The sequence below is a fragment of the Paenibacillus sp. Y916 genome (assembly GCF_056786435.1).
The window spans coordinates 57,672-115,342 of the sequence record NZ_JBXCJA010000015.1 but is presented as its reverse complement, the minus strand read 5'-3'; the positions used below and the strand labels follow the sequence as shown (position 1 = coordinate 115,342).

At 41.4% G+C, this 57,671-nt stretch carries 53 protein-coding genes and 2 pseudogenes (2 of these 55 cut by a window edge); 47 read left to right on the top strand and 8 right to left on the bottom strand.

Annotation, left to right across the window (positions count from 1 at the left end):
- A protein-coding gene (gene glmS / locus AC1TO9_RS22385; RefSeq protein WP_482057211.1) for a glutamine--fructose-6-phosphate transaminase (isomerizing) crosses the window boundary here: on the top strand, positions 1-469 show its 3' end. It extends 1,364 nt beyond the left edge of the window; only the last 469 of its 1,833 coding nucleotides appear in the window; the start codon falls outside the window, past its left edge; it ends in the stop codon at positions 467-469.
- A gap of 504 nt (positions 470-973) precedes the next feature.
- Complete coding sequence (locus AC1TO9_RS22380) at positions 974-1,099, top strand: hypothetical protein (RefSeq protein WP_482060553.1); 126 nt, start codon at positions 974-976, stop codon at positions 1,097-1,099.
- Positions 1,100-1,328: 229 nt separating this feature from the next.
- Here AC1TO9_RS22380 and AC1TO9_RS22375 read toward each other — a convergent pair whose 3' ends face one another.
- Together AC1TO9_RS22375 and AC1TO9_RS22370 are read right to left on the bottom strand one after the other, a co-directional pair.
- Entirely contained in the window at positions 1,329-1,667 is a 339-nt protein-coding gene (locus tag AC1TO9_RS22375; protein ID WP_482060562.1) for an aldo/keto reductase, read from the bottom strand.
- Between the two features lie 138 nt (positions 1,668-1,805).
- On the bottom strand, positions 1,806-2,417 hold the full coding sequence (locus AC1TO9_RS22370; RefSeq protein ID WP_482060552.1) for a TetR/AcrR family transcriptional regulator: 612 nt from the start codon (positions 2,415-2,417) through the stop codon (positions 1,806-1,808).
- A gap of 407 nt (positions 2,418-2,824) precedes the next feature.
- On the opposite strand from AC1TO9_RS22370, the gene AC1TO9_RS22365 reads away from it, so the two are divergent.
- The 3 genes from AC1TO9_RS22365 (at position 2,825) to AC1TO9_RS22355 (ending at position 5,352) form a co-directional block, all read left to right on the top strand.
- Complete coding sequence (locus tag AC1TO9_RS22365) at positions 2,825-3,586, top strand: SDR family NAD(P)-dependent oxidoreductase (protein WP_482060551.1); 762 nt, start codon at positions 2,825-2,827, stop codon at positions 3,584-3,586.
- A gap of 138 nt (positions 3,587-3,724) precedes the next feature.
- The gene (locus tag AC1TO9_RS22360) at positions 3,725-4,702 is read left to right on the top strand and encodes an SDR family NAD(P)-dependent oxidoreductase (protein ID WP_482060550.1); all 978 of its coding nucleotides are present in this window, start codon (positions 3,725-3,727) and stop codon (positions 4,700-4,702) included.
- Complete coding sequence (locus AC1TO9_RS22355; RefSeq protein ID WP_482060549.1) at positions 4,699-5,352, top strand: NADPH-dependent F420 reductase; 654 nt, start codon at positions 4,699-4,701, stop codon at positions 5,350-5,352. The genes AC1TO9_RS22360 and AC1TO9_RS22355 overlap by 4 nt, the downstream gene beginning before the upstream one ends.
- A 431-nt stretch (positions 5,353-5,783) precedes the next feature.
- Here the strand turns inward: AC1TO9_RS22355 and AC1TO9_RS22350 are convergent.
- Positions 5,784-6,092: pseudogene (locus AC1TO9_RS22350) on the bottom strand (nitroreductase family protein); the annotation flags it as partial.
- A gap of 190 nt (positions 6,093-6,282) precedes the next feature.
- Between AC1TO9_RS22350 and AC1TO9_RS22345 the strand changes: the two are divergent.
- The 18 genes and pseudogenes from AC1TO9_RS22345 to AC1TO9_RS22260 all read left to right on the top strand — a co-directional run bounded on the left by AC1TO9_RS22345 (position 6,283) and on the right by AC1TO9_RS22260 (position 26,383).
- Positions 6,283-7,080, top strand: coding sequence for a helix-turn-helix domain-containing protein (locus tag AC1TO9_RS22345; RefSeq protein WP_482060561.1), 798 nt, complete (start codon positions 6,283-6,285; stop codon positions 7,078-7,080).
- A gap of 387 nt (positions 7,081-7,467) precedes the next feature.
- Positions 7,468-7,659 carry a hypothetical protein gene (locus AC1TO9_RS22340; protein ID WP_482060560.1) on the top strand — a complete coding sequence of 64 codons (192 nt, stop codon included), beginning with the start codon at positions 7,468-7,470 and terminating at the stop codon, positions 7,657-7,659.
- Between the two features lie 34 nt (positions 7,660-7,693).
- A pseudogene (locus AC1TO9_RS22335) lies at positions 7,694-7,783 on the top strand (hypothetical protein); the annotation flags it as partial.
- A gap of 12 nt (positions 7,784-7,795) precedes the next feature.
- Entirely contained in the window at positions 7,796-8,725 is a 930-nt protein-coding gene (locus AC1TO9_RS22330; protein WP_482057213.1) for an ABC transporter permease, read from the top strand.
- A gap of 15 nt (positions 8,726-8,740) precedes the next feature.
- The gene (locus tag AC1TO9_RS22325) at positions 8,741-9,610 is read left to right on the top strand and encodes a carbohydrate ABC transporter permease (protein WP_482060548.1); all 870 of its coding nucleotides are present in this window, start codon (positions 8,741-8,743) and stop codon (positions 9,608-9,610) included.
- Positions 9,611-9,692: 82 nt separating this feature from the next.
- On the top strand, positions 9,693-11,411 hold the full coding sequence (locus AC1TO9_RS22320) for a type 2 periplasmic-binding domain-containing protein (protein WP_482060547.1): 1,719 nt from the start codon (positions 9,693-9,695) through the stop codon (positions 11,409-11,411).
- A 184-nt stretch (positions 11,412-11,595) separates the two neighbouring features.
- Positions 11,596-11,829: a ribbon-helix-helix domain-containing protein gene (locus tag AC1TO9_RS22315; RefSeq protein WP_482060546.1), complete on the top strand. Its 234-nt coding sequence runs from the start codon at positions 11,596-11,598 to the stop codon at positions 11,827-11,829.
- Between the two features lie 32 nt (positions 11,830-11,861).
- The gene (gene dnaN, locus AC1TO9_RS22310) at positions 11,862-12,989 is read left to right on the top strand and encodes a DNA polymerase III subunit beta (RefSeq protein ID WP_482057217.1); all 1,128 of its coding nucleotides are present in this window, start codon (positions 11,862-11,864) and stop codon (positions 12,987-12,989) included.
- Between the two features lie 161 nt (positions 12,990-13,150).
- Positions 13,151-13,426: a type II toxin-antitoxin system RelB/DinJ family antitoxin gene (locus tag AC1TO9_RS22305; protein WP_482060545.1), complete on the top strand. Its 276-nt coding sequence runs from the start codon at positions 13,151-13,153 to the stop codon at positions 13,424-13,426.
- 361 nt (positions 13,427-13,787) lie between these two features.
- Positions 13,788-14,801: an HD-GYP domain-containing protein gene (locus AC1TO9_RS22300; protein ID WP_482057219.1), complete on the top strand. Its 1,014-nt coding sequence runs from the start codon at positions 13,788-13,790 to the stop codon at positions 14,799-14,801.
- 53 nt (positions 14,802-14,854) lie between these two features.
- Complete coding sequence (locus AC1TO9_RS22295) at positions 14,855-15,829, top strand: LacI family DNA-binding transcriptional regulator (RefSeq protein WP_482060544.1); 975 nt, start codon at positions 14,855-14,857, stop codon at positions 15,827-15,829.
- 91 nt (positions 15,830-15,920) lie between these two features.
- Positions 15,921-16,946, top strand: a complete 1,026-nt coding sequence (locus AC1TO9_RS22290; RefSeq protein ID WP_482057307.1) for a LacI family DNA-binding transcriptional regulator — start codon at positions 15,921-15,923, stop codon at positions 16,944-16,946.
- Positions 16,947-17,163: 217 nt separating this feature from the next.
- Positions 17,164-18,459: an ABC transporter substrate-binding protein gene (locus AC1TO9_RS22285; RefSeq protein ID WP_482057221.1), complete on the top strand. Its 1,296-nt coding sequence runs from the start codon at positions 17,164-17,166 to the stop codon at positions 18,457-18,459.
- Positions 18,460-18,585: 126 nt separating this feature from the next.
- Complete coding sequence (locus tag AC1TO9_RS22280) at positions 18,586-19,473, top strand: carbohydrate ABC transporter permease (RefSeq protein WP_482060543.1); 888 nt, start codon at positions 18,586-18,588, stop codon at positions 19,471-19,473.
- The gene (locus AC1TO9_RS22275; RefSeq protein WP_482057223.1) at positions 19,466-20,311 is read left to right on the top strand and encodes a carbohydrate ABC transporter permease; all 846 of its coding nucleotides are present in this window, start codon (positions 19,466-19,468) and stop codon (positions 20,309-20,311) included. Before AC1TO9_RS22280 ends, AC1TO9_RS22275 begins: the two co-directional genes overlap by 8 nt.
- A 130-nt stretch (positions 20,312-20,441) precedes the next feature.
- A complete protein-coding gene (locus AC1TO9_RS22270; protein WP_482060542.1) occupies positions 20,442-21,848 on the top strand; it encodes a glycoside hydrolase family 30 protein in 1,407 nt (468 codons plus the stop codon).
- Between the two features lie 21 nt (positions 21,849-21,869).
- Positions 21,870-24,632: a beta-galactosidase gene (locus tag AC1TO9_RS22265; RefSeq protein ID WP_482060541.1), complete on the top strand. Its 2,763-nt coding sequence runs from the start codon at positions 21,870-21,872 to the stop codon at positions 24,630-24,632.
- A 209-nt stretch (positions 24,633-24,841) separates the two neighbouring features.
- Positions 24,842-26,383 carry a tetratricopeptide repeat protein gene (locus AC1TO9_RS22260; RefSeq protein WP_482060540.1) on the top strand — a complete coding sequence of 514 codons (1,542 nt, stop codon included), beginning with the start codon at positions 24,842-24,844 and terminating at the stop codon, positions 26,381-26,383.
- Here AC1TO9_RS22260 and AC1TO9_RS22255 read toward each other — a convergent pair.
- Positions 26,378-27,478, bottom strand: coding sequence for a metallophosphoesterase (locus AC1TO9_RS22255; protein ID WP_482060539.1), 1,101 nt, complete (start codon positions 27,476-27,478; stop codon positions 26,378-26,380). The two genes, AC1TO9_RS22260 and AC1TO9_RS22255, sit on opposite strands and share 6 nt — an antisense overlap.
- Positions 27,479-27,666: 188 nt before the next feature.
- Between AC1TO9_RS22255 and AC1TO9_RS22250 the strand changes: the two genes are divergently transcribed.
- From AC1TO9_RS22250 to arsC, 3 genes are all read left to right on the top strand, one after another.
- Positions 27,667-27,993 (top strand): ArsR/SmtB family transcription factor, encoded by a 327-nt coding sequence (locus AC1TO9_RS22250; RefSeq protein WP_482057228.1) that lies wholly within the window; start codon positions 27,667-27,669, stop codon positions 27,991-27,993.
- Between the two features lie 15 nt (positions 27,994-28,008).
- Complete coding sequence (locus AC1TO9_RS22245; RefSeq protein WP_482057229.1) at positions 28,009-29,304, top strand: arsenic transporter; 1,296 nt, start codon at positions 28,009-28,011, stop codon at positions 29,302-29,304.
- Between the two features lie 76 nt (positions 29,305-29,380).
- Positions 29,381-29,800 (top strand): arsenate reductase (thioredoxin), encoded by a 420-nt coding sequence (gene arsC, locus AC1TO9_RS22240; protein WP_482057230.1) that lies wholly within the window; start codon positions 29,381-29,383, stop codon positions 29,798-29,800.
- 7 nt (positions 29,801-29,807) lie between these two features.
- Here arsC and AC1TO9_RS22235 read toward each other — a convergent pair whose 3' ends face one another.
- Positions 29,808-31,025 (bottom strand): chromate transporter, encoded by a 1,218-nt coding sequence (locus AC1TO9_RS22235; RefSeq protein WP_482060538.1) that lies wholly within the window; start codon positions 31,023-31,025, stop codon positions 29,808-29,810.
- Positions 31,026-31,481: 456 nt separating this feature from the next.
- On the opposite strand from AC1TO9_RS22235, the gene AC1TO9_RS22230 reads away from it, so the two are divergent.
- The 4 genes from AC1TO9_RS22230 to AC1TO9_RS22215 all read left to right on the top strand — a co-directional run bounded on the left by AC1TO9_RS22230 (position 31,482) and on the right by AC1TO9_RS22215 (position 33,664).
- Entirely contained in the window at positions 31,482-31,988 is a 507-nt protein-coding gene (locus tag AC1TO9_RS22230) for a hypothetical protein (protein WP_482060537.1), read from the top strand.
- Between the two features lie 154 nt (positions 31,989-32,142).
- Positions 32,143-32,697, top strand: a complete 555-nt coding sequence (locus AC1TO9_RS22225; protein WP_482060536.1) for an SLOG family protein — start codon at positions 32,143-32,145, stop codon at positions 32,695-32,697.
- A gap of 84 nt (positions 32,698-32,781) precedes the next feature.
- Positions 32,782-33,069: a DUF6509 family protein gene (locus tag AC1TO9_RS22220; RefSeq protein WP_482060535.1), complete on the top strand. Its 288-nt coding sequence runs from the start codon at positions 32,782-32,784 to the stop codon at positions 33,067-33,069.
- Between the two features lie 67 nt (positions 33,070-33,136).
- Entirely contained in the window at positions 33,137-33,664 is a 528-nt protein-coding gene (locus AC1TO9_RS22215) for a hypothetical protein (protein WP_482057235.1), read from the top strand.
- A gap of 211 nt (positions 33,665-33,875) precedes the next feature.
- On the opposite strand, the gene AC1TO9_RS22210 is transcribed toward AC1TO9_RS22215, so the two are convergent.
- The 3 genes from AC1TO9_RS22210 to AC1TO9_RS22200 are packed head-to-tail and all read right to left on the bottom strand — an operon-like array spanning position 33,876 to position 35,817.
- Positions 33,876-34,556 carry a hypothetical protein gene (locus AC1TO9_RS22210; protein ID WP_482060534.1) on the bottom strand — a complete coding sequence of 227 codons (681 nt, stop codon included), beginning with the start codon at positions 34,554-34,556 and terminating at the stop codon, positions 33,876-33,878.
- Positions 34,553-35,449, bottom strand: a complete 897-nt coding sequence (locus tag AC1TO9_RS22205; RefSeq protein WP_482057237.1) for an ABC transporter ATP-binding protein — start codon at positions 35,447-35,449, stop codon at positions 34,553-34,555. The genes AC1TO9_RS22210 and AC1TO9_RS22205 overlap by 4 nt, the downstream gene beginning before the upstream one ends.
- Positions 35,449-35,817 (bottom strand): GntR family transcriptional regulator, encoded by a 369-nt coding sequence (locus AC1TO9_RS22200; protein WP_482057238.1) that lies wholly within the window; start codon positions 35,815-35,817, stop codon positions 35,449-35,451. Before AC1TO9_RS22200 ends, AC1TO9_RS22205 begins: the two co-directional genes overlap by 1 nt.
- A gap of 328 nt (positions 35,818-36,145) precedes the next feature.
- Between AC1TO9_RS22200 and AC1TO9_RS22195 the strand changes: the two genes are divergently transcribed.
- From AC1TO9_RS22195 to AC1TO9_RS22115, 17 genes are all read left to right on the top strand, one after another.
- Positions 36,146-37,303 carry a cation:proton antiporter gene (locus AC1TO9_RS22195; protein ID WP_482057239.1) on the top strand — a complete coding sequence of 386 codons (1,158 nt, stop codon included), beginning with the start codon at positions 36,146-36,148 and terminating at the stop codon, positions 37,301-37,303.
- Positions 37,304-37,480: 177 nt separating this feature from the next.
- Positions 37,481-38,218 carry a glycerophosphodiester phosphodiesterase gene (locus AC1TO9_RS22190; protein ID WP_482057240.1) on the top strand — a complete coding sequence of 246 codons (738 nt, stop codon included), beginning with the start codon at positions 37,481-37,483 and terminating at the stop codon, positions 38,216-38,218.
- A 4-nt stretch (positions 38,219-38,222) separates the two neighbouring features.
- On the top strand, positions 38,223-39,431 hold the full coding sequence (locus AC1TO9_RS22185; RefSeq protein ID WP_482057241.1) for an SLC45 family MFS transporter: 1,209 nt from the start codon (positions 38,223-38,225) through the stop codon (positions 39,429-39,431).
- A 139-nt stretch (positions 39,432-39,570) separates the two neighbouring features.
- The gene (locus AC1TO9_RS22180; RefSeq protein WP_482057242.1) at positions 39,571-40,503 is read left to right on the top strand and encodes a manganese-dependent inorganic pyrophosphatase; all 933 of its coding nucleotides are present in this window, start codon (positions 39,571-39,573) and stop codon (positions 40,501-40,503) included.
- A gap of 334 nt (positions 40,504-40,837) precedes the next feature.
- The gene (locus tag AC1TO9_RS22175) at positions 40,838-41,155 is read left to right on the top strand and encodes a thioredoxin family protein (protein WP_482057243.1); all 318 of its coding nucleotides are present in this window, start codon (positions 40,838-40,840) and stop codon (positions 41,153-41,155) included.
- Between the two features lie 114 nt (positions 41,156-41,269).
- Entirely contained in the window at positions 41,270-43,090 is a 1,821-nt protein-coding gene (locus tag AC1TO9_RS22170) for a sensor histidine kinase (RefSeq protein WP_482057244.1), read from the top strand.
- Positions 43,083-44,636 carry a response regulator transcription factor gene (locus AC1TO9_RS22165; RefSeq protein ID WP_482057245.1) on the top strand — a complete coding sequence of 518 codons (1,554 nt, stop codon included), beginning with the start codon at positions 43,083-43,085 and terminating at the stop codon, positions 44,634-44,636. Before AC1TO9_RS22170 ends, AC1TO9_RS22165 begins: the two co-directional genes overlap by 8 nt.
- Before the next feature lie 384 nt (positions 44,637-45,020).
- Positions 45,021-46,001 (top strand): ABC transporter permease, encoded by a 981-nt coding sequence (locus AC1TO9_RS22160; protein WP_482060533.1) that lies wholly within the window; start codon positions 45,021-45,023, stop codon positions 45,999-46,001.
- 15 nt (positions 46,002-46,016) lie between these two features.
- Positions 46,017-46,916, top strand: a complete 900-nt coding sequence (locus AC1TO9_RS22155) for a carbohydrate ABC transporter permease (RefSeq protein ID WP_482060532.1) — start codon at positions 46,017-46,019, stop codon at positions 46,914-46,916.
- Between the two features lie 123 nt (positions 46,917-47,039).
- Positions 47,040-48,725 carry an ABC transporter substrate-binding protein gene (locus AC1TO9_RS22150; RefSeq protein WP_482060531.1) on the top strand — a complete coding sequence of 562 codons (1,686 nt, stop codon included), beginning with the start codon at positions 47,040-47,042 and terminating at the stop codon, positions 48,723-48,725.
- 541 nt (positions 48,726-49,266) lie between these two features.
- Positions 49,267-50,619, top strand: coding sequence for an ABC transporter substrate-binding protein (locus tag AC1TO9_RS22145; RefSeq protein WP_482060530.1), 1,353 nt, complete (start codon positions 49,267-49,269; stop codon positions 50,617-50,619).
- 99 nt (positions 50,620-50,718) lie between these two features.
- Positions 50,719-51,672, top strand: a complete 954-nt coding sequence (locus tag AC1TO9_RS22140) for a carbohydrate ABC transporter permease (RefSeq protein ID WP_482057250.1) — start codon at positions 50,719-50,721, stop codon at positions 51,670-51,672.
- The gene (locus AC1TO9_RS22135) at positions 51,669-52,532 is read left to right on the top strand and encodes a carbohydrate ABC transporter permease (protein WP_482057251.1); all 864 of its coding nucleotides are present in this window, start codon (positions 51,669-51,671) and stop codon (positions 52,530-52,532) included. The genes AC1TO9_RS22140 and AC1TO9_RS22135 overlap by 4 nt, the downstream gene beginning before the upstream one ends.
- Before the next feature lie 84 nt (positions 52,533-52,616).
- Complete coding sequence (locus AC1TO9_RS22130; protein WP_482060529.1) at positions 52,617-54,341, top strand: cache domain-containing sensor histidine kinase; 1,725 nt, start codon at positions 52,617-52,619, stop codon at positions 54,339-54,341.
- A gap of 27 nt (positions 54,342-54,368) precedes the next feature.
- Positions 54,369-55,718: an ABC transporter substrate-binding protein gene (locus AC1TO9_RS22125; RefSeq protein ID WP_482057253.1), complete on the top strand. Its 1,350-nt coding sequence runs from the start codon at positions 54,369-54,371 to the stop codon at positions 55,716-55,718.
- Positions 55,719-55,735: 17 nt separating this feature from the next.
- Positions 55,736-57,328 carry a response regulator gene (locus AC1TO9_RS22120; protein WP_482057254.1) on the top strand — a complete coding sequence of 531 codons (1,593 nt, stop codon included), beginning with the start codon at positions 55,736-55,738 and terminating at the stop codon, positions 57,326-57,328.
- Between the two features lie 250 nt (positions 57,329-57,578).
- Positions 57,579-57,671 carry the 5' end (the start) of an ABC transporter substrate-binding protein gene (locus AC1TO9_RS22115; protein WP_482060528.1) on the top strand. It continues 1,632 nt past the right edge of the window, so the window shows 93 of its 1,725 coding nt (coding positions 1-93); its start codon is at positions 57,579-57,581; its stop codon lies beyond the right edge, outside the window.

The window sequence follows — 57,671 nt, the reverse complement described above, 5'->3', positions numbered from 1 at the left end:
TAAAGCCTATGCTGAACAAATTGCTGAACATGAGCATTTATTCTTCATTGGCCGTGGAATAGACTTTGCAGTGGCTCAAGAAGGATCTTTGAAGCTTAAGGAGATTTCCTACATCCATTCCGAAGCTTACCCAGCAGGTGAACTGAAACACGGAACACTAGCTCTGATCGAAGAAGGAATTCCTGTGATTGCCTTAGTAACTCAGGAATCCGTTCTTGAAAAAACAGTGAGCAATATCAAGGAAGTCAGTGCACGTGGTGCAGATATTATGGCTATTACGTTTGAAGAACACGTACAGACGCTACTGAAATCCGTAGATCAAGTCTTTGCTATACCGAAGACGTTACCTCTATTGGCACCAGCTCTATCCGTAGTGCCACTACAACTGCTTGCGTACTATGCTTCACTAGCACGTGGTAATGATGTGGATAAGCCAAGAAATTTGGCGAAGAGCGTGACTGTGGAGTAGAGGGATGTAGTGATGTTATGTGGTTGTACAGAGACATTAATGTTGGTAAATGATATTTATTGAAAACTTCAAATGGGAATAGTTACGGTCGTCAACACATTCTGACGGTAAAGGTATCGCTTCTAGCCATGCGGCACAAGAAGAGCAAGGTGTACAACAGGTACATCGCTCTTTTTGTGCCGCTTTTTTTTGTTCTATATTAAATCTTAATTGCCAATACTAATACTAATTAATATTTTATGAGGATGAACTGATGTTCAAAAAAGGACAACTGTAGACTTTCATTTGAGTCTGCCACTCATCAAAATAAGTTTGCCGCTGAGCTGACCGATTTTCGGGATTTACTCCTGAATCTCGATCGGCTTTTTTCTCTGTTTTGCCTCGATTCTTTGTATTTTCTCGTGTCTTTTTTCGGCTTTCATATCAAACTTAAATTGTTTTTTGGAATAGGGGGAAGATAGGAGGAAAGGCTAGGAAGCCTTGTGGGAGTCAGGAGGAGCGGGATTGGTGGAGGTTGGGTGGGGAGTTACACACTTATTTGCATGGGGACAATTAGTACTAACCGATAAAAGAAAGGGTAAAGCAGGAAGTGAGATACCGCATTCCAGATTGGGCAAGGCCATCCTTTGAAGCCCGATTTTATGAGCACATTGGAGCGATTAATCAATTGTCGGAAGTTAGCGTGGCAAGACTCTAGCAAATTAGCTTACAGGGTAAGTTGCAAGAAACAATACCTTCAGAATGGTATCCGCTGTTGTTGGGGTATGAAGTAGCGATCAATGCACGGATTTCACTGGAGCATTAATACCTGTATTGGATCGGCATTAGAGATGGGATGAAGCTTTCGGTAACAGAAGGTTCATTTCATCGAAATATAAGAACGATCAACATTGCACAAGCCAGCCAGATCTGCTCGTGCCGACCATTCCGCTGCGAACGTCCAGGTCAGCAGGTCGGTACTGATAGAGAATGTCGAGATCGTCAGTGTCGAGATAGTGAAAGTTGCTCTCCGTGACCTCTCAGATTGTCCGGGACATCTTTCGGTGCCGTACTCCAGAGTAATGACAAACTTGGTGGCGATTGTAATCTCGTTGCGGATACCTTTCACGGCTCGACCGAAAAACTTCTCGTTCTCTCCCCAGCCATAATGCTCGGCGGTATCGAACAGGGCCACGTTCAATTTATATAGACGATGAATGGTTTTTAGTCCGTCCTACTCGTCGGTGGAGCCATATGCCTGATGGAACTCCGTGGCACAATGGCCGATTGTCGAGACATGGGGGTTATGACTGCCAAGTTTGCGTTTTTGCATAACGATATTCTTCTGCACTAAGGTTTAGGATGACTTTCCAGAAAGTGTGGAACTGCCGGCAGGCCAGGTGGAGAGCGCTTGCTCAACAACAGCCTCTAACATGTCGCGACTGAAGCCGGCCTTGGCTTGAACAGCCATACCGTGGAGCACCGCCAGCACAAATGCAGCTAGCGCAGCGCAGTTAGTAGTCTCCGGCAGATCACCCTCTTGCTTTGCCTGTTCGAAGCGATTGCGCAGCGACGACTCTCCGTCTGCACGCGCATCGATCAAGGCACGTCGAATAGGTTCGGCATCGTCCGTACCAGCCAAGGCGCCGTGGACACCTAGACACCCTTTGCGATCCGGGTAACGAGTATTTAATTCGGCCGCTCTAAGGAGGATATGTGCGGCCACCTCCCGCGAGGTCGGCAGCTCCAGCGCCACCGGGATGAAATCCAGGTAGTCCTCATAATAGCGCGCCAGAACTCGGCGGAACAACGCTTCCTTGTTGCCAAATGCCAAGTAGAGCGCGGGTCGTTCGACACCCGTGGCCTGCGTCAGGTCGGTGTACGACACGCCCTCATAGCCTTTGCGCCAAAACACGCAAAGCGCCGCGTCCAGTGCCTCATCCACATCAAATTCGCGCTTACGTCCCATGAGTCAGATCTCCTCTTTTTTTTATATTATCATAACACACGTTACAAATCGCTACCAGTCGATCGGGCAATGACCTGCGTCAGTGCACGATCGACAAAAAGTGTGGATCTTGTGTCACACATCATGTGCTAGACTCGGCTCGAGCTGATGGCCCTTCCCAGAGCGCAACGCATGATCCTAACTTGACGTCACTTAACATCGCTGCAATTGACGATTGATAGTGTGCGGAAAAATATAAACCACAACTTAACGTAATGGTCATCATGTTATTGACATAGCGTTCTAAATTGTATAACATCAATTACGTAATGATCGTTATGATAATCCGCCGATCACCAGTGCGAAAGTGTCCAGCGACGTATAAAGAGGCTCTTTATCTGTAAAAATCTATTGAAGGAGGTTTTTTAATGCAGCAATCATTGAAGGGCAAGGTCGTCCTCATTACGGGCGGCTCGCGCGGCCTTGGCACCGCTATGGCTGAAGCGTTTGCTGATCACGGAGCTAATGTTGCGATCAGCTACTTGGCTTCGGCCGAAAAGGCGGAGGCTGTCGTAGAGAAGCTGAAGGCCAAGGGGGTTCGTGCATTGGCAATCAAAAGCGACCAAGCGGACCTATCTTCCGCCAAGCCCTTAATTAACTCGGTGCTTGCCGAATTCGGCAAGCTCGACATCCTCGTGAACAACGCCGCCATCGCGATCCAGGGCCAGATGGTAGATGACCCCAGCTTAGACGAGGAAAAATACAATCGTCAGTGGCAAGTCAATGTCATGGGTTCGATCGCCAATACCCGCGCGGCTGCACTCAAATTAGCGGACGGAGGTCGCATAATCTTTATCGGCTCTCGACTCGGCGATTACGTACCCTTTAGAGGAGTCGCCGACTACGCCGGAACAAAGGCAGCGCTCGCCGGATATGCGAGGGGCATCGCCCGCGACCTCGGCCCCCGCAATATCACTGTAAATGTCCTGCAGCCGGGCGTCATGCCCACGGAGATGAACAAGGAAGTGGCCGATCATCTTCCACCCCTTGAAACCTTCCTAGACATGCATCCGATCCGTCGCTTTGCAACCCTTGAAGAGGTGGCAGAAGCCGTCTGCTACCTCGCCGGACCACATGGGGGTTACATCACCGGTGAAACTCTCAATATAGCCGGCGGTATCGGAATCTAAGCCTGTCCGAGCAGGTGCCCATGCATGGGTACCTGCCAAACTGATGCAGAGAAGCGCTCAGCATCGGTATGTCAAAGCCCAGGCCGATAAAGAGTAAAGCTTCTAAATTAAAAAATACGCATTTAAAGGAGAAAATATATGACTAGAAAATTCGGTGCAAAGTCAACTGCGGATCAGGTGCTTTCCGGCATTGATCTCAAGGGAAATCGAATTCTCATTACGGGTGCATCATCGGGCATTGGCCTCGAAACCGCCCGTTCACTGGTCTCTCACGGTGCCAGCGTCGTCGGCACGGTCAGAGACCTCGCTAAAGCCGAGGCGGCCACTTCATCGGTCCTTGACGCCGCGGCGCAAGGAGGCGGCAGCCTAGAGTTGATCGAGCTCGATCTCGCATCCTTGCAAAGCGTTCGTGCTTGCGCGGATAAACTGTTGGCCAACGGCCAGCGGTTCGACGCCATCATCGCCAACGCTGGCGTCATGGCAACCCCGTTCGGTCGGACGGTCGACGGCTTCGAACTCCAGTTCGGGACGAACTATCTTGGTCATTTCGCTTTGATCAATCGGATCGAGCCGGTGCTCGCTGATAACGGGCGCTTGGTGATGCTGTCGTCCCAAGCTCATCGCGTCGCCGATGTTGACTTGGACGATCCGAATTTCGAGCAACAGGAATACGACCCGTTTGTCGCCTATGGCCGATCGAAAACGGCCACTACTCTCTTCGCAGCGGAATTCGATAAACGGCATCGCAATCGTGGCATCCGAGCTGCCTCGGTGATGCCCGGGAATAGTCTTACCGATCTCCCGCGCCATTTCTCGCAGGAAGACTTGCAGGGTCTTTTCGAGAACGCTGGTAAAGCTCGCGCCGAAGCGGGTCTTCCGCCAGCGGAGCTCAAAGAAATCGCACAGGCAGCCGCAACGTCGGTCTGGGCCGCAGTCGTGGCTGACAAAGACGAAATCGGCGGACGCTATCTCGAAGATTGTACGGTCGCGCAGATCGATGACTCGCCTAACCCGTTTGCCGACGGCGTAAGGTCGTATGCGCTCGATGCTAACAAAGCCGAGCGGCTTTGGGCGAAAAGCGAGGAAATGGTAGGCACGAAAGGTACGTACCCATGAAAGTAGTCGGCATCATTGGCGCGGGCGAGGTCGGCAGCCAGATCGCACGTGCGGCGATCGCGAACGGGTATGAGGTCGTCATTGCCAATTCACGAGGACCCGAGACGTTGAAGGACCTCATTGACGAGCTCGGCCCGTCAGCGCGCGCCGCGACTGCGACCGGCGCTGCCGAGGCTGGTGACTTTGTCGTCGTGGCCGTCCCCCTCAAGCTGGTCAACGACATGCCTGTGGAGCAGCTTACTGGCAAGATCGTGCTCGACACGAACAACTACATGCCTTGGCGCGATGGCCATTTCCCCGTGATCGACTCTGGTGAGAAGACAGTTCATGAGCTCCGCCAGAAGCACCTTCCTACCTCGAAGGTGGCGAAGGCCTTCACCCACATCCAAGCCGCCCGCCTCTTCATTTCGGGCAGACCAGCTGGCGCCCCCGACCGCCATGCGTTGTCGGTCTCGAGCAACTTTCCTGAAGCCACGGAACTCGTGATGCGGCTGTACGATCAGTTCGGTTTCGATACTGTCGACAACAGTCCGCTGAGCGAGTCATGGCGCAGCGGTCCCGGCCAGCCAGCTTGGGCTGCGCACGCGCACCAGACCCGTGCTGAGCTGATCGGCAATCTCGCAAGGGCGCGACGGATCATCTTGGCGTGAAGTCCGTCCTGAAGCCCCCCATCACGACCCGCAGGTAGTCAGGTTGTCCAGCCTGGCTGCTAAGTAAGCTGCCGCTCGACGCTAACAAAGCCGGGCGGCTACGGGGAAAAGCGAGGAATTAATAAGCGCTGCGTCGTGAAGGTTGTTGCGCAAACGTTAAGTTGATCGCCTTGATTTACTGATTGAGTTGACGATCCATTCCCACCCAATTTCCTTCGTGTGTTTGTCTTTTCTTATGAAGAAAACAGAGAGGAAGAAGGAGAGGGGAAAGGCTTGAAAAATAGATCGATTACGTCGATGAGCAAGGCGTGACCCCGGAAAAGGTGATCGTAACGGCAGCCAAGAAAAATGATCGTACCCAGTTGAATGATAATTATGAATAACAACATCCATAGTTATCTTAATCTTTGAGAATAACTGTTTACTGTTGATTATGCCCAAGTTGTAATCGTTTCAACTGGCAGGCGGTAGGAAGGATAGCCCTCTTTGGCTGCTTTTCCTATCGAGATCAACATGACCGGTTGGAACCGGTCTTTGTCCAGGCCAAAAGCTTCAGCGATTTGGTCCTTTTCATAACCGGCCATCGGGTTGGTGTCATATCCGTGAGCTCGGGCAACAAGCATCAGCTGCATCGAAACGAGGCCCGAATCAATCAGGTTCATGTCGCGCAGATCGGATGCGGTCATGTTAGCATAATAAGGTTTTGCTTGTTGCAACTGCATATCCATGATGTCCTGTGGTTTGGCGATTAATGGGAACCCCCATTCCAATATCGACAAGAACTTGGATTAATTGCTTGATTGGTCCCTCATATATTGACAGTTATTTATGATTTATTTATAACGTCGACATTTTTTATTGACAAGGTTGAACTATAGTAATAGGGTATAAATTAAAGGTATTATTTGGGGGAGGAAGATCAATTTGTCAGTGGAAATTAACGACTTCTTAGTTCCAGATATCGGCTATTTAATATATAGAAAGTGCACACCAACATGGGAAATCGCACAAAATGAAATATCATTTTGTGACATCACTTATGTCATAGAAGGTAAAGGAATCTATATCATTAATGGGGTACAATACGAGGTGAAGCGCGGTGATCTTCTTTGCATTCCACGTGGAAGTATTCGTATGGCCCAATGCAACGTCGATGATCTTATGAACTTGTACTCCGCTAACTTCACACTCTATGAAATGAACGGACAACTATCCGACCTTCCTCTGCCTTTTCCTTTGCTGACGCACATTGGGATTAAAAGCGACCTCATCGGGCTCTTTCGTGAGCTATCCAATGCCTGGGTTCGTAAGGAAATTGGGTATCACACAAGAACGAGAGGTCTGATGCTTGTCATTATTCACAGATTGTTTGAGCTGATTCTCTTAAAAAAAGACCCCACAAGCATAGACTATCGGGTGAAAAAGGCTATCAACTATATATCTGAAAATTACGCGAGCAATGTTTCTGTAAAAGAGATTGCAAATCTGGTAGGGCTCAATAAGGTATACTTTGGGACACTATTTAAAAATGAAACGGGAATACTGGTCAATCAATACTTGACGAAAACGAGAATTAACCAAGTAGAGGACATGCTGCAAAATAGCGAATGTAACGTAAGCGAAGCCGCAGAGCGTTGCGGGTATAACGATCTGTCGCACTTTCGCAAGCAATTTAAAATGATCAAAGGGTATTCGCCATCACAATGTCTCAGACATCAACCAGACTAGCGTATGCTAGTCTTTTTTTTGCGAAAAAATGATCTTTAATTAGCCATTGTTAACTATATTCAGACTATTGTCGAAAGGTACCTTCAATGCTAAATTGTATTAAGGAACAAAAGTGTTTTGGCTATCTCAATAGGTGCTGCACGATGAACTTAATATGAATAAAATGTTAAATTCACACCCTATATTTTTTATTTTATGAAAACGCTTTAATTTATTTAAAAGAGGTGCTTCATGGATCACGCGGGACATATATATATTCTGAATACAATGCTTGGCTGCAGCCAAAATCTAGTCTAGAGCCTAAAGCTTTGCGAATCAGTGCAGGAAAATGGATTCGAGATCGCAGGCGGCAGTAAGAGATGAAGAAAGAATTAAAAATATACCCGACTGATGGCCTCTATCGGAATTAACGGAATTTGCATTAACAATGTGAACGTGAACAAAGTAAGTGTTGGTCTGATTGCTGAACCGTTGCTTTCTGACATGGCAGAACTAGCTACACTGTTTAGACCTTTTGGCGCTGCTTCGTGTATAACTGCCAGCAGGACTGGAGAACTGAGTTCCACAGGAAACCCTTAACTCGGTGAAAGAGCGAGTTAAACTTCAACTACTCAATGCTCGTGAGTGGCGAGATCAAGTGAATACGTTCTTCTATCGCAAAACAGGAATTGACGATGAAAAGGGAAGAAAAATTTATATGTAAGGCGGTACCTATATGATAATTACAGATAAAAGGAAATCGCTCAGCTATATTAAACGTTACTGGGTACTCTATTTGATGCTGCTTCTCCCGATGGCCTTCTTTATCATTTTCCGTTATATACCCATGGGCTACATTCAAATTGCATTCAAAAACTATAGCATTGTAAAAAGTCCCTGGGAGATGGAATGGGCAGGAAATAACGGGTTCGAATATTTTATTAAGGCCTTTTCCAATCGTGACTTTCTTTATGCACTTAGAAACACCATCGGTCTTAACTTTCTTGACTTACTGCTTGGCTTTCCTGCACCTATTATTCTGGCCATTATCTTAAATGAACTCGCCTTCAAACGTTTCAAGAAGTTCACCCAAACAGTTGTATATATGCCACATTTTTTATCATGGGTTATCATTTCAGGTATGGCACTTCAGCTTTTTGCACCGACTACTGGGCTTGTCAACATTATGATAAACAAGATGGGCTTTGAATCAATTCCTTTTCTGAATGAATCTGCGTATTGGGTGGTCACCTACATATTTCTGGGCATATGGCAAAGCTGTGGTTGGAATACCATCATCTATCTGGCAGCCATTGCAGGGATTAACCCAGAACTTTACGAGGCTTCCGCGGTGGATGGAGCAAGTCGTTTACGAAAAATTTGGCATATTACGCTGCCAGGACTTCGTCCTACGATCATTGTATTGCTGATTCTAAGCCTAGGGCACATTTTAGGTAGTGAATTTGACAGACCTTACGCACTAAGTAATAAGCTTGTCTCAGATGTTTCTAACGTTATTTCCATATTCGTATACAACAACGGTATTCGTGGATTGCAATTTTCTCTCTCCACTGCCGTCGGTTTATTTCAATCCATCGTGTGCGTCATATTCTTGTTTGGAGCAAACGCTCTAGCAAAAAAATCTGGCGAACGCGGCATCTGGTAGGAGGGAGGATGTAACATGATTAAATCAAAAAGTACTAGAATCGGAGACTGGATCATAGCTTTATTTTGTATATTATGTATTTTAGTCTGTCTCCTGCCGTTGTTGAATATATTAGCACGATCCTTAAGCTCAGCGGATGCCTTGGTGAAAAATTCAGTTTTACTTCTGCCTGTAGGACTTAATTTCGATGCTTACGCGACTGTGCTTGGAGATTCCAAATACACTTGGGCGTTGTTGTGGACAGCAATACTAACCGTGATCTGCACACTTTGGTGCATGTTTATGACGGTTATGTGTGCATACCCGCTTATATATGACAACCTGAAAGGGAAAAAATTTATTATATCACTTATTGTCTTTACGATGTACTTTAGTGCAGGCACAATCCCAACCTATTTGCTTTTGAAAGAGCTGCACTTGCTCAATAATCCGTTAGTACTGATTCTGCCAGGCTCCATTAGTGTATTTTATGTAATCATCATGCGCAGCTTCTTCTTTGGGATTCCGGAGAGTCTTAGAGAATCCGCTGAACTTGATGGAGCAGGACCGCTTAGGGTACTCGTCAGCATCTATCTACCACTTTCTACTCCTGTGCTTGCAACGTTGGCTCTTTTCTATGCAGTAGGTCGATGGAACGGTTTCTCGGATGCATTGATGTTTATGTCAGATAGAACCTACTTCCCTATACAATTGCTGCTTTACAACATACTTAATAGTATCAGTAGTGTTGAGGTGGCTACACAGGAAGGCTTTTCAAGCCCAGGCCTGTCTGAAACGATTAAATCAGCAACGGTTATATTTGCAACTGTACCGATTTTGCTCATTTATCCGTGGCTACAGAGATACTTTATCTCCGGTGTTACAATCGGTGCGGTAAAAGGTTAGTTTTTGAAGCATGATAAAAATTGGCTATGTCAATTTTTATAGATTAATCCAAAATAGTAAATAAAAATGAGGGGGAACAAACATGGGATTTCGTAAAGCGGTGTCTATTCTGGCGATTAGTACTACTCTTGCTTTAGCACTTTCAGGATGTACCAGCGACAAACCAGCACCATCAGCCTCACCAGCGCCATCAGCTTCTCCAGCACCTACATCTAATACCGCTGAGGACAGCAACGATGCAAGACTAGAAGAGATAGGTCTCAATTCCAATTTGAAATTCAAGGACACTCGTAAGATTACAGTTGAGATTTATGACCGTGGTAATGATGGGGGAACCAAACCAGAGGACAACTTTTATACACAATATATCAAAGACGGAATGCTTCGTGATCACAATGTAGACGTTACTTTTGTTCCTGTTCCACGTTGGACAGAGGGCGAGGTAATTAACAACCTTTTGGCAGGGAATCAAGCGCCGGATATCGGTCTCACCTACTCTTATCCAACAATCCAAACGTACGCCAATATGGGTGGTATCCTTGACCTAGGTCCCATTGTCGAAGCAAACAAAGACCTTCTGCCAGACATGTGGGATTATCTAACCGAAGCAAACATCTATTGGGACAAGGATCCTGACTCAGGAACCTTGTGGGCATTGGAATCTCGTTTGAATGTCCTTAACCGTATTAATACTTTCGTGCGCGAGGATTGGTTAAAGAAGCTCAATCTCCAGGCGCCAACAACGCTACAAGAATTTGAAAGTATGCTCATAGCATTTAAAGACAACGCTTCTACACTTTTAGGAAACGATGCCGACAAGATGATTCCTTTTTCAACGAGCTTTGACATCGGCTGGCGTGCAGATCATTTGACTTCGTCATTCGTGCCTAATGAAATGACAGACAAGGACATCTTCACTCTCGGCTTTGATGATCGACATTTCCTTTTTCCGAATTACAAAGAGGGCATAAAAACGTTGAACAAGTGGTATAACGAAGGTCTGATTTGGAAAGATTTCTCGCTTTATCCTGCCGGAGATGTAACGGAGGATAATCTTATGAAAATGGGCTATGTGGGTGCTTTTATGCACAACTGGGATTATCCATATCGTAACGGTGACGACAGCATTCATGCAAGCCTTCAGCGGCTTGTTGGCCCAGATGCAGCTTATATTGCTATTGAACCATTTGCCAACGATGCTGGTATTTATAAGAAATTTTTATCAGGTCCTGTTGACCGTAAAATATTTTTCCCAGCTACAAACAAAGAACCAATTGCTTCTCTGTTCTATGTGAATTGGATTTCCAAACTTGAAAATCGTGTATTCTTGCAATTTGGAGAAGAAGGCGTTACTCACGAAGCGTTGCCTGACGGTTCCCTGAAAACAATTGCAACAACAGGCGAAAAAATTATGAATTCTCCAGCAAACATCGACTACACGATTACAAGTAATGGTCTTGACCTTGGCGATCCTGATAAGACAGTCAAGTCAATTGCCAACGGTTATGCTGGTGTTGATGCAAAATATATTGAGATCGCAAGTCAAATTACAACTCATGACGGACTGGTAGGCAAAAATTCCAATGTGGGTGAAATCAAGGCAGAAGACGGGCAAGGTCAAGCACTTAAAGAGAAACGTGATACGATCTTGAACAAGGCTGTTGTGGCATCTGTTGACAAATTTGACTCTGTATATGATTCAGGTATGAAGGATTACCTCGGTTCAGGCGGTCAAGCGATTATCGACGAGCGAATAGCTGCGTGGGAGAAATATCTCGGAAATGAAACAATGCTGAAATAGCATTCTACGAGCAAAAAATTGAAAAAGCCTAGAGGTTTGCGCATGCAAGCCTCTAGGCTTTTTTGTAGAAAAGAATTAGTATGCAGATTCTGAATGATGGTTGGCAGTTATTAAATGGTGTGATAAAATGAAAGTAACGCATATTGATTTAAGTTACTAAATTCAAATGGAGGAGGGGAGAAAAATGAGCAGTAATAAAATCAAGGTTGGTATATCTAATAAAGATGGCCAGCTAGGTTTTATGTTTACAAGAGGAGGGCTTCGGGACGGTGCAGGCAGAAAAGGTATAGGTATGACTAAGAAAGTATCATTAACCTTACCGAACGAGTTGTGGGAAAAAGTTGAAAAGCACTGTTCGGATAATAAATTATCCCGTTCAGAGGTTCTACGTAATATTATTGAGTCTTATTATTCATAATAATATACTTCGAGGATAGGTAGGTGAGGTCTGTGCTGATTGATGTAACAAAAGATTCTCTTATTGATGCTTTACAGCACGTCTTAAAGGCTGTATCGGCGAATAGCCCGATACCCATATTAACAGGAATAAACATCCAGGCATCTACAAATGGTTTAATGTTTACGGCAAGTAATACAAGTATGACTATACAATATAGGATTCCTCAGGATAGTAAATCTGTGACCGTACAAAGATATGGCGGTATCGTTGTAGCAGCACGTTATTTTAACGAGATCATTCGTAAACTTAATACAGGAATAGTTACATTTGAAATTAAAGAGCAATTAATTCTTACCATCACGTCAGGGATTTCTCAAATTCGATTATGTGGAATGGACCCTGCGGAATTTCCGTCAATTATTAATACAGAAAATCAAACTCTTCATAAGATTCGAATTAATAACGCTTTATTCAAGTCAACAATTAAACAGGTGGTAATTGCGGCTTCAACATCAGAAACTAGACCGGTATTAACGGGGGTCTCTTTTGAGTATAATGATGGTTCACTCAACCTAATTGCTACGGATGGAATTCGTCTTGCCTCTCGAACTATACATATTGGAAATAATGAAAATATCAGTACAAATGTTATTATCCCAGCAAAAAATTTATTTGAAGTATCAAAAATGTTGAATGATGAAGATGACACAACAGATATTGAAGTGGGCGTTAATCAAATAAGATTCATAACAAATGAACTGCAGGTTGAGTCTGTTCTCATTGAGGGGGCTTTTCCAGCTATAAAAAATGTAATCCCACAATCTTATTTATCTGAAGCAATAGTTAAGACAGCCTGTTTATTGCATGCTGTTGAGCGTGTTTTTGTTTTAGCTGGTGAATGCATAATAAAGTTGGTAGCCACTTCTAGTAAATTAGACTTATTATCCAGAACGGCTGAAATTGGAGATGTTCTAGATGCAGTTCCATTAAAGGAACTGAACGGAGAGGAATTTGTCCTATCACTAAACGGTAAGTTTCTTATTGATATACTTCGGTGTATTGATAGTGAGCATGTCAGATTAAGATTTACAGGAAAGGTAAGTCCAATGGTCATACTTCCAAGTGATACATTATCCTCTACACTGTTCTTAATTACTCCTGTAAGGGCACATAATTGATTGTTTACAATAGATCTAGGACAGGTCATCATTAGGTTAAAAATGACCCTAGATATTTTTAATTTTTAATAATCCGCAAGTGATATAACATGTGCAATGTATTTACAATGCACATGTTATGGGTGAAAATGAATGTAATAAGGTTAAAGGAGTTGATTAAGATGACTAAAACCACCAATTTAAGTATTCGTATGGATAAGGAGCTCAAAGAGCAGGCGGAGCAGTTGTTTTCCGAGCTTGGTATGAACATGACAACAGCTATTAATGTGTTCGTTAAGCAGGCCGTGCGTCAGGGGAAGATACCCTTTGAAATTTCGTTGAATATTCCCAATGCCGAAACCATTGCTGCTATGGAAGAAGCGGATAGAATCAGCAGAGATCCCAACGTAAAAGGCTATTCCGGTGTGGATGAGCTTTTTAAGGAGTTGAACTCCTGATGTACCAAGTGAAAATGACCAGCAAATTCAAAAGAGATTATAAGCTGGCTACTAGTTTATAAGCTAGAGCAGAACATGTTAGTTTTAACTTTAACACGAACGGGCACACACAGTGATTTATTCTAAAGCTGAATTAGCATATAAACTTTTGTGATTTAGCTCTCTTATTTAGGTGATAGATACATCTGCATTGAGCGCTTTTTATGTTTTTTGGAAAAGTAATACTACAAGAAAAAGTCTTTCTTTCGAGAAAGTCTTTTTTGTGCTAAGGAAAGAATGGAAACACAGAATAAGAACGCTTTCCATTGGAATATATGGTAAAATGGTTCAATAGAACCGAGACACCGAGGGGGATCGAACGATGAAAGATCTTATTGGGAAGAAAGTAGAGCATGATATTATAAATAAATATGGTGTTACGATAGTGCCGGCCCAAACCATCCTTAATCATGAAGCTATAAAGCTCTTAATTAGTCATGGGATGGATATGAATGAAATTAATGCAGCTATCACCAAATTTGGTGTGAATGTCATTGTTGAACCCAGTCAAACGATTCAACAGACGGTTTCTAAATCGAAGGAGTTATTTGAATCCATAATCAGATCTCGTAAAGTACCTTTGATGGAAATTCGTAAAGCAATCCTTCCTTCAATTCTGGATATCTCAAGAAATACGAATATTTTTGAATTGTTTGAAGTAGTTAAAGCGAAGGATGATTATACATACGAACATAATATAGGTGTTGGAATATTATCCACACTTATTGGTAGATGGATGAAATTAGACGAAGCTGAACTTGCAATTCTATCTTTAGCGGCGACTTTACATGATGTTGGCAAAGTGAATATTCCGGTTGAGATTCTAAATAAACCTGGAAAATTAACGGATGCAGAATTTGAAATAGTGAAAAAGCATACGATCTTTGGATATGAAATATTGAAAGAGACAACGGGATTGAGCCCTAAAATAGCTCGTGTCGCCCTGCAACATCATGAACGCGAAGATGGAAGGGGATATCCGTTAGGTATAAAGAAGGGGAATATTGACTTGCTAAGCTCGATTGTTGCCGTTGCAGATGTGTTTCATGCGATGTCTTCCAAGCGACCATATCACGAACCGATACCATTCCATGAAATCGTCAGTCAGATGGGACACGGGCAGTTCGGTGAACTGAATCCACAGATCGTATCGTTATTTCTTGAAAATATGATGAAAAGAACAATAGGAAAACAAGTGATTTTAACTGATGGGAGAATGGGAGAGGTCGTCCTATTAAACCCTCATAGAATAGAAACACCGTTAATCAAAATAGTAGATGATTTCGTAGATTTAAGTAAAGAAGAAGGTTTACGTATTAGAGAGATCATTGCTTAGTTATGGAACGTATATTGTGTGAAGCTGGTTAGCTAATAGGGTGGAGTGAGAATATGTCATCAATTAAAGATGTTGCCAAACATGCAGGAGTGTCTGTTGCCACAGTGTCTAGAGTGTTAAACGACAAAGGATATGTGAGTGGAAAGACGAGGGAAAAGGTAGAACTATCGATCAAGGAATTGGATTACACACCGAATGAAATAGCAAGAACGTTGTTTAATAAACAATCCAAAACGATTGGCTTAATTGTTCCAGATATTATGAATCCGTTTTTTCCTGAATTAGCCAGAGCCGTTGAAGATACGGCGACTAAGATGGGCTATAATGTTATTTTGTGTAATTCTGATGGGAATATAGAGAAGGAACAGCGATACTTGGACGTACTATTACAAAAGTATGTAAATGGGATTATTGTTTCTTCGAATACTTTAAATGCGGCTCAGATTGAAAAACTTCAAATTCCGGTAGTCAGCATTGACCGAGAAATTAGTAAAGGTTTACCGACCATTGTAGTGGAGAATAGAAAAGGGGCGATGATGGCTACACAGTTTTTGAAAAGTAAAGGCTGTGCAACAATTGCCCATATTAGAGGTCCTCATGCGATTGTCAACGCAAAGGAGCGCTATGAAGGGTACAAAGAAGTGGTGGGTAAGGAAACTTGGTTTAAAGAAAGCTATATTGCGAATGGCAACTATGATATGCAAACTTCCATTGAAGCGACACTTGAGCTGTTGGACGTACACCCTGAAATTGACGGTATATTTGCGGCGAATGATATTATGGCAATTGGTGCCATGAAAGCTGTGTATCAGATTGGAAAAAGGGTTCCTGAGGATGTTGCTATTATTGGGTTTGACGGAATCAATTTATCCAAAGCAACGATTCCAGAACTAACGACTATTGTGCAACCCATTTATGAGTTGGGGAAAGCAGCAACAGCTATGCTAGTTCAAATAATGGAGCAACAATCAATTGAGGAACCCTATCGTATATTGGACGTTAAACTTGTTGAAAGGCATTCAACGTGAGCTGTATGGAAATGCGTCTCATACAGCTTGAGATTCTGTTATCATGAAGGAAATAAACAGGATCGTAACTATGGGAAAAGGAAGTCATATGATGAAGACGATTACGATTTATGATATAGCAAAGGAAGCGAATGTTTCTGTATCGACAGTTTCTCGCGTACTGAATGATACTGCACCTGTGAAAGCGAGTACTAGGGAAACGATATTGAAAGCGATAGAAAAGCATCAGTTCCAGCCGAATGCATTGGCTAGAAGTCTTCTAAAGAAAGAAACCGGAACGATTGCAATGATTCTACCGGATATCACTAATCCATTCTTTCCAGAGGTGTTCTGGGGTGCAGAGAATGTCGCAAGAAGCAAAGGGTATACTTTCTTTCTATGTAATACAGCGGGGGATTACGGACGTGAATCAGAGTATTTGTCGATTCTTCGTGAAAAAAGGGTGGATGGAATCATCTTTCTGGGAGGTAGAATAAATCTATCCAATTGTCCGCCAGAACTGTCTCAGGAAGTTATTGAAATGGCACGAAGAGTTCCTATAGTGCTTGTTAATGGTAACTTACCTAAGAGTGGTCTACATCGGGTTTATACAGATGAGGCAGAGGGTGCAGCGATTGCGACCCAACATCTCATTGATCTGGGACATAAGGATATTGGATTTATCGGCGGAATGGATGATACATCAACTACGCTAGTGAAGATAAAGGCCGTTAAGAAAAAGATGAAGGAATATGGGCTTGATCTTCGCAAGGAATGGTTACACTCCGGTGAGTTTTCAGTACAAGGTGGAAGAGACCTAATGAATAAGATGCTGGATCAAGAGCGAAGACCCACTGCCGTATTATGTGTAAATGACTTCACGGCAATTGGAGCGATCAAAGCTACCATTGAACATGGACTTCGGATTCCTGAGGATATCTCCATTGTAGGGTTCGATGACTCTCCGTTGTCTACCGCTGTTATTCCTGAATTGACAACAGTTTCCCAGAATACAAATCAATTGGGTGAGCTGGCAGTAGAGATGCTAGATCAGATGATTAACGGTGAGAATCCCAAGAAACAAATTGTCCTGAAGCCGCATCTAGTTGTGAGGAAAAGCACAATTTCAATAAAATAGAAAAAGGTTAGAAGAGTATTGACAGGTAAAATAGATAGGAATATAATAAACTTACGATTAATGAAAGCCCTTTCATTGGTTGCGGATTAGATGGATCTACACCCGGGTTGTGAGACGGGTATTTTTTAATCGCATTATGAAACCGATTTCATGAAATGGGTTTCATAATGGCTGCAGGGAAAATCAAACTCTAAATCGAAAAGGGAGGGTACAAGAAATGAAACAGAAAATGGGTATTCTTATCGTACTAATGCTTCTAGTTATTGGTGTTATCGCAGGATGTAGTGGCAATAAAGATAATTCAGTAAGCAACACAGGTAATGGGGATGGAAAGATAGATCCTAACAAGAAGGTGAACTTACAACTAACGATGTGGGGATCCGAGGAAGATAAGAAGGTTATGTTGCAGCGTTTGGATATTGTGAAGAAAACCCATCCCAATATAACAGTGGATGTGCTACTTGTAGCTGGTGATTATGATCAGAAGGTACAGACAATGATTGCTGGTGGTACCCCCCCTGATATTATGATGATTGCTGAGAACTACCAGGTATATGCAAGTAAAAACCAAATTATTTCTCTAGATGATTTGATTGCTGCCAACAATGTAGATATGAAAGAAAAGTATTCTGAAGATATCGGTAGCATCATGAGTTACGATGGCAAGTACTATGGCATGATCGATCGTGCAGGTGCCATGGTTGTATTCTATAACAAAGATATGTTTGATAAAGCTGGGGTTGCCTACCCATCCAAGGATTGGACGCAGAAGGAGATGCTTGACGCAGCTCAGAAACTGACAATAAAGGAAGGAAACAAGACGGTGCAGTGGGGTTACTATCCTGGTTCTTGGTGGCCACAGTGGATGCAGTTGGCATATCAGAATGGTGGTTCACTCTTCGATGAGAATGGCAAACCAACCTTTGATACCCCAGAGGTTCGTGATGCGCTACAGCTCTTAAATGATATGAGCTTCAAGTATGGCACTTCTCCAACACCTGTTGAGATTGCCGATATGGGCAATATTGGGGCAGATCCATTGTTTGCACAAGGGCAGATTGCCATGGAAACAACAGGATTCTGGAATATCGGTTCCTTGTCTAAGGTTGAAGGAATTAACTGGGATATATCACCAGTGTGGGGCGAGACAAATGCGTTCTTCAATGGGTTGACGATTGTGAAGGATTCCAAGCATCATGAAGAAGCATTTAATGTTATTGAAGCTCTGACTACATTGGAAGCCCAAATCCCAATTGTTGAGAGTGGACAGGATGCTCCAGCGACAAAGGCTGCATTGACAAGTGATCAATTTATTAATGCAGAGTATGGCGGTAAAAAGATTAATATGAGTGCATTCAGTAATTCCAAAATTTATAAACAACCACTTAATCCGAAATGGAATGAAATGATGAAAGTTATTGATGATAAGTTAGGAGTCTATTTCACTGATAAAGTAACACTTGACGAAACGGTGAAGAGCATTCAAAAGGGTCTAGATAACCTGTACAAATAGATTGCTGATTCTGATAATCAATAAATCTTTATTGTGGTGTGGGATTAGCTGTCTAGAGCTGGTCCCTATCTTTGTACATATTTAGGATATTCTTATAAGTATTACAGAATACGTGGAGGTGTTTAGATGAAGAAAAGAGATGGGTTGTGGTTCTATGCATTCATTTCCCCTTGGTTGATTGGTTTTCTCAGTTTGACATTGGGACCAATTCTATTCTCCATATATATGAGTTTTACAGATTGGGATCTATTTCAATCGCCTAATTTTATAGGCTTAGGGAATTACAATAATCTATTGACCACTGACCCGATCTTCTGGAAGTCGATAGGTAATACATTTTTCTATGCACTGATCGCAGTTCCTTTAGGTATGTCAATCTCACTATGGATCGCGTACTTCCTTAATAAGAAGCTAAAAGGGATTACCTTTTTCAGAGTGTTGTACTATTTGCCATCTGTCGTTCCTGTTGTGGCTACTTCACTTCTATTCGTCCAATTGTTCGCACCGACACAAGGCATAATTAATCAAATGTTGGGTCTGGTCGGTATTGAGGGGCCGCATTGGTTGCTTGATAGCAATTGGGTTAAACCAGCCTTAATCCTTATGTCTTTATGGGGAGTTGGAGGAGGAGTCGTACTGTTGTTGGCTGGAATGAAGGGGATTCCACCAGAATTGTATGAGTCAGCCTCTATTGATGGAGCAACAAGCAGACAAAGTTTTTTTAGCATTACATTTCCGATGCTAACACCTGTTATCTTCTTTAATTTGGTTACGGGTATTATCGGTGCGCTTCAGACGTTCGCACAGGTCTTTATTATGACTTCCGGAGGGCCAGATAATGCCAGCCAAATGGTTGTTCCATATCTATTTCAGAACGCCTTCCGTTTCTATAAAATGGGTTATGCCTCTGCAATAGCATGGATATTATTCATTATCATCATGCTGATGACACTTGTTGTTTTTCGTTCGTCGTCATTATGGGTGCACTACGAGGAGGGGAAAGAGAATGGCTAGATTATCCCTACAAGAGAAGGTTGTATCCTATCTGATATTGTGCTTGGTGGGCATCTTGTTATTGGTACCTTTTGTCTACATGCTATCCATTGCGTTTGCGAGTGATGCTACGACTGTGAAGGCAGCTTTTACGTTCATTCCGCTTGAGCTAACTCTTGGAAACATATCTAAAGTATTTACTGATTATCATATGGGTACGTATTTGAAGAATAGCATTATTATTACGTTGTGGACGGTTGTTGGATCTGTTGTTTCAGCATCTATCGTATCCTACGGGTTTGCTCGTCTGAAGGCTAAAGGAAGTGGTATCTTATTTGTTATTTTGCTCAGTACGATGATGATTCCAGGTGAAGTGACTATGGTGCCACAATTTATCATATTCAGAGAACTAGGTTGGGTTAATACGTTCTTGCCGCTCATTGTACCTAGTTTCTTCGCGGGGGCGTTCAACGTGTTTCTAATCCGTCAGTTCGTGATGGCAATTCCCAAATCACTTGATGAAGCTGCGATGATTGACGGAATGGGGCATATCGGCATTTATTCTAAAATTATTGTACCGATGACATTTCCTATTCTATCTGCAATTGCTATTTTCTCCTTTTCCTATAACTGGGGTAACTTCATGGGACCGCTAATCTATATTAATGATCCTGAGAAGACACCGTTGGCGCTCGGAGTGCAACTGATAAGCACTGCAAGTGGCGGGCAAGTTCCACCGTGGAACATAGTAATGATTGCTTCGCTGTTCCTGACTATTCCAATGCTGTTGGTATACATGTTTGGCCAACGATTCATATATGAGGCGAACATTAGCGGTGGGAGTGCTGGTATAAAATAGACGTAGTTATGAAGGCTATAGCTATTGAACGTAGCTGTGTGGGAGATGAGATGAGATGGGAAGACGTCTTCGATGGGGAATGATATTTGGCGCAATAGTTATTATGACTGGAATATTAGGAGGGATTATAATGAATCGAACAGAGCAGACGAAGAATTTATTAGAGCCACTGCTGCTAGATACCTCAGCAATTCAAGTGCAACCTAACGATGGATATGATGGTTTTGAGGGTTGGGGCACTTCACTCGCATGGTGGGGACATATATTAGGGCAGTGGACAGACCAAGAGAAACTAAATGAGGTTATGGATCTAGTATTTGATCCTGATCAGGGTCTTGGATTCAATATCGTTCGTTACAATATAGGGGGAGGGGAGAATCCGGATATTGAGAACAATACACTACGTCCTGGCGGCGATGTTCCCGGATTTCAACCTACTGAAGGACAATGGGATTGGGATGCTGATCAAGGTCAACGGACAGTTCTATTAGCTGCAATACAACGCGGAGTTACGATTGCTGAGGCGTTTTCAAATTCGCCACCGTACTGGATGACTAATAGTGGATCAGTCACTGGAGCAGTTGATGGCGGGAACAATCTAAAGGACGAGTATTATGACAGCTTCGCTGATTATTTAACGGAGGTTGTTAAGCAATATAAAGAACGGTGGGGAGTGACGTTTAGGACGTTGAACCCACTTAATGAGCCTGCCTCGAACTGGTGGAAGATGGGCAACATTCAAGAAGGTAGCCATTTCAGCGTCGATAAACAGATGGAGATCATCGGGAAGGTAGCTCAATCATTACAATCTAAAGGTCTTGGCGATACAACTATAAGCGGTCCAGACGAGAATAGTGTAGATGAAGTGCTTGAGATGTTGTATGGCTATGATGAAGCAACGATGAACCATATCGCTCAGATTAATACTCATACTTACAATGGAATGAAGCTTGATGAACTTCGTGAATTGGCGAAGAATGGTGGACAACGGTTGTGGATGTCTGAATATGGGACTGGCGGCACTGAAGCTCATAATCATGAGGATATGACTAGCGTCATGGAGCTTGCTGAGCGTATTACTTTTGATTTACGTATGCTTCAACCAACAGCATGGATTTATTGGCAAGCCGTGGAAGATGAGAGTGCAAATAATAATTGGGGCTTTATCCACTCTGATTTCTTAGGTGAAGAAACCTATGAAATAACGAAACAATATTATGGAATGGCTAATTATAGTCGATTTATTCATCCAGGAAGCCGTATTTTACGGAGTGATGATGGTCGTACGGTAGCAGCATATGATGGCGAGAGAGAAGAGCTAACTATAGTCGTGCGGAATGAGCAGGCTGACAAGGAAATCGTTTATGATTTAACATCGTTTGAGTTCGGTAGCACAATAGCAGAAGTCTATCGAACATCAGTGACTGAGAACTTAAATAAATCAGAGTTACCACTCTTTAGCAACGCACTCAAGACGACGGTTGAACATCAATCAATAACAACAATAGTGATCTCCGATATTCGTATTAAGGAGTAAGACAAACAAGGAGTGTAGAGAATGCATAATATTGATAACTTCATTACTTCACATCACAGTGATACTACAGTACGATATGACTCGAAGAGTTACAGAATCGATGGACAGCAGGTCTTTCTGAATAGTGCAGCGATACATTACTTCCGTATGCCGAGGGAAGAATGGCGTGAGGTGCTTGTTAAGGCGAAGTTGGCAGGCATGAACTGTGTCGATACGTATTTTGCGTGGAACGTCCATGAGCCTGAAGAGGGCAACTGGACGTTCGAAGGAGACAATGATTGTGGAGCATTTCTAGATTTATGTGCGGAGTTGGGACTGTGGGTTATCGCTCGTCCGGGGCCCTATATTTGTGCAGAATGGGACTTCGGCGGGTTCCCTTGGTGGTTGAATAACAAAAAGGATGTAGTATTTCGGAGCTATAACAAGCCGTATCTAGAATATGTGGATCGATATTTTGATGCTCTCATTCCCATAATTCGACAACGTCAAGTTAAGAATGGTGGGACAGTAATACTTGTACAAGTAGAGAATGAATATGGCTATTTAGCTGATGATGAAGCTGCTTCCGATTATATGTCGCATTTGAGAGACGGATTGATTAATCGCGGTATAGAGGTACCACTAATCTCCTGCGTAGGCGGTGTGGAAGGAACGATTGAAGGTGCGAATTTCTGGTCGAACGCTGATCAGCATTATGAGAATTTATGCAATAAACAACCTGATACACCGAAAATGGTAACTGAATTCTGGACAGGCTGGTTCGAGCATTGGGGCGCCATGTCTGCAACACAGAAGACAGCAGCGCTATATGAGAAAAGAACGTTGGAAGTTCTCCGTGCTGGATATAGTGGAATCAGCCATTACATGTTCTTTGGCGGAACGAACTTTGGTAACTATGGGGGAAGAACGGTAGGGGCGAGTGATATCTTCATGGTGACATCCTACGATTACGATGCCCCCCTGAACGAATACGGGAGAGTCACAGAGAAATATACGGTAGCCAAGAAACTATCTTACTATATTAAAGCGATAGAGGGCCTGCTTCTGAACTCAAGAGAAAATGAAGGTTCGACCGGCTTAAGCGATGGATTCACAGCACGCTATAGAGCGCTTGGAAACCAGCGAATCTGGTTTGTTGAGAGTGGGAAAGAAGAGAGGGAGACTACATTCCTTACATTAGCTAGCGGAAATACAATACCGGTTACGGTTCAGCCGGGTTCCATTACACCCGTTCTTGAAAGAATGGAGGTTGTACCAAACGTTCTATTAACATGTAATACTTATCTTCTCTGCAATGAAGAGATAGACGGAATTCATACCTTGATTATAGCTGCTGGTAACGGTCAACGATCATGGATGGAAATGGAGTCTGAGCAACCGATTCAACTCGTAGGTCATAAAACACAGCTGATGGAACTAAGTGCGGACGGAAAAAGAATAATATTTGATAGCTATCACTTCCAAGAGACCCAAGTCATCTCTTTAGCAATCGGTGGCAAGCCTATTCAACTTATCATTGTGAATGGAGACATGGCAGATCATACATGGCGTGTAGAAGATCACGCTGGTATTCGTTGGGCACTTGGTTATTCAGATATGGATATTTCAGCCGACGGATCCATTAAGGTTGCCTTGAACAAGGTTGGCAATGAGGTCATTCATTTGGGCCAATGGGCTACGGATGGGACAGTGGCGACAGGGGTCTCACCGTACGTACATCTCGTTACGCCAGAGTTACAATTGCTGAAATCATCAGCTGCCGTATTAACATCTCCATTGGGAGGTTTAAGTACAGCAACACCGATGGGATTCTCTGAGATAGAGCAACCGTTCGGCTATATTCTGTATACTTGCAATTTGGAACAGGGTGATGATGGAGAAAGAATGGTAGTCATTCCAGCGGTACAAGACACCTTCAGAGTCTATGTTAATGGAAAGGAACAGCAATTGATTCGTCAAGTGGGTGCAGCTTGCGTACGCTTAAAGCTTGAACCCAATCAGACGAATTGTTTACAGTTACTTGTGCAGAACATGGGTCGATTGAACTTTTCTCCTTTTCTAGGTGAAATGAAAGGAATCACAGGCCCCGTATTCCTTGATGGAAATGCTATTGATCTGCGTGAACAGTGGCAATGTGGGAACGCAAATATTCATTTGGGACAAGTATGCCAGTTAGAACAGGACACGACGATACAGCGAACATTTACACTTAAGGATCAAGACAGAGCCATTGTAGTGGGAGCAACGATCAATAAATTGAGAATTAACGGAAACTTGATCACATCTTCAGGTTATGCAGATGGGGATTCCTTCCAGACGCTGGATATATCTTCTTACATTCGTGAGGGTGTAAACGAGATCGAAATGGCTTATGTTAAATCACCGCTGGATCGTTTGGAGCTCATCACCTATCATTCAAGAAATGAATTGAATGGTTGGAATATGCAGGATGTAGATTCGCTGGAGCGTATCGAGGTTCCAAGTGAAGAAATCTTAGGGGTACCCGCTTGGCATACCTTACAATTTGCAAGACCTAAGTTGCAAGAAGATGTTCATGCTAAGCTAAAGCTTCGATTGACCGGGATGAGTAAGGGATTCATAAAGTTGAATGGGATCGCTTTAGGTCGCTACTGGCAGATCGGACCACAAGAGGATTATAAAATTCCACTGGCGTGGCTACAAGATATAAATGAGATTGAATTGTTTGATGAAGAGGGTGAAAAACCTTCAAGAGTACGATTGGTATATGATCTTCAGTCTAGTGAAAGATGGATATCAATCTGATTGAGATTCTAGAAAAGCCATATGCGGACAATCGGAATTCCGTAAGTTGACCAATGAAACAACTTCATCAAGATGAGAGAGTTGGGACCCGCTAATGTAGACACTTATAAAAAAGTGTCTACATTAGCGGGTTTTATTTGGAGGACATGTTAACCCATGATATCATTAGCTAGATTAGCAAATAATATGAGTGAAGTAGGTATAATTGGATGACAGAACCCGATGAACAGATTTACCGTTTCAGTGAGTCTCCGATTTGGGAGCTACAAAGAGACTATTACGAGGAGCAAGGGCTTAAGGCTTGGCAGAGTGGGGAAGTACCACTGTACATAACGAATAATCCAATGATTGCTAGAGCCTATGCGGACATCATATTTGGATTTCTGCAAGATCGATCTGGATTAGGTCAACCATCCGAGCCAGTTACAATACTTGAACTTGGAGCGGGTTCGGGGCGATTAGCGTTCCATGTACTTAAGGAACTATGTGAGCTAATAGACTTTACGGGCATAACACTTCCGCCTTTTCGCTATTGTATGAGTGATTTTGCCATCAAAAATATCGCATACTGGCAGCAGCATTCAAGTTTGGCTCCCTTTGTAGATCAGGGAATTCTGGATTTCGCACATTTTGATGCTGTACATGATACAGAACTACACTTAACGGAGTCTAAGATCGTGATACGTCCAGGTGACTTGCAGCAACCGCTATTTGTAGTCGCGAATTATTTTTTTGACAGTATCCCACAAGAACTGCTCTATGTTGGTGAGAATAATATTTATGAGTGCAGGGTTTCTCTACGCTTCCCGGATGAAGCTGTAGACCTTAACCCATCGAATATGCTTGAGAAGGTCACTCCTGAGCATCATTACCATAGAGCGGCTGAATATGAACAAGAATTGTATCCGTACCATGATGTGATTAAGCTGTATACAGATAAACTAGAGGATTCGCATATCCTCTTTCCGACTATGGGGTTGACCTGCTTAGAACGACTTAGTCTCTTATCTAAAGAGGGTTTCCTATTGCTCACAGCGGATAAGGGTGACCATCGTTTAGAGAACTGGGAATTTGCCGAGCCACCTAGCATTATTCATCATGGAAGCTTCTCATTAACTGCGAATTATCATGCGATCCAAACCTTTTTTGAGCAAAAGGGAGCACAATCCATCTTCACCAAGCATCACTATAAGAACTTAAATGTTGGCTGTATTCTGATGATTTCAGATCCAGAGAGCTATAGTCACACCCGTCTAGCTTATCGGAGATTCGTAGACCGTTTTGGACCAGATGATTTCTTTACTATGAAAGAATGGTTTGATGAGCATGTAGACCAAATGGAACTACGGCAAATTCTATCCTTTTGGCGATTGGGTGGTTATGATGCCCAAATGTTCATACAAAGCGCTAAACGCATCTCGGATCTGCTTCCCTTTAGTGCTGATGAAGAAATGGAAGATATTCAGATAGGGATGGACTTCATGTGGACAGGGTATTATCCCATGGAGGAGCAGCATGACTTAGCACTAATCTGTGGCATGCTGCTGTTTGAAATGGATTTGTACGAGGAAGCGTTGGTATGCTACGAACGATCATTGAATCTTGATGTGGCTGACAGCACGGCGCTGTATAATATGGCGATTTGCTACTCTGAAGCGGATATGGAAGAATCTGCACGCCATTATGCTCAAAGAGCCTTAGCTATGGAACCAGAGCATGAAGGAGCTTTGTCGCTTTTGTCCGTATTATAAACCAAATGTAACGTTAATTTGCACGATTTCCGCGCGACTACCTATGCGAATGGGAGGACCCCAAAAGCCGAATCCAGAAGTTACGATAGAGTGAAGTTGTTCCTTCTGGAGATATCCCCAATCGTTCTCAAATAAGAGTTGCGTAATCAGGTGCGCCGGAGCGATCTGTCCGCGATGGGTATGGCCTGAGACGATAAGATCGATTCCGTGCTGCTGTGCGATATCTAAGTCTTTCGGTTGATGATCTAACAGGATCACTGGTTTCGATAGATCGACACTTTTCATAATGTCAGAAAGTTCGATTCTCGCTGCATCACTGTGGTCTTTTCTACCAATAAGTGTGAAACGGTCATCTATCGTTATCGATTCGTCATATAATACGTGAACATTGCTTTGTTCAAGGATATCAATGAGTTCAGCCATCGTACCTTTATATTTGTCATGATTGCCTAATGAGGCATATACCCCGTAAGGAGCATCTATTTTAGCTAGAATAGGTCCAATTCCTTGGTTTACATACTGCTCGACTTGATCGTCGAACACATCTCCTGGAAATAATACAATATCCGGATTTAACGCATTAATCTCCTCTACCAATCGAGTTGCATGATTCTTGCCAGAGAGAACACTGAAATGCATATCGGAAGCCATCACAATCTTCAAAGGTTCAGAGGACGGAGCACTTTTGGTAATGTTGATATCATAGGTACGGACAATAGGGCTGAATGCATTAAATGTCCCATATAATAGTAACGAGATCAGTATAATCAACGTGATGAACCCAGACCATTTCTGAATATAATGCCTAGGGAGCACAGTCAGTCGCAATAACCAAACAGTGAGATGCACTAGCGGCAGTAGTAGCAATAGCAAACTAAATAAAGCTAGCCAATAGGAACCAATGACACTGATATACACATTATTAATTACTCTCGCTAGAATAAATGAAGTAGATAGAAAAATAAGTGTGAAAATATACAGCACCTTGAATTTGAGTGAAAGTGTCGGCTTCATCCATTTCCAACCACTCCACCCAATGTAAAACACGAGAAAACCATATAACAAGATGAAGACTAACCCTATAAGAATGAACATAATAATCCCCTTTCACCCTCTATTATACCAAAGAGCGCTGTCGAAGGAGAGCGTGTGTTAAAAGCGTAGCGATAGATATGCAATTTCTCGTTCAGCAGATAATTCTTATTGCTTAATGTAGAAGAGTGGATTATTATATAATCAATCACTTATATAATCGAATGATTATGTACCATATGAAAGGAGGGATGGATATGCTTGTTGAGATTGCGGACGACATGAAGCTTTTAGGTGACAAGACGCGCCTAGTGATGCTGTCTTTATTGAAAGAACGGGAATGGTGTGTTTGTGAATTTGTTGAAATATTTGATATTTCACAACCTGGCATTAGCCAGCATTTAAGAAAGTTGAAAGACCAAGGTCTAGTTGAGGAAGATAAACGGGGACAGTGGGTGTATTATTCATTAAGTGTGAATGACAAGCCTTATATTCAAGCGGTTCTCGACCATATGCCTGATTCAAGAACGATATTAGCTCTTTTAAATAAAGAATTGATCATAACAGATTGTAAATAGGTGGAGGTTAGAGGAGTGGCATCTGTATTTATAGCCAGTATTATTTTTATAGTAACATTAGTATTTGTAATTTGGCAGCCTAGAAACGTATCTATTGGATGGTCCGCTTGCGGCGGGGCGATACTGGCATTGCTTGTTGGGGTAGTAAGCTTTAGCGATGTAGTGGACGTAACATTAATCGTGTGGAACGCTACGTTGGCATTTGTTGCTATCATCTTAATTTCTTTAATATTAGACCGAATTGGATTATTCGAATGGGCTGCCTTACATATGGCCAGGGCTGCACGTGGGAATGGAGTTCGCATGTTCGTCTATGTGACGATCCTTGGGGCGATCGTGGCTGCATTCTTCGCTAATGACGGTGCAGCATTAATTCTGACCCCAATTGTACTTGCGATGGTGCGAGCGCTGAAATTCGATGAAAAGAAAGTGTTTCCGTTTATTATTGCCAGCGGTTTTATTGCAGATACGACCTCATTGCCACTCGTTGTTAGTAACTTGGTCAATATTGTTTCTGCTGATTTCTTCGGGATCACCTTTATGGAATATGCAGGAGTCATGATTGTGCCAACGCTATTCTCTTTGGTTGCCAGCATCTTAGTTCTATATTTCTTCTTCCGTCGAAGTATTCCAAAGCATTTCGATGCTACACAGCTTAAGAATCCCGTGGACGCCATTAAAGACATAAGGATGTTTCGCTTGTCTTGGTTAGTTCTAGCTGTACTTCTTATCGGGTACTTTGTCAGCGGATTTGTGAATATACCAGTTTCCTTTGTAGCAGGGATCATAGCGATCTTCTTCTTACTGATGGCAAGAAGAAGCCCTTATGTACAGACAAAGGAAGTGATTAAAAGTGCTCCATGGGCGATTGTCTTCTTCTCCATCGGGATGTATGTCGTCGTATATGGGCTGCGAAATGCAGGACTGACCGATTTGTTGGCAGATGTCATACAGATCGTTGCGGACCAAGGGTTATTCGCAGCGACGATGGGGATGGGCTTCATTGCAGCATTTATTTCGTCGGTCATGAATAATATGCCTACGGTGATGATTGATGCTCTTGCGATTGATGCAACGAACACAAGTGGCGTGATTAGGGAAGCCCTGATCTATGCGAATGTCATTGGTTCCGATTTAGGACCGAAGATTACCCCAATAGGTTCATTGGCAACCCTGTTATGGCTTCATGTGTTGGCCACAAAGAACGTGAAGATATCCTGGGGCACGTATTTCAAAACCGGGATTATATTGACAATTCCAACACTATTTATTACTCTTTTGGGTCTGTATCTGTGGTTACTTGTAGTTTAATTTAAATGAGGGACTGTCAAGCCAAGTTTGGTTGCATTTGGCTTAACAATCCGTTATCAATAAAGGGGACATTATAATGGAAAAGAAAACACTTTACTTCTTATGCACCGGCAACTCTTGCCGAAGTCAGATGGCGGAAGGGTGGGCGAAGAAATATTTAAGCGATAACTGGAATATTTACAGCGCTGGTATTGAAGCACATGGTCTAAATCCAAAAGCTGTCCAAGCGATGAACGAAGTAGGCATTGATATCACAGAGCAAACTTCGGATATTATCGATCCATATCTGCTCAATCATGCTGATTTGGTCGTAACCTTGTGCGGTGATGCCGCAGACAAATGCCCGATGACACCTCCGAAGGTGAAACGTGAACACTGGGGATTTGATGATCCAGCAAAAGCACAAGGTACGGATGAAGATAAATGGGTCGTATTCCAACAAGTGCGAGATCAGGTTGGAGAAAGAATTAAACAGTTTTCTGAGACGGGTGTATAGGAACGTGTCAATGACTGAATAAAAGTTGAATGATAACTCCACCTAAAGCTCCTGAAATTACAACGAGCCAAGGTGGAGTTTTCCAATATACAAGCATCATAAAAAGAATGGCTGCAAGTGCGAAATCGATGGGTGCAAGTATCGTGCTTGTCCAGATGGGATTATAAAAGGCAGCAACCAAAATTCCGACCACAGCAGCGTTGACGCCCATGAGTGCACTTTGAACTTTCGGTATTTTACGGATTGAATCCCAGAAAGGTAAAGTACCTACGACGAGTAGAAATGAGGGAAGAAATATTCCGATCGTAGCGATTATAGCTCCTTGCCATCCATTCATCCTTGTCCCCAAGTAGGATGCGAAGGTAAATAAAGGTCCCGGAACAGCTTGAGTGGCTCCATAACCCGTAAGGAAATCTTCTTGTGATAACCAACCAATGGGAACTAGTTCTCTCTCGAGAAGTGGTAGAACAACATGCCCTCCTCCAAAGACGAGCGAGCCAGATCTGTAAAAGCTATCAAACATAGCAACCCAATGGGATGATGTTAACCCTCTAAGTATAGGTAGAAATAGCAATAATCCCAAAAATAATAGTAGACAAACTACAGCAACATATCGCTTTATAGGTACCGTAATGTCAGGCAATTGAGGAATGACTTTATTTCTGAACAGTAAGAAGCCCAGAATACCGGCAAGAATGATAATGGTCACTTGGCTTAGAGAAGTTTGCCATAACAAAGCGACACATGCAGATAGTACAGCAATAGTTGCCCTAGTCACATCAGGTGCAAGTTTTTGTCCCATACTGAGTATGGCTTGCGCCACAATAGCTACTGCTACTATTTTCAGTCCGTGAATCCATCCGGCATTTCCAAGATCAACTCCCTGCAGTAGAAGAGCAAAAAGAATGAGTGCGATAACAGAGGGGAGAGTAAAACCAATCCAAGCAACAATTCCTCCCAATAGTCCAGCGCGCATCACACCAATTCCTATTCCGACTTGACTACTCGCAGGACCAGGCAAGAACTGACATAGGGCAACTAAATCGGCATAACTTCTTTCATCCATCCATTTCCTTCGCGTAATATATTCGTTATGAAAATAACCAAGATGAGCAACTGGTCCCCCAAATGAGGTTAAGCCAAGTTTAGTGGAAACCAACGCAATTTCTATCAAACATTTCAGCTTGTTAGGTTGTGCTAGGTCATGAGTTGAAGCATCTTTCATATGATCAAACACCTGCCGTCTCATAAAAAAATGTATTAAAAAGAACAATCTCCATTAGCCTAACATAATGGAGATCGCTCAAGATACATGATTTATGTTAAATCAGAAGTGACTATTGGTTAAATGAATTCAAGGATTAAGTTATTGTCCATGTACGGAAAGGATAATGAATGCACTATAAAACATAGCATAAAAGAAACCAATAGAGACGAAGATAAGGAATATTTGGCTTTCACGTTTACTTTTTGGGGTGATCATATAAAGTCATCTCCTTTTTATTGAAGTGGTATTTGTGAACTTTCTGTGACTTTATCTAATTATTGAACATTCTGTGACGGAAAACCAATATGTATTTTAGATCAATTGAAAGCGATACCATCCTAATTTAGGAAATGATTTTTCGATTTGTATTTCCCAGGTCTATTACTTCGAACACGTTTTTCACATTTACCTTTAATGAAGGCAAAGGGAAAAGTGACAACAGTTCCCGTTCGCTTCGTAAAATCAGGGAAGTTGAGTGCTTGTGTAGATGTTGCACTATCCATTCCTACAAGAAATAGCTTGTTAAGTCCGTGTTATGCAACGGTTGGTGTCCTTCCGAGATACGTTATCACATATCGCGTTGGTGAACGTTTTAAGAAAGTTGGTGAAACAACAGGGTTGGTTAGGGGGATTGTAGATTCGGTGAACACGGATGTACAAGTCGATTACGGGGAGGAGCTAGGGATTCTCAACTTTGTCAATCAGACGGTTATCAGAGGAAGTAATCCAGTCTCCCTGCCAGGGGACTCGGAGGCTGTCTGGTTGAGAGAGGCAGATCATTATGCTGCAGCAGTGAACTTTGCAGGTACCTCTAATGGTAGTATCTCAATTGCTTTTCCTGTGAATTGGGCTATGCGGATATTCGGTACCGGCGTTGCTCACGACGCGGGAGCTTGCAACGTTGAGAATTGTACAGGTTAGAAATAAGAAGTAAATTTAGACAGACCTAGCTGATTAGGCTAGGTCTTTTAAGTACGCTTACGACATATCTTCTAAGTCAGTTGGACAGATGGAGTTAGGGGACCTATACTAATAAGATTGCAATAGGAGGAAATCTAAAGGGAGTTAGCTAGCAATGAAGAATCTGCTCGTAACAGGTTATCGTGCACATGAACTGAATATTTTTGATCAGAAACATAAAGGTATTCCTTATATACAAAAAGCTATCACTAGAAAATTGATTCCTCTTATTGAAGATGGTTTGGAATGGATTATTACACCGGGTCAATACGGAGTGGATTTATGGACATGTGAGGTAGTTATTTCTCTAAGGGAACAATATCCACACCTGAAATGTTCTATTATTACGGCATTTTTGAATCAAGAAGAGAAATGGAAGGAAGAGAAGAAAGAGTACTATAATCAAATCCTTAAAAGTGTGGATTATTATGGTGCGGTGAGTAAGCAACCTTACAGTGGGATTTGGCAATTCACGGCGAGGGATGACTTATTGTTAAGGAAAACAGATGGAATATTATTGGTGTATGATGAAGAAGCGGGAGAAGGTAGCCCGAAGTTTTTTAAAGACAAAGCATTGAAGAAACAACAACTGGACGGATACGTATATATCAACGTTAACTCGGAAGATATCCAAAGTATAGCAGATGAATATGATGAATTTATTATTTAAGTCTGAAGGTATGTGAATTTGCGGTATAATAGATATAGGACTTGAAAACTTGTTCTCCCCTTGGGGATTTGAAAGGATGAAGATATGTTAACGATAACGAAACATACTGTGAAATTGATTAAGGACCCGTTCAATATTTTGATCGGGCAACGCTACGAATTTATGCTTGAGCTTGATGTACCAGAGGATGATGAACTGTATTTCGAAGACGGATTGAATGTAAGAGTGATTTATACGGTGGATGAAGACCGGAGTAGTATCGTGAAATATGAGCTTCTTGAAAGAACTTCGGAGCGTTATGTTGAGTTCGATTTGGAAGACGATGAGATTGAAGCTGTAGATGTGTATTGTAAAGAACATCTCCCAGCTTAAAGAATGACGTTATGAACGATGAATGCGTGGGCATACTACTCACAGACCTTGTAGGAGGAGGATATGCATGAATCGGAATATTCAATCTGTACCATATGGTTATGAACCCCCAGAGGAGAAACGAAAGGGTACATTAATTTATTATGATACTTTTGAGAACACGACAGATGGAGAATTAGATCTTGCAGTGGAAAGTATGGAGCATCATTCATTTGATAAGCTTGTACTATATCCTTTACACGAGGAAACGTTTAGGCGAATGATAAACATCCCGGTTAGTGCCTATCATAAACGTGAGAAGAGATTGTTCCAATGGAGAGATGATCAAGGCCATTCCAAAGTAGTGGTAGAAACATGGGAAGGTAAGCGGAAGAAATACACACCGATGGACTCCGCCCTTCGGTTATTTGCGGAGAAATATAAGGCTCCCTATTTTCTGTACATAACACCAGCTACGGCTAATTTGTTCGCTTCATTTTCATCTTTTGAAGAATGGATCGTCAAGATTCGACTCTTATTAAGTTCGGAGCCCGGAGATTTGCATCCCAAGCTTGAGGAATATCAACATCGCTGGACTGTGAATAACTTTTTGTAAATGGATAAAAGGGTTGAAAGAGGCTACTTGTCCACATGATTGTTAGTAACTATACACAAAATGTTGATAAGACAGGTTGAAATGTGAGTAAATAAACGGGATTGTTTATAAAATGCCAAGATCTGTGCATAACTTTATTGAAACGGTTCTTTTGTTATTGCTGTTCGAAAAGTCGCCCATTTTTATTGTGGACGACTTTTTCCTTTGATTATTATACAGTCGATTTGCGCAACAACCAATACGATAGGATGATAGAACAGATTGTGAAGGGGATCATCCAGAGAGCTATATCAAAGGCAGAGCGATGGATCAGCCAATTTGTGATCTGGTCCCACCAAATGTAGAGGATATATCCGCTTAAGCTGAACAATAACAACATCAATATGGCCAGAATGAGCAAGCCCATACCTCCAAAACGTCGATGCACACTGGATATAAGTAATCCAATGAAATACATATTCATTAACATAATGAAATAAATACAAAACTGTTCAAATATCGTACCGTCATTTAAGTAGGGCATATCGAAGAAATGTAGACTACCGCCCCAATGATCGGTTAGTCGTTCAAGTTGTGAAGATATACATAACAGCAATGCCATAGTTGCACTTACGATAGTAGACATCGCTGTTGTACCTAAGAAGAAATCCTTTCTAGTAATACTTAAGCCAAGCGCGAAGGGGAAGGTTTGAGTCAAGGTAATTATACCCATCACAAACATATAAACATAGATGGAAATAATTCCACCCGTATAAATAGTAGTCCCAATGTTCGGAAGAAGACTTACAAGAAGATTAATAGTAAAGCTGAAGAGTAAAACAAGTAATGGAACATAAAACCACATGTTTTTATCTCTGGAATGCATTCTTAATACACTCATAGTTCGACTCATGGGAATATCACCGCCTTATCTTCTATTCTACTATTCGTCAAATGAATAATCAGTTGCTGTAAAGAAAGGGTACTGAGTTCCAAACCAAGGGTAGCGGCTTGCTGCCGATCTTCAGCACTCAATTTTGCCATGATAGTAGCTGATATCAACCCACCTAATGGCTTACGATCCATTACGTTTCGTCCAGCCATAAATTTCTCTACAGATGTTGTTGGACCAACAATGGTAAATGCCAGTCCACGAAGCTCATCCGCATCTTCATCAATAATGATCCTTCCATTATCAATAACCATCACATGTTCTAACATCTGGCTTACTTCATCAATCAAATGAGTAGACAAGATAACGGTTCTAGGATACCTACTGTAATCCTCCAAGAGTTGTTCATAAAACAAGTTTCTAGAAACGGCATCTAGACCTAAATAGGGTTCGTCAAATATGGTGAGAGGTGCTCGACTGGCTAGACCGATAACGATTCCTACGGATGAGAGCATTCCTCTAGATAATTTCTTCATTTTCCGTTTCAGAGGAAGGCGAAATAGTTCAATCAAAGAGTATGCATATTCACGATCCCAATTGGGGAAGAAGAACGAAGAGGTCTCGAGTACGTCAATAATACGGTAACTGTCTGGATACTTCTGGCCTTCCTTGATGAAGCAACATTGGCTGAGTACTTGGTTATTCTCGTAAGGACTCTCTCCGAAGACTTGTATATCCCCACTCGAAGCAAATTGTTGTGCTGTGATTAAATGCATAATCGTCGTTTTGCCAGCCCCGTTTCGCCCGAGAAGTCCATATATTTTGTTCGATTCTATGGAGAAACTGACATCTTGGATCGCATGTACTTTTCCATATGATTTCGTAAGACCTTTGACTTTGACTACGGTACTCATTATGATTTATCCCCTCTCCGAATCATGTCTGTCAATTGTTCTGCTGTAATTCCTAATTTATCGGCCTCGCGAATCATGGTCACAACATATTGTTCGAAAAACTGCTCTTTACGTTTCTCCATCAATTTCACCCGCGATCCAGAAGTTACGAACATACCAATTCCCCGTTTCTTATACAGAATTTCTTGGTCTACCAACAGATTTACACCTTTTGCAGCAGTTGCAGGATTAATAAGATAGAAAGACGCAAATTGATTGGTCGAGGGGACCTGTGATTCTTCAGGCAATTCCCCTTGAATAATGTCATTTTCAATTCGTTCGGCAATCTGCATGTAAATCGGTCGGCCATCATCTATTAAGAACCCCATTGCATCACAACCTCCATATTGTTCACTCCTAAACACAGGTTAGTTACTTATGTAATTAACCATACAACCGAATAACGGTGTTGTCAATATGAAGGGGTAATAAAATAAAATTAAGTTTACAAACCTTCAAGGTATCTTTATAATTACGAAATACGGTTTATTATATTGTTGTACGGATTCATGGAGGAGCCTGTCACCAAGGGCTCCTTCTGTTCATTTTGAGGAGCCAAGCTAAATGGGCTCCTCTTTTTCATGATGAAGGCAATTCTTATAAGAACCGATCTTGGAGGGTAGATTAGATAGAGATATTAGGAAGGGGAGATGAACTATGGAATTTATTTTATATCTTGCACTCATTTTGTTGTTCACGAAAGTAGCAGGACATATTTCGGTCCGTCTAGGACAGCCAGCGGTACTGGGTAAATTGATTGTCGGAATTATTCTTGGTCCAGCGGTATTAGGTTGGATTCCGAATGATAGTAGCTTTATTCATGAGGTATCGGAAATTGGTGTGCTGTTGCTGATGTTTATAGCTGGTCTGGAGACAGACTTGGATCAATTGAAGAGAAACTGGAAATCAGCCATTGCAGTCGCTATTGGAGGGGTGATCTTACCTTTCATGGGAGGGTTTGCTGTTGGAGAATTCTTTAATTTCACGAATAGTGAGGCTCTTTTTATGGGAGTTATTATGAGCGCAACTTCAGTTAGTATTTCAGCTCAAGTATTAAAGGATTTAAATAAATTAGATTCACGGGAAGGCACGACTATCCTAGGCGCTGCTGTTGCAGATGATGTACTCGTTGTTATACTGCTCGCTGTATTGATGAGTTTGATGGGGACAGGAGAAAGTGTGAATTTGGGATTGATGATGGGTAAACAAGCGTTATTCTTTATCGTTATTTTTGTTGCAGGATGGTTGTTGGTACCTAAGATGATGGGGCTACTCTCCAAACTTAAAGTAACAGAAGCAACGGTGACCACAGCTTTAATTATTTGTTTTGGGTTTGCGTACTTTGCCGATGTGATGGGAATGGCTGGTATTATAGGTTCGTTTGCTGCAGGGATAGCGATATCACAAACATCGTTTAAACATGCTGTGGAGCAAAAAATTGAACCTATTGCCTATTCCATCTTCGTTCCAGTCTTCTTTGTGAGTATTGGTCTGAGTGTGTCCTTTGAGGGCGTAGGACAACAAATGGGATTCCTCGTTCTGCTCTTACTCGTTGCTATTGCCGGCAAATGGTTGGGTGGAGGACTTGGGGCACGACTCACAGGATTCAATACCCACTCATCGATTGCCATCGGTGCAGGAATGATCTCTAGAGGAGAAGTGGCATTAATTATCGCAGCTACAGGTCTACAGACCGGGCTACTACATCCAGAGTATTTCACATCGGTGATTATTGTGGTCATCGTAACGACATTAGTGACCCCGCCACTCTTAAAATACTATTTCCGCGAGCCATCCACTGTCAAAGAAAAGTAATTTAACAGCTACCCTCAGTCAAATATAATTACTCTTACAAGAAGGACGCCGACAGGCGTCCTTCTTGGCGTTTAAAGTCTACTACTCCTATTTTAATTTTTTACATTTAGATGATGTATCTCACAACAATAAAAACTATAATAAAATAAGTGAGACTCACTAGAGGGGGAAATAGCGATGAAGAAGATCATTAACTTTGCACATCGAGGCGCATCTGCCGTATGTCCTGAGAATACGATGTCAGCATTTATCAAAAGTTTAGAATTAGGTGCTACAGGAATTGAAACAGATGTTCAGATGACGAAGGACGGGCAGCTCGTCTTAATCCATGATGAGGCTATTAATCGTACTACGAATGGAGAAGGCTTTGTAAAAGATATGACCATGGAAGAAATCTCTCAGCAAGATGCCGGTTCATGGTTCAGTGAGGAATTTAAAGGGGAGAAAATCCCGAAGTTGGAACAATTATTGGATCTTCTTCATGAACGAGATACGATACTAAATATTGAATTGAAGAATGGCATTTTTATGTATACAGGAATGGAAGAGAAGGTCGTTAACCTTGTAAGGCAATTTGGAATGGCTGAGCGAGTTGTGCTATCTAGCTTTAACCATTATTCCTTAGCTTACTGTAAATCGATTGCACCGGAGATTCGCACAGGGATCTTGTATATGGAAGGGTTGTATCGTCCATGGGACTATGCTACGACCATTGCGGCTGATGCGCTTCATGCGACTCACTTTGCTGTACTTCCAGAGTTTGTAGCGGAAGCCACCAAACATGGCAAGGATTATCATCCTTTTACAGTGAATGAGCCAGATCGAATGAAGGCGCTGATTGACATGGGTGTTTCAGGTATCATAACAGATTACCCTGATCGACTAGCTATATTATTAGGGAATAGAGGAGTGTGATTGTGTGAAAAAAACATGGTTGCTAGGATTTGGCTTCTTCAGTATTAGTATTACATGGGCATTATATAATGCATTTGTTCCCTTGTTTTTGGAGCATTACGTACAAAGTATAGCGGTTGTGGGCTTTTTGATGACGATCGACAATTACTTTGCACTCTTCCTACAGCCATGGATAGGGAATCGAAGTGATCGCACTAGAACGCGATATGGTCGAAGAATTCCTTTTTTACTCATTGGGATGCCTTTTGCAGCGATCTTTACGGCCATTATTCCATTCCACACGGGGCTATTTACCCTTCTATTATTCATGATCTTGATGAATCTATCTATGAGCTTGTATCGATCTCCAACAGTCGCATTAATGCCGGACATTACACCAGAGAACGGACGTACGAAGGCTAATGGAATTATTAACTTCATGGGTGGTATAGGTTCGATTATTGCATTTGGTGTAGGTTCCTTGTTGTATGATGTCCATCGGTCAGCACCATTCATTGCGGCGGCGGCATTAACTCTAATCTGTCTTCTGATTGTCTCTCGCTCCATTAAGGAAGAGCGCGATGGCATCAACTTGCCTGAAGAGATCTCAGCGGCTAATAAGAAGCCTCGTATTTCATTGAAGAGTCAGCTCGATCGCACGACGGTATTCTTGCTAACAGCTATATTTTTCTGGTTCGTTGCTTACCAAGGTGTTGAAACGCTATTTACGTTATATGGTAAGAATCATCTGGGACTTACGGAGGGAGAGGCTGTATTCTCGCTCGCCTTCTTCTCTGTAGCATTTGTCCTCTTTGCCATTCCAAGTGGGTTCTTAGGCAAAATATTTGGAAAGAAGAAGATGATCGTTATAGGGATATGCGGCTTGTTCGTAGTATTCGGACTCGTAACCTTCGTTGAGGATTTGCTTATGCTTCGCATTGTATTACTCATTGGAGGTATGTTCTGGGCATGTATAAATATTAATTCTTATCCATTTATTATTTCAACGGGTAAGGAAGAGAGTATTGGCACAAGAACAGGACTGTATTATCTAGTGTCATCATTGGCTGCGATATCATCTCCACCACTGTTGGGCCAGATGATCGATAGCTTTGGGTATTCTATATTATTTTATTGTGCATCGGCAAGTATGCTTGTAGCGTTGCTGTTCATGCTGATGGTGAAACAAGGTCATGAGCCTTTGGATAGGGTAGATCAAGGGATATCGGGCTAGTTGGGCTTTGTATTGCCCTATTTTTCAATTATTCTCTGTAAGGGGATTGGAATAAGTCGAATTTGACGTTATAATCTATAAATAGGACAATCATTCTTGCGTATTTTCCATTGACCACGAGAAGGAGAGAATAATCATTATGACGAAGGTACTCATATTTGGACATAAGAATCCAGACACAGATACAATTTGCTCTGCTATTGCTTATGCTGAACTGAAGAAGGCTGTAGGTGTAGATGCTGAGGCAGTAAGATTAGGTAATGTAAGTGGGGAAACACAGTATGCACTAGACTATTTCAAGATAGATGCACCACGTCTTGTTGAGACGGTATCTAACGAAGTAGAAGAAGTTATATTAGTAGATCATAACGAACGTCAGCAAAGTGCGAGTGATATCGATAAGGTTCGTGTTGTTGAGGTTATTGACCACCATCGAATTGCTAACTTTGAGACAAGTCATCCTTTATATTACCGTGCTGAGCCAGTTGGATGTACAGCAACTATTTTGAATAAAATGTATAAGGAAAAGGGAATTGCTATTCGGAAGGAAATTGCAGGCTTAATGTTATCTGCTATTATTTCTGACTCCCTACTCTTGAAATCACCAACATGTACGGATGAAGACGTAGCTGCTGCTAAGGAATTGGCTGCAATCGCTGGCGTTAACTTGGAAACTTACGGGCTAGATATGTTAAAGGCTGGTGCCGATCTTAGCGATAAGACGATCAAAGAATTGATCACTCTTGACGCTAAGGAATTCCAAATGGGCGATTACAAAGTGGAGATTGCTCAAGTGAACGCGGTGGATACGAATGATGTATTGAGTCGTCAGGCTGAAGTGGAAGCTGCTTTGTCTGCTGTTGTAGCTGATAAGGGACTGGATCTATTCGTATTCGTAGTAACTGATATTCTTAACAACGATTCCGTTGCCTTGGCACTTGGAACAGTAACGAATGCAGTTGAGCAAGCGTACAATGTTAAGTTAGTTAACAATATAGCATTGCTAAAAGGTGTCGTATCGCGCAAATCGCAAATCGTACCGGTATTAACGGAAGTCCTGAAGACACTATAATTCCTTAAATAAAGAGCGTAGTCATAGCCGAGTTTTGGCTTGACTGCGCCTTTTTGTTGATGGGGGGAAGGGACCGTAGGATGAGTTTTACCGGTGATAGTAGTGATTACGGAGTGCAAGATAACTATCAGCAATAAATCTAGAAGTAGCAGAAGCCCCGGAATAGAACAAAAGAAGGGAATGGATATGGAGCGAAGAGTTTACGGTTAGCCTTTAAAGTCGTGTTCCATCCCACCCACGATAGTCACTTACTCATAATCTTTAGATAGTTTGCAAAAGAATAAATAAACGTTAAAATAAAGAGAAGAACATGTTCACTAGGAGGAATAACAAGATGGAAAGAATTCAAACAGAAGAACAGTACCGTCAACTGACACAAAGCGATGAGTGGACTGTCATTAAATATGATGCGACGTGGTGCCCGGATTGCAAAACATTGGATAAGTTTATGGATGGAATTATTGATAATAATCCCGACAAACGTTTCTACGCGTTGGATGTTGAACAATTATCCAATATTTCTGAAGAGAATGATGTACGAGGAATTCCGAGCTTATTAGTGTATCGCAACGGGGAGAAGATCGCACATTTGCATAGTAAATTCGCCAAGACCCCTGCACAGATTACAGAATATTTGGATTCAATTAAGTAGGATCAGGTCTGCTACTGTATCGACTAGTAACGGTACCCTCCATCAAATTGCAATTTGATGGCAGGGTATTTTTCGCGTGAGGGCTGGAAAGCTTAATTGGATCCAAGCTATGCTATGATGGATATGAATGGAGATGAGGTAAACACAATGTGGAGCTTTTTCCTCCGGAAAACCAACAATATTCAGATCAAGAATAAGCTACTCTATTCCTATATTATCGTCGTGATGATTCCAGTAATTATTATTGGGGCTATTGTCATCGGATACTTCCGTCAAATAGCGATAGATAGTGCGATTGCTCAAATGTCCAATAATGTAGATAAGGTACGTAATCAGTTGGCAAATATGCTGAAAGTGCCGATTGATATATCTAATAAGCTTTACTTAGATAGAGATTTACAGTTGATTGTGAATACTGATTATAACAGTAACTTGGAATTATTCCATGCTTATCAAGGTTACAAGGAATTCGATGAAGTAAAAGGGTTGTATTCAGAGATTACCGGGATCCGATTCTATCATACGAATCAAACGATGAGTGACAATACTGATTTCACCCGGATTAATCAAGACATACGTCAAACACAATGGTATGAGACCGTTAGTGATAGTAATGGAATTGGTTGGTTTTACGTGGAGAACATCAATGCATCGTCGGTAAAAAGATTGAGCTTGGTTCGACGTATTAGATTTAGTGAGTACCCAACACAGGGTGTTCTTGTGATCTCGCTGAATCAGGATTTATTAGATTCAACGCTTAGTAACGAACCCTTTGAGACGATGATAGCAGATGACAGTGGTAGTATAGTGGCTGCGAAGGACCCTGAATTAGTAGGGATGACGCTCACAGAGCTTGATCTGGACTTTGCCCTGAACCAGAATACAAAGAATATATTTGAGACTGATGTCAATGGAGTTCCTTCCCATGTTGTTATAAGTAAGCTGACACCGCAATCAAGTCGGAATGGACTTAATATCGTCTCTGTATTTACTAATGAGAGTATTACCCAAGCTTCACAAAAGATTGGTTGGGTTGGCTTGCTACTGATTCTACTAGTACTAGCACTTGCGCTTGGGCTTGTATATGTAGTGTCACAGCTTATATCCAGTAGACTACTTCATCTAAGTAGGCAGCTTAACAGAGTAGCGAGGGGGGATTTCACCGTAAGCTCCAATATAGATGGTAATGATGAGATTGCGCAGTTATCACGGCAATTTAATTATATGGTTAATAGCATTAATGATTTAATGAACAAAGTCTATGAAACGAATGAGAAGAACAATAAATTAGAAATTGCTCAAAAAGAAATTAAACTTAAGATGATGGCTAGTCAAATTAATCCCCATTTCTTATTTAATGCACTAGAATCTATTCGAATGAAGGCACATATTAAAGGGGAAAAGGAAATCTCTTATATTGTTCGCTTATTAGGTAAGCTCATGCGTAAAAACTTAGAAGTCGGTAGTGGAAGAACTACACTGAAAGAAGAAATAGAGATGGTCCGGTCTTACCTAGAAATTCAAAAGTTCAGGTATGAAGACCGCTTGAATTTCGAACTAATGATGGAACCGGACTCTATGAATGTAAGTATTTTGCCACTTATTATACAACCCCTCGTTGAGAACGGAATAATTCATGGGCTTGAAAGTAAAGAGGTTGATGGGATACTCGTTGTGAAAAGTTGGGTAATGAATAATGAATTGAATATCGAAGTCACAGATAATGGTAGTGGAATCTCACCTGATCATCTCCAGAGTATAATAGCTTCTTTAGAAGTAGATGAGATGGAAGGCGCTCGAATCGGACTTCGAAATATTCATCAAAGGCTTACACTATATTATGGGGACAAGTACGGTTTAAACATCACTAGCCAGCTGGAAAAGGGTACGACAATACATTTCAAATTACCTATGGGAGGGAACAACCTTGTTTAATGTATTGATTGTAGATGATGAGCCTTCTATTCGTGAGGGACTAAAGACGATTATAGAGTGGGAAAAGTATGGATTTAAGGTGATAGATACTGCCTCTAATGGACGGGAAGCTTTGTCGAAGTACAATCAACTTCGCCCCGATCTAACCATCATTGATATCCGAATGCCAGGAATGACAGGACTTGACGTAATAGAACAAGTCCGTCTAGAGCATAGTGAAGGGCGATTCTTAATTCTAAGTGGTTATGCTGATTTTGATTATGCGAAGAGAGCTATTAGTTACAGCGTTGATGGTTATTTACTGAAACCAGTGGATGAAGATGAGATGATTGTAGAATTGCAGCGAATTCACACCTCATTATCCGAGCAGATGGAGCTGAAACTACGGAATTCCGAGGAGGATCACTACTTTCGAGCTCATCTCGTGGAAGAGTTCCTGTTCCACGACAATGAGCATGGAAATATAGAGAGTGTTGTGAATTTAGGACTGTCCTGGAATAGTTATCAGATCATTTTGATCGAAGTACATGGACAGGCTATAGATGAATCTATATATATAAATGCCCTCAAGGGAAGATTAATTGAATATTTTGATGAAACTGAACAGGGAATTGTCTTTTCGGCGGGTTCAAACCTAGGTATATTATTAAATGATGTTATCGATAGAGAGGAACAAGCTATTAGTTTGTACGCAGAACTTTCTAAGATGACGGAGGAGTGGAATCGGCTTGCCTACGTCGCTTCTGGTCCAATAGTCAAGGAAATAGGAGAGATAGGAATATCATATAGTTGTGCAACGGAGTTACTTCAACATCGATTCCTTTTTGAACACAAACGTGTCATGATGAAGGACGATCTTCAGAGCATGATTAGTCATTTCGGTAACAAGCCTGATGTAAGCCAAAGTGATGAGATTGAATTATCTGATAAGCTTTATTATGCCTTGGATATTCGAAGTAAAGATGCCTTATGGAGAGTAATGGAAGAGATAGAACAACGAATTGTGAGTATTAGTCGCTCGGAACAGTCGATAAAATCCTTATACGCCCAGATCTTCGCCAGTGCGATAAATAAGCTTTTTAATAGTAAAACTGAGTTGAATCCTATATTACAACAATACTCATCATTTATTACAGAGGTGTACCAGCAAGTCACTCTGAAGGATTTAAGACAGCTGACGATCGATCATCTGAGTAGTTTAATCGAAGGATTAGGTGGCATCAGCAAGGATACTGTGTTGAAACAAATGATTGATTTCATTCAAAGAAACTATAATGAGAATTTGAAACTAGAACTTTTAGCAGAAGTGTTTAATTATAATAGCGCATATCTAGGGAAACTATTTAAAAACTATACGGGCGAACAGTTTAATACATTTCTGGATAAGATCCGTATTGAACAAGCGAAAGATTTACTTTTAGAAGGTTTAATGGTTCATCAAGTGGCTTCCCGTGTAGGTTATGCAAATGTGGATTATTTCCACAGTAAGTTTAAAAGATATGTAGGGGTCTCTCCGTCCTCGTATCGAATTATGGAAAAAGATTAACGCATAGAGGAAGTTCAAAAAGTCATCTTTTGATCACGAAGTATAGCAGGAGGTTAATTCGACATCGAATGTTGAATTCAGCCGGTCCTTCCGGTGCTCACGTAGGTACTGCCTACGCTCCGCTCCTCACTCCCTATCTTCATCCAATCTTCTCGGTACTGAAAAGCTGATTTTTTGAACTCGTATGTAAAATGAAGAATTATGTCGAGAAATGTAATAATAAATGATCCGTTTACATAAAAACGGGTCATTTTTCATGATTTTCAAGAGGGATTCTTGACTGATAGCTAATTATTATATGACTTTATATAAAAATGATTGGGTATGATGCTTATGTGGTATCAAGTAAAATAGAATATATCAAATAGAGGAGGGGTCCTTAAGATGGAAACGCTAACAACCAGCGATAAATCTCCCGATAGTAACAACGGAGCCACGCAAGCTCCAAGAAAGAAAAAAGGGCTATGGAATTCGCTTGTAAAACAAAAGTATTTATATTTAATGTCTTTACCATTTGTAATTTGGGTGTTTGTATTTAGTTATTTGCCTATATGGGGATGGACGATGGCTTTTCAAGACTATAAGCCAGCGCGCTCTTTCACTGAACAGAAATGGGTAGGTTTTAAGCATTTCGTTGAGTTATTCTCTGATGAGCGGTTCTATCTAGTGATGAGGAATACATTAGCGATGAGCTTAATGGGATTAGTATTTGGATTTGTAGTTCCCATTATATTTGCACTTTTGCTTAATGAACTTCGTGCTGTAATGTTTAAAAAGTTTGTTCAGACTGTTTCATACTTACCTCACTTTGTATCATGGGTGGTTGTAGCAGGTATTATTACGAAAGTATTATCCACAGATGGTGGTGCTGTAAACCAACTGTTAATGCTTCTTCATATTATTGATGAACCTATACAGTTCATGGCAAAAGGGAATCTATTTTGGTACATTGTTACCATTTCAGATATATGGAAAGAAACCGGTTGGAATACGATTATTTACCTAGCAGCCATTACCGGGATTGACTTAGAACTTTATGAGGCGTCACGTGTAGATGGTGCAAGTCGATTCAAACAAATGTGGCATATTACGTTGCCTGGAATTCGTACAACCATATCGGTCCTACTCATTATGTCTATTGGTCACTTGATTAGTATTGGCTTTGAGAAACAATTCCTTCTTGGGAATAGCCTAACTACGGACTATCATGAAGTGCTTGATCTGTATGCACTGAACTATGGTCTCAATATGGGTAGGTTCTCATACGGTACGGCCATTGGGATATTCAACTCTGTTGTGAGTGTTATCTTACTCTTTACAGCTAATGGTCTTTTCAAAAAAATCACTAAAGAAAGCATAATGTAGGAGGAGGGGGTAGATATGCCAAATAAAGCGTTTAATGCAACCAAGTCCGAGAAAATATTCGATGTATGTAATATTATTTTTATGGTACTTGTTCTAATTGTTACTTTATACCCATTCATGAACGTACTAGCAATTTCATTGAATGATTCTATTGATACTGTACGTGGTGGAATAACGATTTGGCCACGACAATTCACGTTAGACAACTATAAAACGATTTTTGGTTATGATACTTTGCTTCAAGGGTTACAGGTATCCATTCTTCGTACACTAGTCGGTACATTCTTAGGATTACTGAGTGCATCGATGATTGCATTTACACTTAGCCGTGTAGATTTCAGTGGTAGAAAGTTTATCTCAACATTTCTAGCATTAACGATGTACTTCTCAGGCGGATTGATTCCTGGATATATCCTGATGCGCGATTTGAACTTGATCGGAACGTTCTGGGTTTATGTATTACCTGGATTAGTAAGTGCGTTCAACGTATTCATCGTGAGATCTTTCATTGATGGTCTACCATACGCATTGCAAGAATCAGCTAAGCTCGATGGAGCAAATGACTTCACGATTTATTGGAAAATTATTCTTCCGCTGTGTAAACCAGTTCTTGCTACGATTGCATTGTTTATTGCTGTGGGACAATGGAACTCATGGTTCGATACGTACCTATATAACGGAAGCAATGCCACCTGGACGACATTACAGTATGAATTGATGAAGGTACTACAAAGTACTCAATCAGGTGGTTCAGCAGTGAATGCTAACGATATGGCACAAAAGATGGCTCAGATTTCCCCGGAATCAATCAAAATGGCGATTACCATCGTCGTTACAGTTCCAATCTTAGTTGTGTATCCTTTCCTACAGAAATACTTTGTAGGTGGTATGACACTAGGAGCAGTGAAATCGTAGGTTTTACCTAAAGTAGTTCTTAAATATGACGGGTTACCGAGGAAAGTATGGCAATACTGGTCAATCCGTCAGATAAAAAAATATATAGAGATAGATTACAGATTTGAATAGGAGGTTTTACAAATGGCAACTGGTAATAAGAAAAAGGCGGCGTTCCTAGCGCTATTAGTGTCTTCTTTAGTGGTAGCAGGATGTGGTAGTAACTCAAATAATGCAACACCAGTGGATACGGGAGATACAACATCACCAATCACTTTCTCTTTCTTTGGTGCAGATGCAAGCCCTAGTTGGAACAAGATGCAAGATGATGTTGGGAAAGTGATTACGGAGAAAACGGGTGTAACGCTGAATGCAGAATATGCTATTTCTGGTGGAGGTCAAGACAAGATCGCTCTAATGGCAGCAAGTGGTGATTATCCTGATTTGATCTATGCAAAAAGCGATGTAGCTAAGTTGGTGGATGCTGGCGGCATGCTTGATCTGACAGATCTGATTGAAGAACATGCCCCGAATATCAAAAAGGTATATGGTGAATATATGGATCGTCTCCCATACAGTAATGAGGACAGAGGGATCTATGTTATTCCGACGAACGCGGCTGTGAATCAGACTAGCTTTGATGCAACGGGTGGATTTGAAATTCAGCATGAAGTGCTGAAGGAATTAGGTTATCCAGAAGTGAAGACACTTCAAGATTTCGAAGATGTGTTACAAGCTTATTATGACAAGCATCCTACGATTGACGGTCAACCTACGATTCCTTTAACTTTGGATGCGGATGATTGGAGAATCATGATCACGGTAACGAACCCAGCTTTCTATGCTACGGGTGCTCCTGATGATGGTGAATATTTCATTGATCCCGAAACGTTTGAAGCTCAACTTCACTATAAACGTCCGGAAGAAAGAGAGTATTTCCGTTGGTTGAACCACATGTATAATATAGGTCTACTGGATAAGGATACATTTATACAGAAGAGTGACCAATACAAATCCAAGATTTCCAGTGGTCGTGTTCTCGGTCTGATTGACCAAGAATGGGGATATGCCGATGCTGAGAACGCTCTGAAATCAGCTGGTAAACCTGAAAGAACGTATGCGCATTTCCCTGTAACTCTTTCTGAAGAGTATAAGGATCATACCTTTGTAGATACAGGGTTCTTGTCGGGTTGGGGCGTGGGAATTACAACGGCAACGAAGGATCCTGTTCGCGCCATTAAATTCCTAGATTACCTAGCTTCTGACGAAGGACAAGTACTGATTAATTGGGGTGTTGAAGGCAAGCATTATAATGTTGTAGATGGTAAACGTGTCATTCCTGCGGATGTCTTAGATCAGAAGAATAATGATACTACTAATTTTACTAAGACATCAGGTATCGGATTATATGGCAACATGTCTGCACACTACGGTGACGGTGTACTAGACCCAACAGATAACTATTATACGACGAACTTCCCAGAACAAATTGTAGCTAACTACACTGAGGCTGAGAAGGAAAGTTTGAAAGCGTACAATGCAACAACTTGGAAGGATCTTTTCCCTACAGCAGAGGAATTCCCTGTTAAGGCTTACGGTGCTGCATTTAATATCACTGTAGAAGAAGGCTCAAGTTACGCTGTTAAATTCCAGAAAACACAAGATATTATCCGTAAACGTATTCCAGAAGCAGTTCTAAGTACTCCTGAGAAGTTCGATGCTGTGTATGATGCTATGTTGGCAGAGCTTGATAAAGCTGGCGCAGTAGAGATGGAGAAAGAATATACTCAACTCGTAAAAGATCGCGTAGATCTATGGAGTGGTAAGTAAATTGTGAAGTAATATGGATTAGGGGGCCCTGCATATGCAGGGCCCTTTTTTGTGTTGTGGAAGTTTCTATGGAGACCTCGCGGGTAGAGCCAGCCTTTCACTCTACAAAAAGGTTACTGCAGGTAGACGCAGGGAATTGTGATAGTAGTAATACCCTCGAAAGTAGAACAAAAGAAGGGAATGGGTATGGAGCGAAAAGTTCACGGTCCGCCTTTAAAGTCGTGTTCCATCAACTGAAAACAATTCAAAGAACAAGACTTTAAGAGTGGATGTAGCCCATAACTGAAAGTGATACGAAGTATCGCTAGCATCGTAAGCATAAGCTCCCTTCCCACCCACCACATAAACTCCTCAACTAAGGGCGCCGCAAGGCGTTTTTTTTAATATCCATTATGTATAACGGAGTCAGTAATAGAGTAGAAGTAAAATGGATTCGTAATATTTTCACCCTAAAATCGCAATATTACCACCTCAAAATATGGGAATAACTCTTGTAGAATAAAGACTGTAAACAGAAACATTCTTGAGAGGGGTTAAGAAAATGAAAAGAGTTAAACATTGGACGGTATTAATGTTAGTCATCTTGTTGGTAGCTTCTTTAACAGCGTGCGGAGGAAATAACACGACGAATAATAACGCTAAGAACAGCACGCCTACTACTGAACCGGCGGAAACCAAAACACCTGATGAACCAACAAAACCAGCTGAAAAAGTTGAGCTTTCCTTCTGGTCATTGGGAACGACAAACTATGAGGAACTTGGTAAGGAATATACGAAGGAAAATCCAAACGTTACAATCAAGTTCCAGAATACGTCAGATCAAACTGCGCATCACAACAATCTGACAACATCATTATCTGCAGATTCAGGTGCTCCTGATATCTTCATGCTAGAGATTGGTTTCATGGAGCGTTTCATTAACGCTCAAGATAAATTCTATAATCTAAATGATTTAGGTGCTAAAGATATTGCAAGTAACTATTTAGACTGGAAATGGAAACAAGCATCATCTGTTGATGGAAGCTTCCAAATTGGTCTACCTACGGATATTGGACCTACCGTTGTATACTATCGTACAGATCTTGCTGAGGCAGCGGGTTTACCCGTTGATCCTGAAGGATTCGGAGCAAGCATTGATACTTGGGATAAATTTGCAACCGTTGCCAAAGATTTTAAAGACAAAACAGGAAAGCCATTTGCTGACTTGACGGATCTCGTATACAACGCAGTTCGTGATCAATCAGCAGATCAAATTTACTTTAATGCAGAAGATGGATCCTTTATCGGAGATACCAATCCACAAGTCAAGAAAGCTTTTGACTTTACAGTGAAGGGGATTCAAGAAGGATGGGTCGGTAACACTTTACTATGGTCTCCTGAATGGGGTCAAGCAATGACGGATGGTGGATTTGGGGTTATATTGGGTCCTGCATGGATGGCGGGGAACATTAAGAGTAATGCTCCAACTTCAACAGGGAAATGGAAAATCGCTCAATTACCAGAAGGTGCTGGTAACTGGGGTGGATCATTCTTAACATTGCCTAAGGAAGGTAAGCATCCACAAGAAGCGTATGACTTCATAGCTTGGTTGGATAGTCAAGAAAGCCAACTTGAATCGTTCAAAGCAAGTGGATTGATGCCTTCTATTCCTGCACTTTACACAGATGCAACCTTTACAGGATTCCAAGATGAATTCTTCGGAGGTCAAGCAACAGCAGTTGAATATGGTAAAGCAGCAGAACGCGTTAAGCCCGTTTATTACGGTCCATTACATGACCAAACTGATACATTCTTCAAGGATGCACTTAAGAACGTGTTAGAGAAGAAAGCTGATCCAGCTAAAGAGTGGGATGCAGCCGTTAAGAAAGCGAAGACATTGGCAGAACGTAGCTAGAAACTTCTTACTACAATCAGTATAACAAACCATCCAAATTCGCAGGAAGGGACACTTCTTGCGAATTTGGATTTGTATATCATTCCATGGAGGTGCATCATGGCAGAACCCATTATAGTTCAACCATCGGTCAATATGAAGAAGCCATTTTTAACAGAACAACGACGGAGCCGTTTTATGGCCTATATGTTTATCTCGCCTTTTTTCATTTTATTTTCTATATTTGGTCTGTATCCAATTCTATTCACCATCTACTTATCGTTCTTTAAGTGGGACGCATTAGGTCCTATGAAGTATGTTGGGATCAAGAATTATGATCTGATCATCAGTGATCCAACCTTCTGGATTTCATTTAGCAATACGTTAATTATGGGGGTTATGGGGACAGTTCCGCAGTTAATCATTGCTCTTTTTGTGGCAGTTATCCTAAATTCGTCCCTAACTAAATTTAAGAAGTCATTCCGTATTCTATATTTCATGCCGAATATTACATCGATCGTTGCTGTAGCGCTCGTATTCAGTACGATGTTCGGTAACAATGGGATGATCAATTGGCTTCTCAATGGTTTGGGAATTGAGAATGTAGCATTTAACTCCGGATGGTGGGGCGTTAAGATTGCAATATCCACGATGGTGATGTGGCGCTGGACAGGATACAATGCCATCATCTTCTTATCAGGTCTACAGAGTATTCCGACAGACTTGTATGAGGCGGCTGAGATCGATGGAGCCAATAAAAGTCAAAAGTTATTATTTATAACGTTACCTCTATTGAAGCCATTTATTGTGTTCGTAACTTTATTATCAACCATTGGAGCGCTTCAGTTATTTACTGAACCGTATGTATTCCTTGGACAATCAGGAACGGGTTCTACTCGTGAGGAAGGTGTCACGATGGTTACATATCTGTACAGTGAAGCATTCCGTAATGGATTCTTTGGTACCGCCGCTGCTACGGCAGTTATGTTGTTCTTAATCACCATTGTTTTCTCCGTTCTGAATATGGTGATATCCAGCCGGTTAGGTGGTAATACAGGAGGGGATTCAGCATGAGTTCTGTAAATACAGTAGCATCGAAACGAAGCAATTCAGGTGTTTTTAGTAAAACACTATACTATCTAATGCTTATTGTTGGGGCTTTAGTGTCTATCTTTCCATTCTATTGGATGTTCGTTATTGCTACGAATGATCGTGGAGCGGTGTTCCACATTCCACCTTTGTTAACGGTTGGAGATCAATTCTTTCATAACTTTGAACGTGTATTAGAGAAGTCGGACTTCTTTAGGGCGCTGGGCAATTCGTTGTTCGTCTCTTCCATGGTTACGATTTCTGTCGTATTCTTTTGTACACTTGCAGGATATGCCTTCGCGAAATACGAATTTCCTTTCAAAAAGGTTCTGTTCTTTTGTGTTATTGGTACTTTGTTCGTTCCCACTCAATTGAGTGTTCTTCCGACATATATTATTATGGCGAAGCTACATTGGATTGATAGCTATAAAGCGCTCATTGTGCCTGCTATGGTTAACGCATTCGGGATATTCTGGATGAGACAGTATATTTCTACTGCCGTGCACTCCGAGTTAATTGAAGCGGGTCGTATCGATGGTGGCGGACATTTTCGGATTTTTTGGAATATTGCGATTCCAGTGATCACACCGGCAATGGCAACACTTGCTATACTTAATTTCATGAACGTATGGAATGACTTCTTCTGGCCACTAGTTGTTCTGAAGAATAAAGAGAATTATACGATACAGATTGCATTGCAACAGTTATTCTCGAACCGTGATGGTCTGGATTATGGCATGATTATGTCAGCAACTTTTACGGCAACAATACCTCTATTAATTGTTTTCCTTTTCTTTAGCAGATATTTCATTGCAGGGCTAACATCAGGTGCAATCAAGAGTTAAATATTTATTTTCCTTTCTGTTACAGGGATTTAGAAGCACAATGAAGAATAATAGACGTAAGAGACAGCAGGAGGAAGTGAAAGAATGAAACTTCGTCGTAAAATTTTACTAGCTATTATTCTTCTTGTGTTCATTCCAGTTATTGTAATGGGTGCGATATCGTATTATAATTTCTCGAGTGCTATGGAGAAGAAATCAAGTCATTTCTATTGGGTATCTTTGCTAGAGACAGATCGCAAGCTGAAGTTCGCCTTAAGTGAAATTACAGCCATCTCTAATGCAGCTATTACACAACTTCCAATTCAGCAATCGCTGAAGCAATCTGACATGATCTTGGCCTATGATCGTAAACAGGAAATTAATAATATTCTGATCGACCATCCTATGATTTCCTCATTTAGTCTTTATACCAATGACAGTTTAATCTATCAGTATAATGAACCGATGTCTTTCGAGACCATGAAAAATAAAGTCTGGTATGAACCTATGTTAGAAGCAGATGGAAGGCCTATTTGGGTTGGGCCGGGTGAGAATGGCAAGTCTGAACAAGGGCACTCCGTTCTTATTCAGGCACGAGTGATTAAAGACAGTTATTCGTTGGAGAATATAGGATCGCTCGTTATTTATGTTAAACCAGATATACTAGATCAAGTTTTTTGGGAAACAGCCACGCTGAAAAGCGGGGATATTTTGCTTGTGAATAAGCAAGGGAATATCGTCTTTGACAAATCAGGCGATCATGTTGGAGAGCAGGTGGAGCTTCCCTTTTTGGCTAGTGGATATGCGAAAGAGAAAGGCTATTACATAGATAACTTTAGGAATGAGAAGTCTCTGATCACTTTTTTGCCATCCTATAAAGAGGAGTGGTATTTGGTAGCTATTACCCCAATGAAACTGATCCGAGCAGAGTCAGATTCGATTCGTAATATTGCGATCATATTAGGTCTATTTTCATTGTTATCGGCCTTTTGGTTTGATCAATTCTTCATAAGTAAGCTAGTTCGGAGTATTATAAGTGCGGTAAATGGAATGAAACGGGTACAACAAGGGATATTCATACCGATTCATTCGCATACGAAGCAAGATGATGAAACGGATTTACTGATAGATGGATTTAATAGAATGAGTACACAGATCAATGAATTGATTTTACAAGTAGAAATGGAACAAGGTAGGAAAAAGGAAGCTGAACTGAAGGCATTAGTATCTCAAATTAATCCGCATTTTATATATAATTCATTGGAATCTATTAATTCTATGGCAGTCTTGCAAGGTAATAAGGACATAAGTAAGATGGTTATTTCCTTAGGTAAGCTGCTAAGGATTAGCATTAACGACAATCAAGAATTGATTCCAATTCATATGGAATTTGAGCATGTCCGCCATTACTTAAATATTCAAAAATTCCGTTTTGAGGATAAATTTGAGTATGAAATTGACTACCCTAATTCTATGAAATATGTGATGACCCAGAAATTGATTGTACAGCCGATTGTTGAAAATGCATTGTACCATGCGATTGAGCCTATGGAAGATAAGGGGTATATCATAATCCGTGCTCATGAGACGGAAAAAGATGTACTTATTGATGTGATTGATAATGGACCGGGCTTCGATCAAGATACATTGTTGGATTTATGGGATACGAATACATCAGGTAAGAAGAAATATCATGATAATGGCGTGGGGCTTAAAAATGTTCATGAACGTTTGGTTATTCGATTCGGTAGCTCTTATGGAATTCTGATTTGCTCTTCTCCGGGCTACGGTTCGACGATTAGAATTCGAATACCGAAGATACTTGCCTGATATATAAGGAGAGGAGGATTGATCAATATGAGGAGATTTATGAATTGGGGCTGGATAATACTTTATATCATTTTATTAGTCGTGACGGTTATGTTCATTACTGTTAAAGAAGCGGAAGATCCAATTGTAGCAGACTCAGCGGAGAAAGTTACACTGACATTTCGCCATTTCTGGCTTAAGGAGCATGATCGGCCAATCCTTGCCCTCTTTGAAGAGATCGTGCATGATTATCAAGAGTCACATCCGAATGTAAAGGTCAACTTTGATGGAATGGATCAGACTATTCATAGGGAACAGAAATTAAAGAGGGAAATGGTAATAGGTACGCCACCCGATATGTTTGTGTTGTTTGGGGGGGCTGAAATCGAACCGTATATCCGAGCTAATCGCTTGATGGATTTAACGGATTTCGTGATGGATCATAATCTGAAGAATCAGTTTAAAGATCTTAGTTTATGGATGTCGGATGGGCATGTCTACGGTTTACCCATTGAGGGAAATGCAGAGCCGTTATATGTGAATGCAGAGATATTCGAGGAGCTTGGGCTTCAAATGCCACGAACGCTTTCACAATTTAATCAAGCAATTCTAGTATTGAAACAGCATGGGTACATTCCTTTTGCACTCGGGAACACGGAACGCTGGCCTGCTGCAATATATGCTCATTATCTCATGGATCGGTTCTCTGACTCGGATCTAATTAATAGGATCGCTCAAGGTGAAGAGGGTATCGGATTTCAGAATGAAGGTTATTTGCGAGCCTTTGAGCAGTTGGAGTCATGGGCCGCTGAGGAAGCATTTGGTCCTTCACCTAATAAACTATCTACGGAAGAGGCAGTCAATCTTTTTACCCACGGTAAGGCGGCCATGTATTTGAATGGAAACTGGGATATTACGTTGTTTCAGAATGAAGATGCCCCACTGGATTTTCAGAACAAGGTAAGTGTTATTCCATTTCCATCTATATATGCAGAAGGGAAGCAATCCATGGCTGGGGGATATACGATTGGAGTCGGACTATCCTCAAACTTAACAGATGCCAAGAAAGAAGCTGCGCTTGGATTAATGCAAGCATTCTATACAGAGGAAGTTCAGGAAAGAATTGTATATGAGGGATTAAGGATACCGTCGAGATGGATCAAGTTCGATTCGGAGAAGACAGGGCCTATATTCACCGAAATGATTGAAGTGATGGAGGAAAGCCAAACAAGCTTTGTGCCCTATGATAATATTTTATCACCAGAAGTGAAAAGATCCTTCTTGCGTGTAGTTGAAGAAATTATTGATGGTAAAATAAATGCCAAGGAAGCTTTAGAGCAACTTGATGCATCCTCTATGCAATATTGGAGATTAAGACAAAGTTATATTGGAAATTAAAATTGGGGGTGGATACAATGGTTGCAATCGGGAATAAGTATAAGGTCATTCTGGTTGATGATGAACCTCTGATTTTACGTAGCCTAAAGGCAGCCATACCGTGGGATGAGCTGAACCTAGAAGTCGTTGGTGAAGCGCGTAATGGAGAAGGGGCACTTCGTTTAATCGAAGAGACTTCTCCAGATATGATTATTAGTGATATTCGGATGCCTGGTATTGATGGGATATCCTTAATGAAGGAAGTATCCTCCAGCAATCCAAAGATGATTTTCATTATAATTAGTGGATACGGTGAATTTGAATATGCACGAGAAGCACTTAGACAAGGAGCTTTTGATTATTTATTGAAGCCGATTGATCATGATGAGCTGACAGAGATGCTCATACGGGCAAGTGAAAAGTTGGATTCGCAAATTGTGAATGATCAGCTAATGGATTCTGTCCAAGCGCTATCGTTAATGGCTCGGGAACGAATGTTCTCAGAGCTTATTGAAGGGAATCAAAGAACACTCCACCATATGAATTGGATGGAAAGTGATGAATTGGAAGAGGAATACTATATGGCTGTCGTGCAGCTTGATCAGTTCTTGTTATTAAATGGTCTTTGGACGAAGGAAGAGAAACGATTGTGGCTGTTTGCCATTCGCAATATTCTGGAGGAATGGTCGCAACAGAATGAAGGAATGACGGTATTCCCATTTCATAGTGGGGAGTGGGTTATCCTATTTGCTGGCACTTGTAATGATAACTTAATTGAGCTAGGTGAGGATATCATTCTGCACATTAAGAAGTACTCCAAATTAACTTGCTTTGTAGGAATTAGCACAAGTACAAAGGGAGTTGATCAGTTAAGCTCTTCTTATCAAAGTGCAACTAGAGCATTGTATCAACGCTTTTATGCTAAGGATCAAGGGGTCTTTATTGATTCAACTTCGGAAGAGCAGCTTGTGCAGAATCTAGAGGTTAAATATCCGAAGCATCTGGAGACGGCTATCCTACAATGTATCCGTACACTTGATTTGGAGAGAATGCTTTCCTTGTTTGATACGATGAAGGAATATATAGAGGAGCATTCGTTGAGTAAGGATATTGCAGAGCGAATGATAGTAGAAATGATAGTTGTACTATACAGACAATTTGAATATTCAAATTTCTTAGTGGATGGTTCTTTGGGTGGATTAATCCAGAGAATCCACGGGATGACAACACTTCATGAGATGATACTAGAAGTAAAGGCAACTTTTGAGAAGCGATTGAGAGAGAACAGAGAAAGTAAATCCAAAGAGGATATTCAAATGAATATTGATAAAGCGCAGAGGTATATTTCGGACAATTATCATAAGGAGCTAACGATTGAAGAGTTGTCTGAGTTAGTAGATTTGAGCGCAAGTCACTTTTGTATGATATTTAAACAAGTATCAGGATATACCTTTTTGGAGTATCTAACGAAATGTCGAATGGATAAGGCGAAATATATACTAAAGAATACAAGTGTGAAGGTATATCAAATTGCACCGCTTGTCGGATATCAGGATCCTAAATATTTTACGCAAGTATTTAAGAAGGCAACGGGGAAAACACCATCGGAATTCCGCGAAGAGACGGGGTGAAGTGATAGAATGAGAGGAATTTATAGTGCTTTATGTAATAAACAAAATGATGTTGACAGGCTAGAAGGCATCATATATACTAAATTTATGAAAGCACTTCCAATCAAACAATTTATTTTGAAAGCGCTTTTCGAAAACGTTTCAGTTATATTTCTTGTGAGTATAACTAATGATGAATATCATCAAGTCATGTGCAAGGATTGGTAAGGATACAACAGGAGTTTAGACATTCAAAAGGGGGATTTACGGTATGAAGGGGAGAACACCGAAAACGTTTGCGATGTTGTTATTAGCTAGTGCACTACTTGTATCAGCATGTGGTAACAATAATAGTGCTGGCACT

Excerpts from the sequence above, each read along its gene's own strand:
- AC1TO9_RS22370 (WP_482060552.1), bottom strand. The coding sequence starts at position 2,417 with ATGGGACGTAAGCGCGAATTTGATGTGGATGAGGCACTGGACGCGGCG.
- AC1TO9_RS22365 (WP_482060551.1), top strand. The coding sequence starts at position 2,825 with ATGCAGCAATCATTGAAGGGCAAGGTCGTCCTCATTACGGGCGGCTCG.
- AC1TO9_RS22360 (WP_482060550.1), top strand. The coding sequence starts at position 3,725 with ATGACTAGAAAATTCGGTGCAAAGTCAACTGCGGATCAGGTGCTTTCC.
- AC1TO9_RS22355 (WP_482060549.1), top strand. The coding sequence starts at position 4,699 with ATGAAAGTAGTCGGCATCATTGGCGCGGGCGAGGTCGGCAGCCAGATC.
- AC1TO9_RS22330 (WP_482057213.1), top strand. The coding sequence starts at position 7,796 with ATGATAATTACAGATAAAAGGAAATCGCTCAGCTATATTAAACGTTAC.
- AC1TO9_RS22325 (WP_482060548.1), top strand. The coding sequence starts at position 8,741 with ATGATTAAATCAAAAAGTACTAGAATCGGAGACTGGATCATAGCTTTA.
- AC1TO9_RS22320 (WP_482060547.1), top strand. The coding sequence starts at position 9,693 with ATGGGATTTCGTAAAGCGGTGTCTATTCTGGCGATTAGTACTACTCTT.
- AC1TO9_RS22315 (WP_482060546.1), top strand. The coding sequence starts at position 11,596 with ATGAGCAGTAATAAAATCAAGGTTGGTATATCTAATAAAGATGGCCAG.
- AC1TO9_RS22305 (WP_482060545.1), top strand. The coding sequence starts at position 13,151 with ATGACTAAAACCACCAATTTAAGTATTCGTATGGATAAGGAGCTCAAA.
- AC1TO9_RS22300 (WP_482057219.1), top strand. The coding sequence starts at position 13,788 with ATGAAAGATCTTATTGGGAAGAAAGTAGAGCATGATATTATAAATAAA.
- AC1TO9_RS22295 (WP_482060544.1), top strand. The coding sequence starts at position 14,855 with ATGTCATCAATTAAAGATGTTGCCAAACATGCAGGAGTGTCTGTTGCC.
- AC1TO9_RS22290 (WP_482057307.1), top strand. The coding sequence starts at position 15,921 with ATGAAGACGATTACGATTTATGATATAGCAAAGGAAGCGAATGTTTCT.
- AC1TO9_RS22285 (WP_482057221.1), top strand. The coding sequence starts at position 17,164 with ATGAAACAGAAAATGGGTATTCTTATCGTACTAATGCTTCTAGTTATT.
- AC1TO9_RS22280 (WP_482060543.1), top strand. The coding sequence starts at position 18,586 with ATGAAGAAAAGAGATGGGTTGTGGTTCTATGCATTCATTTCCCCTTGG.
- AC1TO9_RS22275 (WP_482057223.1), top strand. The coding sequence starts at position 19,466 with ATGGCTAGATTATCCCTACAAGAGAAGGTTGTATCCTATCTGATATTG.
- AC1TO9_RS22270 (WP_482060542.1), top strand. The coding sequence starts at position 20,442 with ATGAATCGAACAGAGCAGACGAAGAATTTATTAGAGCCACTGCTGCTA.
- AC1TO9_RS22265 (WP_482060541.1), top strand. The coding sequence starts at position 21,870 with ATGCATAATATTGATAACTTCATTACTTCACATCACAGTGATACTACA.
- AC1TO9_RS22260 (WP_482060540.1), top strand. The coding sequence starts at position 24,842 with ATGACAGAACCCGATGAACAGATTTACCGTTTCAGTGAGTCTCCGATT.
- AC1TO9_RS22255 (WP_482060539.1), bottom strand. The coding sequence starts at position 27,478 with ATGTTCATTCTTATAGGGTTAGTCTTCATCTTGTTATATGGTTTTCTC.
- AC1TO9_RS22250 (WP_482057228.1), top strand. The coding sequence starts at position 27,667 with ATGGATATGCTTGTTGAGATTGCGGACGACATGAAGCTTTTAGGTGAC.
- arsC (WP_482057230.1), top strand. The coding sequence starts at position 29,381 with ATGGAAAAGAAAACACTTTACTTCTTATGCACCGGCAACTCTTGCCGA.
- AC1TO9_RS22235 (WP_482060538.1), bottom strand. The coding sequence starts at position 31,025 with ATGAAAGATGCTTCAACTCATGACCTAGCACAACCTAACAAGCTGAAA.
- AC1TO9_RS22230 (WP_482060537.1), top strand. The coding sequence starts at position 31,482 with ATGAAGGCAAAGGGAAAAGTGACAACAGTTCCCGTTCGCTTCGTAAAA.
- AC1TO9_RS22225 (WP_482060536.1), top strand. The coding sequence starts at position 32,143 with ATGAAGAATCTGCTCGTAACAGGTTATCGTGCACATGAACTGAATATT.
- AC1TO9_RS22220 (WP_482060535.1), top strand. The coding sequence starts at position 32,782 with ATGTTAACGATAACGAAACATACTGTGAAATTGATTAAGGACCCGTTC.
- AC1TO9_RS22215 (WP_482057235.1), top strand. The coding sequence starts at position 33,137 with ATGAATCGGAATATTCAATCTGTACCATATGGTTATGAACCCCCAGAG.
- AC1TO9_RS22210 (WP_482060534.1), bottom strand. The coding sequence starts at position 34,556 with ATGAGTCGAACTATGAGTGTATTAAGAATGCATTCCAGAGATAAAAAC.
- AC1TO9_RS22205 (WP_482057237.1), bottom strand. The coding sequence starts at position 35,449 with ATGAGTACCGTAGTCAAAGTCAAAGGTCTTACGAAATCATATGGAAAA.
- AC1TO9_RS22200 (WP_482057238.1), bottom strand. The coding sequence starts at position 35,817 with ATGGGGTTCTTAATAGATGATGGCCGACCGATTTACATGCAGATTGCC.
- AC1TO9_RS22195 (WP_482057239.1), top strand. The coding sequence starts at position 36,146 with ATGGAATTTATTTTATATCTTGCACTCATTTTGTTGTTCACGAAAGTA.
- AC1TO9_RS22190 (WP_482057240.1), top strand. The coding sequence starts at position 37,481 with ATGAAGAAGATCATTAACTTTGCACATCGAGGCGCATCTGCCGTATGT.
- AC1TO9_RS22180 (WP_482057242.1), top strand. The coding sequence starts at position 39,571 with ATGACGAAGGTACTCATATTTGGACATAAGAATCCAGACACAGATACA.
- AC1TO9_RS22175 (WP_482057243.1), top strand. The coding sequence starts at position 40,838 with ATGGAAAGAATTCAAACAGAAGAACAGTACCGTCAACTGACACAAAGC.
- AC1TO9_RS22170 (WP_482057244.1), top strand. The coding sequence starts at position 41,270 with ATGATGGATATGAATGGAGATGAGGTAAACACAATGTGGAGCTTTTTC.
- AC1TO9_RS22160 (WP_482060533.1), top strand. The coding sequence starts at position 45,021 with ATGGAAACGCTAACAACCAGCGATAAATCTCCCGATAGTAACAACGGA.
- AC1TO9_RS22155 (WP_482060532.1), top strand. The coding sequence starts at position 46,017 with ATGCCAAATAAAGCGTTTAATGCAACCAAGTCCGAGAAAATATTCGAT.
- AC1TO9_RS22150 (WP_482060531.1), top strand. The coding sequence starts at position 47,040 with ATGGCAACTGGTAATAAGAAAAAGGCGGCGTTCCTAGCGCTATTAGTG.
- AC1TO9_RS22145 (WP_482060530.1), top strand. The coding sequence starts at position 49,267 with ATGAAAAGAGTTAAACATTGGACGGTATTAATGTTAGTCATCTTGTTG.
- AC1TO9_RS22140 (WP_482057250.1), top strand. The coding sequence starts at position 50,719 with ATGGCAGAACCCATTATAGTTCAACCATCGGTCAATATGAAGAAGCCA.
- AC1TO9_RS22135 (WP_482057251.1), top strand. The coding sequence starts at position 51,669 with ATGAGTTCTGTAAATACAGTAGCATCGAAACGAAGCAATTCAGGTGTT.
- AC1TO9_RS22130 (WP_482060529.1), top strand. The coding sequence starts at position 52,617 with ATGAAACTTCGTCGTAAAATTTTACTAGCTATTATTCTTCTTGTGTTC.
- AC1TO9_RS22125 (WP_482057253.1), top strand. The coding sequence starts at position 54,369 with ATGAGGAGATTTATGAATTGGGGCTGGATAATACTTTATATCATTTTA.
- AC1TO9_RS22120 (WP_482057254.1), top strand. The coding sequence starts at position 55,736 with ATGGTTGCAATCGGGAATAAGTATAAGGTCATTCTGGTTGATGATGAA.